50 protein-coding genes, 1 other RNA gene and 1 pseudogene (1 of these 52 cut by a window edge) are annotated in these 56,471 nt (G+C 58.4%); 34 read left to right on the top strand and 18 right to left on the bottom strand.

All coding sequences use genetic code 11. The features are described from left to right. From pheS to btuC, 4 genes are all read left to right on the top strand, one after another. Positions 1–177, top strand: the 3' end of a protein-coding gene (pheS, locus tag ACI2JR_RS03920) for a phenylalanine--tRNA ligase subunit alpha (protein ID WP_032687130.1). Its footprint begins 807 nt before the window's first position; only the last 177 of its 984 coding nucleotides appear in the window; the start codon falls outside the window, past its left edge; it ends in the stop codon at positions 175–177. A 15-nt stretch (positions 178–192) separates the two neighbouring features. Further along, entirely contained in the window at positions 193–2,580 is a 2,388-nt protein-coding gene (gene pheT, locus ACI2JR_RS03915; protein WP_132730633.1) for a phenylalanine--tRNA ligase subunit beta, read from the top strand. Between the two features lie 4 nt (positions 2,581–2,584). Then, positions 2,585–2,884, top strand: a complete 300-nt coding sequence (gene ihfA / locus ACI2JR_RS03910; protein WP_004102960.1) for an integration host factor subunit alpha — start codon at positions 2,585–2,587, stop codon at positions 2,882–2,884. Positions 2,885–3,174: 290 nt separating this feature from the next. Then, positions 3,175–4,161 carry a vitamin B12 ABC transporter permease BtuC gene (gene btuC, locus ACI2JR_RS03905; protein ID WP_132730634.1) on the top strand — a complete coding sequence of 329 codons (987 nt, stop codon included), beginning with the start codon at positions 3,175–3,177 and terminating at the stop codon, positions 4,159–4,161. A 45-nt stretch (positions 4,162–4,206) separates the two neighbouring features. On the opposite strand, the gene ACI2JR_RS03900 is transcribed toward btuC, so the two are convergent. Continuing rightward, positions 4,207–5,007, bottom strand: coding sequence for a MetQ/NlpA family ABC transporter substrate-binding protein (locus ACI2JR_RS03900; RefSeq protein ID WP_462477925.1), 801 nt, complete (start codon positions 5,005–5,007; stop codon positions 4,207–4,209). Between the two features lie 225 nt (positions 5,008–5,232). On the opposite strand from ACI2JR_RS03900, the gene ACI2JR_RS03895 reads away from it, so the two are divergent. The 4 genes from ACI2JR_RS03895 to selO all read left to right on the top strand — a co-directional run bounded on the left by ACI2JR_RS03895 (position 5,233) and on the right by selO (position 8,636). Continuing rightward, positions 5,233–5,784 (top strand): glutathione peroxidase, encoded by a 552-nt coding sequence (locus ACI2JR_RS03895; protein ID WP_462477924.1) that lies wholly within the window; start codon positions 5,233–5,235, stop codon positions 5,782–5,784. Continuing rightward, positions 5,784–6,533 carry a vitamin B12 ABC transporter ATP-binding protein BtuD gene (btuD, locus tag ACI2JR_RS03890; protein WP_132730637.1) on the top strand — a complete coding sequence of 250 codons (750 nt, stop codon included), beginning with the start codon at positions 5,784–5,786 and terminating at the stop codon, positions 6,531–6,533. Before ACI2JR_RS03895 ends, btuD begins: the two co-directional genes overlap by 1 nt. Before the next feature lie 81 nt (positions 6,534–6,614). After that, positions 6,615–7,079: an NlpC/P60 family protein gene (locus tag ACI2JR_RS03885; RefSeq protein ID WP_462477923.1), complete on the top strand. Its 465-nt coding sequence runs from the start codon at positions 6,615–6,617 to the stop codon at positions 7,077–7,079. Positions 7,080–7,193: 114 nt separating this feature from the next. Continuing rightward, positions 7,194–8,636 (top strand): protein adenylyltransferase SelO, encoded by a 1,443-nt coding sequence (gene selO / locus ACI2JR_RS03880; RefSeq protein WP_462477922.1) that lies wholly within the window; start codon positions 7,194–7,196, stop codon positions 8,634–8,636. Between the two features lie 41 nt (positions 8,637–8,677). Here the strand turns inward: selO and hemP are convergent, their stop codons facing one another. The 3 genes from hemP to ACI2JR_RS03865 all read right to left on the bottom strand — a co-directional run bounded on the left by hemP (position 8,678) and on the right by ACI2JR_RS03865 (position 11,051). After that, the gene (gene hemP / locus ACI2JR_RS03875; RefSeq protein ID WP_165905750.1) at positions 8,678–8,857 is read right to left on the bottom strand and encodes a hemin uptake protein HemP; all 180 of its coding nucleotides are present in this window, start codon (positions 8,855–8,857) and stop codon (positions 8,678–8,680) included. 159 nt (positions 8,858–9,016) lie between these two features. Further along, positions 9,017–10,063 carry a 3-deoxy-7-phosphoheptulonate synthase AroH gene (aroH, locus tag ACI2JR_RS03870; protein ID WP_462477921.1) on the bottom strand — a complete coding sequence of 349 codons (1,047 nt, stop codon included), beginning with the start codon at positions 10,061–10,063 and terminating at the stop codon, positions 9,017–9,019. A gap of 154 nt (positions 10,064–10,217) precedes the next feature. Further along, positions 10,218–11,051, bottom strand: a complete 834-nt coding sequence (locus ACI2JR_RS03865; RefSeq protein ID WP_132730642.1) for a posphoenolpyruvate synthetase regulatory kinase/phosphorylase PpsR — start codon at positions 11,049–11,051, stop codon at positions 10,218–10,220. A 340-nt stretch (positions 11,052–11,391) separates the two neighbouring features. Here ACI2JR_RS03865 and ppsA point away from each other — a divergent pair, with 340 nt between their 5' ends. The 3 genes from ppsA (at position 11,392) to ACI2JR_RS03850 (ending at position 17,777) form a co-directional block, all read left to right on the top strand. Further along, positions 11,392–13,770 (top strand): phosphoenolpyruvate synthase, encoded by a 2,379-nt coding sequence (gene ppsA, locus ACI2JR_RS03860; protein WP_132730643.1) that lies wholly within the window; start codon positions 11,392–11,394, stop codon positions 13,768–13,770. A 235-nt stretch (positions 13,771–14,005) separates the two neighbouring features. Next, a complete protein-coding gene (locus ACI2JR_RS03855; protein WP_462477920.1) occupies positions 14,006–15,403 on the top strand; it encodes an MFS transporter in 1,398 nt (465 codons plus the stop codon). A gap of 4 nt (positions 15,404–15,407) precedes the next feature. Next, on the top strand, positions 15,408–17,777 hold the full coding sequence (locus ACI2JR_RS03850) for a glycoside hydrolase family 3 N-terminal domain-containing protein (protein WP_462477919.1): 2,370 nt from the start codon (positions 15,408–15,410) through the stop codon (positions 17,775–17,777). A gap of 126 nt (positions 17,778–17,903) precedes the next feature. Here ACI2JR_RS03850 and rprA read toward each other — a convergent pair. Together rprA and ydiK are read right to left on the bottom strand one after the other, a co-directional pair. Continuing rightward, positions 17,904–18,011: antisense sRNA RprA (gene rprA, locus ACI2JR_RS03845), an RNA gene on the bottom strand. Positions 18,012–18,183: 172 nt separating this feature from the next. Beyond that, positions 18,184–19,308 carry an AI-2E family transporter YdiK gene (ydiK, locus tag ACI2JR_RS03840; RefSeq protein WP_132730646.1) on the bottom strand — a complete coding sequence of 375 codons (1,125 nt, stop codon included), beginning with the start codon at positions 19,306–19,308 and terminating at the stop codon, positions 18,184–18,186. 381 nt (positions 19,309–19,689) lie between these two features. On the opposite strand from ydiK, the gene ACI2JR_RS03835 reads away from it, so the two are divergent. Further along, a complete protein-coding gene (locus tag ACI2JR_RS03835) occupies positions 19,690–22,746 on the top strand; it encodes a D-2-hydroxyglutarate dehydrogenase YdiJ (RefSeq protein WP_132730647.1) in 3,057 nt (1,018 codons plus the stop codon). Further along, on the top strand, positions 22,743–23,153 hold the full coding sequence (gene menI / locus ACI2JR_RS03830; RefSeq protein WP_132730648.1) for a 1,4-dihydroxy-2-naphthoyl-CoA hydrolase: 411 nt from the start codon (positions 22,743–22,745) through the stop codon (positions 23,151–23,153). The genes ACI2JR_RS03835 and menI overlap by 4 nt, the downstream gene beginning before the upstream one ends. A 78-nt stretch (positions 23,154–23,231) precedes the next feature. On the opposite strand, the gene ACI2JR_RS03825 is transcribed toward menI, so the two are convergent. Beyond that, positions 23,232–23,417 (bottom strand): YegP family protein, encoded by a 186-nt coding sequence (locus tag ACI2JR_RS03825; protein WP_132730649.1) that lies wholly within the window; start codon positions 23,415–23,417, stop codon positions 23,232–23,234. Between the two features lie 166 nt (positions 23,418–23,583). Between ACI2JR_RS03825 and ACI2JR_RS03820 the strand changes: the two genes are divergently transcribed. Continuing rightward, a complete protein-coding gene (locus ACI2JR_RS03820; RefSeq protein WP_132730650.1) occupies positions 23,584–23,832 on the top strand; it encodes a GlsB/YeaQ/YmgE family stress response membrane protein in 249 nt (82 codons plus the stop codon). A 150-nt stretch (positions 23,833–23,982) separates the two neighbouring features. Here the strand turns inward: ACI2JR_RS03820 and ACI2JR_RS03815 are convergent, their stop codons facing one another. After that, the gene (locus ACI2JR_RS03815) at positions 23,983–24,294 is read right to left on the bottom strand and encodes a hypothetical protein (RefSeq protein ID WP_132730651.1); all 312 of its coding nucleotides are present in this window, start codon (positions 24,292–24,294) and stop codon (positions 23,983–23,985) included. Between the two features lie 763 nt (positions 24,295–25,057). Between ACI2JR_RS03815 and sufA the strand changes: the two genes are divergently transcribed. The 7 genes from sufA to ACI2JR_RS03780 all read left to right on the top strand — a co-directional run bounded on the left by sufA (position 25,058) and on the right by ACI2JR_RS03780 (position 31,685). Then, a complete protein-coding gene (gene sufA / locus ACI2JR_RS03810) occupies positions 25,058–25,435 on the top strand; it encodes a Fe-S cluster assembly scaffold SufA (RefSeq protein ID WP_132730652.1) in 378 nt (125 codons plus the stop codon). A gap of 2 nt (positions 25,436–25,437) precedes the next feature. After that, complete coding sequence (sufB, locus tag ACI2JR_RS03805; protein WP_132730653.1) at positions 25,438–26,925, top strand: Fe-S cluster assembly protein SufB; 1,488 nt, start codon at positions 25,438–25,440, stop codon at positions 26,923–26,925. A gap of 31 nt (positions 26,926–26,956) precedes the next feature. Beyond that, positions 26,957–27,703, top strand: a complete 747-nt coding sequence (gene sufC, locus ACI2JR_RS03800) for a Fe-S cluster assembly ATPase SufC (protein WP_132730654.1) — start codon at positions 26,957–26,959, stop codon at positions 27,701–27,703. After that, positions 27,678–28,952: a Fe-S cluster assembly protein SufD gene (gene sufD / locus ACI2JR_RS03795; protein WP_462477918.1), complete on the top strand. Its 1,275-nt coding sequence runs from the start codon at positions 27,678–27,680 to the stop codon at positions 28,950–28,952. The genes sufC and sufD overlap by 26 nt, the downstream gene beginning before the upstream one ends. Further along, the gene (gene sufS, locus ACI2JR_RS03790; protein ID WP_132730656.1) at positions 28,949–30,169 is read left to right on the top strand and encodes a cysteine desulfurase SufS; all 1,221 of its coding nucleotides are present in this window, start codon (positions 28,949–28,951) and stop codon (positions 30,167–30,169) included. Before sufD ends, sufS begins: the two co-directional genes overlap by 4 nt. A gap of 11 nt (positions 30,170–30,180) precedes the next feature. Continuing rightward, positions 30,181–30,597, top strand: a complete 417-nt coding sequence (gene sufE / locus ACI2JR_RS03785; RefSeq protein WP_132730657.1) for a cysteine desulfuration protein SufE — start codon at positions 30,181–30,183, stop codon at positions 30,595–30,597. A 98-nt stretch (positions 30,598–30,695) separates the two neighbouring features. Then, positions 30,696–31,685: a L,D-transpeptidase family protein gene (locus ACI2JR_RS03780; protein ID WP_462477917.1), complete on the top strand. Its 990-nt coding sequence runs from the start codon at positions 30,696–30,698 to the stop codon at positions 31,683–31,685. A 62-nt stretch (positions 31,686–31,747) separates the two neighbouring features. Here the strand turns inward: ACI2JR_RS03780 and lpp are convergent, their stop codons facing one another. Together lpp and pykF are read right to left on the bottom strand one after the other, a co-directional pair. After that, positions 31,748–31,984 carry a murein lipoprotein Lpp gene (gene lpp / locus ACI2JR_RS03775; protein ID WP_001082307.1) on the bottom strand — a complete coding sequence of 79 codons (237 nt, stop codon included), beginning with the start codon at positions 31,982–31,984 and terminating at the stop codon, positions 31,748–31,750. A gap of 309 nt (positions 31,985–32,293) precedes the next feature. After that, the gene (gene pykF, locus ACI2JR_RS03770) at positions 32,294–33,706 is read right to left on the bottom strand and encodes a pyruvate kinase PykF (RefSeq protein ID WP_462477916.1); all 1,413 of its coding nucleotides are present in this window, start codon (positions 33,704–33,706) and stop codon (positions 32,294–32,296) included. A gap of 505 nt (positions 33,707–34,211) precedes the next feature. Between pykF and fumD the strand changes: the two genes are divergently transcribed. Further along, a complete protein-coding gene (gene fumD, locus ACI2JR_RS03765; RefSeq protein ID WP_132730660.1) occupies positions 34,212–34,427 on the top strand; it encodes a fumarate hydratase FumD in 216 nt (71 codons plus the stop codon). A 27-nt stretch (positions 34,428–34,454) separates the two neighbouring features. Here fumD and ACI2JR_RS03760 read toward each other — a convergent pair whose 3' ends face one another. Further along, a complete protein-coding gene (locus ACI2JR_RS03760; protein ID WP_132730661.1) occupies positions 34,455–35,093 on the bottom strand; it encodes a TetR/AcrR family transcriptional regulator in 639 nt (212 codons plus the stop codon). Between the two features lie 125 nt (positions 35,094–35,218). Here ACI2JR_RS03760 and ACI2JR_RS03755 point away from each other — a divergent pair, with 125 nt between their 5' ends. From ACI2JR_RS03755 to ACI2JR_RS03740, 4 genes are all read left to right on the top strand, one after another. Beyond that, the gene (locus ACI2JR_RS03755; protein ID WP_462477915.1) at positions 35,219–37,072 is read left to right on the top strand and encodes a bifunctional sugar phosphate isomerase/epimerase/4-hydroxyphenylpyruvate dioxygenase family protein; all 1,854 of its coding nucleotides are present in this window, start codon (positions 35,219–35,221) and stop codon (positions 37,070–37,072) included. A gap of 79 nt (positions 37,073–37,151) precedes the next feature. Next, a complete protein-coding gene (locus ACI2JR_RS03750) occupies positions 37,152–38,477 on the top strand; it encodes an MFS transporter (RefSeq protein WP_132730663.1) in 1,326 nt (441 codons plus the stop codon). Between the two features lie 11 nt (positions 38,478–38,488). Further along, positions 38,489–39,325 carry a shikimate dehydrogenase family protein gene (locus ACI2JR_RS03745; RefSeq protein ID WP_462477914.1) on the top strand — a complete coding sequence of 279 codons (837 nt, stop codon included), beginning with the start codon at positions 38,489–38,491 and terminating at the stop codon, positions 39,323–39,325. 58 nt (positions 39,326–39,383) lie between these two features. Further along, the gene (locus ACI2JR_RS03740) at positions 39,384–40,124 is read left to right on the top strand and encodes a substrate-binding domain-containing protein (RefSeq protein WP_132730665.1); all 741 of its coding nucleotides are present in this window, start codon (positions 39,384–39,386) and stop codon (positions 40,122–40,124) included. On the opposite strand, the gene ACI2JR_RS03735 is transcribed toward ACI2JR_RS03740, so the two are convergent. Genes ACI2JR_RS03735 through ACI2JR_RS03725 form a run of 3 tightly spaced genes read right to left on the bottom strand, consistent with a single transcriptional unit; the run spans position 40,108 to position 42,912 of the window. Next, a complete protein-coding gene (locus tag ACI2JR_RS03735) occupies positions 40,108–40,857 on the bottom strand; it encodes an ABC transporter ATP-binding protein (protein ID WP_132730666.1) in 750 nt (249 codons plus the stop codon). The genes ACI2JR_RS03740 and ACI2JR_RS03735 overlap by 17 nt on opposite strands. Further along, entirely contained in the window at positions 40,857–41,861 is a 1,005-nt protein-coding gene (locus ACI2JR_RS03730) for a FecCD family ABC transporter permease (RefSeq protein WP_462477913.1), read from the bottom strand. Before ACI2JR_RS03730 ends, ACI2JR_RS03735 begins: the two co-directional genes overlap by 1 nt. After that, positions 41,851–42,912 carry an ABC transporter substrate-binding protein gene (locus ACI2JR_RS03725; protein ID WP_462477912.1) on the bottom strand — a complete coding sequence of 354 codons (1,062 nt, stop codon included), beginning with the start codon at positions 42,910–42,912 and terminating at the stop codon, positions 41,851–41,853. The genes ACI2JR_RS03730 and ACI2JR_RS03725 overlap by 11 nt, the downstream gene beginning before the upstream one ends. 202 nt (positions 42,913–43,114) lie before the next feature. Between ACI2JR_RS03725 and ACI2JR_RS03720 the strand changes: the two genes are divergently transcribed. After that, positions 43,115–43,849 carry a polyphenol oxidase family protein gene (locus tag ACI2JR_RS03720; RefSeq protein WP_462477911.1) on the top strand — a complete coding sequence of 245 codons (735 nt, stop codon included), beginning with the start codon at positions 43,115–43,117 and terminating at the stop codon, positions 43,847–43,849. Positions 43,850–43,921: 72 nt separating this feature from the next. Here ACI2JR_RS03720 and ACI2JR_RS03715 read toward each other — a convergent pair whose 3' ends face one another. From ACI2JR_RS03715 to ACI2JR_RS03705, 3 genes are all read right to left on the bottom strand, one after another. Further along, positions 43,922–44,344: a nuclear transport factor 2 family protein gene (locus ACI2JR_RS03715; protein WP_462477910.1), complete on the bottom strand. Its 423-nt coding sequence runs from the start codon at positions 44,342–44,344 to the stop codon at positions 43,922–43,924. A gap of 323 nt (positions 44,345–44,667) precedes the next feature. After that, on the bottom strand, positions 44,668–46,248 hold the full coding sequence (locus ACI2JR_RS03710) for a rhodanese homology domain-containing protein (RefSeq protein ID WP_462477909.1): 1,581 nt from the start codon (positions 46,246–46,248) through the stop codon (positions 44,668–44,670). Between the two features lies 1 nt (position 46,249). Beyond that, positions 46,250–46,846 (bottom strand): cysteine dioxygenase family protein, encoded by a 597-nt coding sequence (locus tag ACI2JR_RS03705; RefSeq protein WP_132730672.1) that lies wholly within the window; start codon positions 46,844–46,846, stop codon positions 46,250–46,252. Positions 46,847–46,953: 107 nt separating this feature from the next. Here ACI2JR_RS03705 and ACI2JR_RS03700 point away from each other — a divergent pair, with 107 nt between their 5' ends. The 7 genes and pseudogenes from ACI2JR_RS03700 to ACI2JR_RS03670 all read left to right on the top strand — a co-directional run bounded on the left by ACI2JR_RS03700 (position 46,954) and on the right by ACI2JR_RS03670 (position 54,023). Continuing rightward, a complete protein-coding gene (locus tag ACI2JR_RS03700; RefSeq protein WP_462477908.1) occupies positions 46,954–47,847 on the top strand; it encodes a LysR family transcriptional regulator in 894 nt (297 codons plus the stop codon). Between the two features lie 143 nt (positions 47,848–47,990). Continuing rightward, positions 47,991–49,113 (top strand): annotated as a pseudogene (locus ACI2JR_RS03695) (LLM class flavin-dependent oxidoreductase). 34 nt (positions 49,114–49,147) lie between these two features. After that, entirely contained in the window at positions 49,148–50,233 is a 1,086-nt protein-coding gene (locus tag ACI2JR_RS03690; protein ID WP_462477930.1) for an acyl-CoA dehydrogenase family protein, read from the top strand. Positions 50,234–50,253: 20 nt separating this feature from the next. Then, complete coding sequence (locus ACI2JR_RS03685; protein ID WP_132730675.1) at positions 50,254–51,228, top strand: ABC transporter substrate-binding protein; 975 nt, start codon at positions 50,254–50,256, stop codon at positions 51,226–51,228. Next, on the top strand, positions 51,225–52,265 hold the full coding sequence (locus tag ACI2JR_RS03680; RefSeq protein ID WP_462477907.1) for an ABC transporter substrate-binding protein: 1,041 nt from the start codon (positions 51,225–51,227) through the stop codon (positions 52,263–52,265). The genes ACI2JR_RS03685 and ACI2JR_RS03680 overlap by 4 nt, the downstream gene beginning before the upstream one ends. Beyond that, on the top strand, positions 52,246–53,241 hold the full coding sequence (locus tag ACI2JR_RS03675; RefSeq protein ID WP_462477906.1) for an ABC transporter permease: 996 nt from the start codon (positions 52,246–52,248) through the stop codon (positions 53,239–53,241). Before ACI2JR_RS03680 ends, ACI2JR_RS03675 begins: the two co-directional genes overlap by 20 nt. Next, a complete protein-coding gene (locus ACI2JR_RS03670; RefSeq protein ID WP_462477905.1) occupies positions 53,235–54,023 on the top strand; it encodes an ABC transporter ATP-binding protein in 789 nt (262 codons plus the stop codon). Before ACI2JR_RS03675 ends, ACI2JR_RS03670 begins: the two co-directional genes overlap by 7 nt. Before the next feature lie 67 nt (positions 54,024–54,090). Here the strand turns inward: ACI2JR_RS03670 and ACI2JR_RS03665 are convergent, their stop codons facing one another. Further along, positions 54,091–56,163, bottom strand: coding sequence for a TonB-dependent siderophore receptor (locus tag ACI2JR_RS03665; protein ID WP_462477929.1), 2,073 nt, complete (start codon positions 56,161–56,163; stop codon positions 54,091–54,093). Positions 56,164–56,471: the final 308 nt, after the last annotated feature.

Genomic DNA, 56,471 nt, shown 5'->3' with positions numbered 1-56,471 from the left:
CTGGGCTGCGGGATGGTGCATCCGAACGTGCTGCGTAATGTCGGCATCGATCCGGAAGTCTACTCCGGTTTTGCCTTCGGGATGGGGATGGAACGTCTGACCATGCTGCGCTACGGCGTGACCGATTTACGCGCGTTCTTCGAAAACGATCTGCGTTTCCTCAAACAGTTTAAATAAGGGCAGGACAGAATAATGAAATTCAGTGAACTGTGGTTACGCGAGTGGGTTAACCCGGCGATCGACAGCGAAGCGCTGGCTAACCAGATCACGATGGCGGGCCTCGAAGTGGACGGCGTTGAGCCGGTTGCCGGTAGCTTCAACGGCGTGGTTGTGGGTGAAGTGGTTGAGTGCGGCCAGCACCCGAATGCCGACAAGCTGCGCGTCACGAAAGTGAACGTCGGCGGCGAACGTCTGCTGGACATCGTCTGCGGCGCGCCGAACTGCCGTCAGGGCCTGAAAGTCGCCGTTGCGACCATCGGCGCCGTTCTGCCGGGCGATTTCAAAATTAAAGCGGCGAAACTGCGCGGTGAGCCTTCCGAAGGGATGCTGTGCTCGTTCTCCGAGCTGGGGGTTTCCGACGATCATAGCGGTATTATCGAGCTGCCGGCGGATGCGCCGATTGGCACCGATATTCGTCAATATCTGCAGCTGGACGATAACACCATCGAAATCAGCGTCACGCCGAACCGTGCTGACTGTTTAGGCATCATCGGCGTGGCCCGTGACGTCGCCGTGCTGAATAAAGAACCGCTGAACGCGCCGGATATCGCGCCCGTTGCGGCAACGATTACCGATACGCTGCCGATTGCCGTTGAAGCGCCGGACGCCTGTCCCCGCTATCTTGGCCGCGTGGTCAAAGGTATCAATGTTAAAGCGCCAACCCCGCTGTGGATGAAAGAGAAGCTGCGTCGCTGCGGTATCCGCTCCATTGATGCGGTGGTTGATGTCACCAACTACGTTCTGCTTGAGCTCGGCCAGCCGATGCACGCTTTCGACCGCGACCGCATTGAAGGCGGGATCGTGGTGCGGATGGCGCAAGAGGGCGAGACGCTGGTGCTGCTGGATGGCACCGAAGCCAAACTGGACACCGATACCCTGGTTATTGCCGACCATCACAAAGCGCTGGCGATGGGCGGCATCTTCGGCGGCGAGCACTCCGGTGTGAATGATGACACCCGGAACGTGCTGCTGGAATGTGCGTTCTTCAGCCCGCTGTCCATCACCGGCCGCGCCCGTCGTCATGGCCTGCACACCGATGCCTCTCATCGCTATGAGCGCGGCGTGGATTCAGCGCTGCAGTATAAAGCGCTGGAACGTGCCACCCGCCTGCTGATTGATATCTGCGGCGGCGAAGCTGGCCCGGTTATCGATGTGACCAACGAAGCGACGCTGCCGAAGGCGGCGACCATTACTCTGCGCCGCAGCAAACTGGATCGCCTGATTGGCCATCATATTGATGATGCTCAGGTCAGCGATATTCTGACGCGCCTGGGCTGCGAAGTGACCGCGGGCAACGATGAGTGGCAGGCGGTTGCCCCGAGCTGGCGTTTCGATATAGCGATCGAAGAAGATCTGGTCGAAGAAGTGGCCCGCGTGTATGGCTATAACAACATTCCCGATCGTCCGGTTCAGGCTGGGCTGATCATGGGTACCCATCGCGAAGCCAACCTGTCGCTGAAGCGTGTGAAAACGCTGCTTAACGATAAAGGCTATCAGGAAGTGATCACCTATAGCTTCGTTGACCCGAAAGTACAGCAGCTGATCCACCCGGGCGAAGAAGCGCTGATTCTGCCCAGCCCAATCTCCAGCGAAATGTCGGCGATGCGCCTGTCGCTGCTGACCGGTCTGCTGGGTACCGTGGTCTATAACCAGAACCGTCAGCAGAGCCGCGTGCGCATCTTTGAGAGCGGTTTACGCTTTGTTCCGGATACGCAGGCTCCGCTGGGTATTCGTCAGGACGTGATGCTGGCCGGAGTGATTTGCGGCAACCGCTACGAAGAGCACTGGAATCTGGCAAAAGAGACCGTCGATTTCTATGATTTAAAAGGCGATCTGGAGTCCGTTCTTGACCTGACCGGCAAACTGTCTGACATCGAATTCCGGGCAGAGGCGAACAGCGCGCTGCATCCGGGCCAGTCAGCGGCGATTTATCTGAAAGGTGAACGTATTGGTTTCATTGGGGTTGTTCATCCTGAACTGGAACGTAAACTGGATCTGAACGGTCGCACTTTGGCCTTCGAACTGGAGTGGAACAAGCTGGCAGACCGCGTGGTGCCTCAGGCGCGCGAGATTTCTCGTTTCCCGGCTAACCGCCGCGATATCGCCGTTGTCGTCGCGGAAAACGTGCCTGCAGCCGATGTTTTGACCGAGTGTAAGAAAGTTGGCGTAAATCAGGTAGTTGGCGTAAACTTATTTGACGTGTACCGTGGTAAAGGGGTTGCGGAAGGCAGCAAGAGCCTTGCGATCAGCCTTATCCTGCAGGATACCAGCCGTACACTCGAAGAAGAGGAGATTGCCGCTACCGTTGCCAAATGTGTAGAGGCATTAAAAGAGCGATTCCAGGCATCATTGAGGGATTGAACCTATGGCGCTTACAAAAGCTGAAATGTCAGAATATCTGTTTGATAAGCTTGGGCTTAGCAAGCGGGATGCCAAAGAGCTGGTAGAGTTGTTTTTCGAAGAGGTGCGTCGTGCTCTGGAAAACGGAGAACAGGTAAAACTCTCCGGGTTCGGCAACTTCGATTTGCGTGATAAAAACCAACGCCCGGGTCGTAACCCGAAAACGGGGGAAGATATTCCCATTACAGCCCGGCGCGTGGTGACCTTCAGACCCGGCCAGAAACTGAAAAGTCGTGTCGAAAACGCTTCGCCCAGAGACAAATAATCTGAACTAACTAAAAAGGCCGCTGATGCGGCCTTTTTCTTATGGTTGACCCGTTGCTGACTTAAATCCGGAGAACGTGATGGCGAGTGCGTATACCCACCAGCAGTTCGTTCATAGAGACATCCGGGGACAGCCTGTCCGTTCATCATCCCTTCGCGATGAACGTAAATTTAAAGTGACTGAGCCAGGACGGCCGGTGACCTGAATACGCATACGGGCGGATGTTTTGCTTTTCTCCCTCCCGTCGCCACCGTAAAATCAACGCATCTCATTCTTGCGTCACGGAAATTATGCTGACCTTTGCCCAAATTCAACAACGTCGCAGCCGGCGTTGGCTCATTGCGCTCCTGCTCTTGCTTCTGGCCATGACCGCCGTCAGTCTCTGCGCCGGGGATCAATGGATCGGCCCGCAGGAGTGGTTCGGCGCCAAAGGGCAGCTGTTTATCTGGCAAATTCGGCTGCCGCGCACCGTCGCCGTACTGCTGGTGGGGGCGGCTCTGGCGCTCTCCGGGGCCATTATGCAGGCACTGTTCGAAAACCCGCTGGCGGAGCCGGGGCTATTGGGGGTATCGAACGGCGCCGGCGTAGGGCTAATTGCCGCCGTCCTGTTGGGCAAAGGCTATCTGCCGGGATGGGCGCTGGGATTGTGCGCTATCGCCGGGGCGCTGGTGATTACCTTTATTCTGCTGCGGTTTGCCCGCCGGCATCTCTCAACCAGCCGTCTGCTGCTGGCCGGCGTGGCGCTCGGGATTATCTGTAGCGCGCTGATGACCTGGGCGGTCTATTTTTCCACCTCGTTCGATTTGCGCCAGCTTATGTACTGGATGATGGGCGGGTTTGGCGGCGTCGACTGGCAGCAGCTGTGGCTGATGCTGGCGTTAGTCCCGGTGCTGGCCTGGGTATGCCTGCAATCGCCGGCGCTGAATCTGCTGGCGCTGGGGGAGGTCTCCGCCCGCCAGCTGGGGCTACCGTTGTGGTTATGGCGCCGGCTGCTGGTGGTCGCGACGGGTTGGCTGGTGGGGGTGAGCGTGGCGTTGGCGGGGGCGATAGGCTTTATTGGTCTGGTGATCCCGCATATTCTGCGCTTATGCGGCTTGAGCGATCACCGCGTGCTGCTTCCGGCTTGCCTGCTGGCGGGGGCCAGCGCGCTGTTAGGGGCGGATATTATCGCGCGCCTGGCGCTGTCGGCGGCGGAGTTGCCGATCGGCGTGGTCACCGCCACGCTGGGGGCGCCGGTCTTTATCTGGTTGCTGCTGAAGTCCGTTCATTCGCAATAAGCGTTATCGCTGGCGCAGGAGATAGCGCTGCGCCAGCAGGAGCGATTACCAGCCTTTTATGGCATCACCCTTATAGACTTCCAGCGCTTTATCGGCGACTTCTTTGGTCTGGAAGGCCTCTTTCAGCTCCTGAATCTTTTTGCTGTCTTTATTCTCTGCGCGAGACACGATGGCATTCACATAGGGAGAGTCCGGGCCTTCCATAAATAAGCCATCGCGGGCGGCGGATAAACCGGCCTGCGCGGAGAAGTTGGTATTAATAATCGACAGCGCGACGTTCGGGTCATCGAGCGTGCGGGTCAGCTGCGGGGTATCGACTTCGACAATTTTCAAATGTTTCGGGTTATCGATAATATCCAGCGATGTCGGCAGATAACCGACCCCTTCCTTCAGCTTAATTAAACCCTGCGCCTGTAGCAGAAGCAGGCTACGGCCCAGCGTCGTGGTCTCGTTGGAGATTGAAACCGTCGCGCCGTCCGGCAGCTCGCTGATATTTTTTATTTTGCGTGAATAGGCGGCGATCGGGAACACAAAGGTCTTGCCGACGACGGCAAACTTGTAGCCGCGCTCTGTTGACTGGGCCTCAAGATAGGGCAGCGTCTGGAAGGCGTTGGCATCAACGTCTTTATTATTTAACGCTTCATTTGGCAGCACGTAATCATTAAACGAGATAACCTGCACATCGAGGTTATATTTGTCCTTCGCCACCTGCTCAACCACCTTCCAGATAGCTTCATCCGGACCGGTATTGATCGCCACTTTAACCGTGTTGTTATCATCTGGAGAGCAGGCCGATAACCACACTACCGATGTTGCGACTAATACCGAACTTAACAACTTATTCATCTATAAAACTCTCTCAAATTAATCAATAACGAAATGCTATTACGACCGCTTAACACTGTACACTGAATTGCCCGCTGACCCTATTGAGAGGAATTCATGTTGTCAGCGGGACAGGGGACGGTGTTCCCGTCCGCGGATTCAAAGTACAATGGACGCCGGCGAATCCGCTACAGTAGATAGGGATCACCGCAACCAGAAACCGGTTTTATTCACTGAGGGAAGGCTATGCAACACGATATTCTGAATACTCCCGTCACCACGATTGAGGGTGATAAAACGACGCTGGCGACCTACGAGGGCAAAGTCCTGCTGATCGTGAACGTGGCTTCAAAGTGCGGCCTGACGCCGCAGTATGAGCAGCTGGAGACCTTGCAAAAAGATCTTGAGAATGACGGTTTCACCGTGCTTGGCTTCCCGTGCAACCAGTTCCTGGGGCAGGAGCCGGGTAGCGAAGAGGAGATTAAAACCTTCTGCAGCACCACCTACGGCGTCACTTTCCCGCTGTTCAGCAAAATTGATGTCAACGGCGAGCACCGTCATCCGCTCTATCAGCAGCTGGTCGATGCCGCGCCGCAGGCCGTGGCCCCGGAAGGCAGCGGGTTCTATGAGCGGATGGCGAGTAAAGGCCGCGCGCCGCTCAACAGCGGCGACATCCTGTGGAATTTCGAGAAATTCCTCGTGGGTAAAAATGGCCAGGTGATCCAGCGCTTCTCGCCGGATATGACGCCGGACGATCCGCAGCTGGTTGCCGCCATTAAAGGGGCGTTAGCGGAATAATGCCGTTGTTGATGCAGCTAGAGGATGTCGCAGAGGCGGGGCGGCTGGCGCCGTTTTCCGCCGGGGTCCGGCCAGGAGAGATGGTCCATCTTGTCGGGCCTAACGGCGCTGGGAAAAGCACGTTGTTGATGCGCATGGCCGGGTTGAGCAGCGGCGCCGGGCGCATTATCTTCAACGATCGCCCGCTGGATCGCTGGCCGGCGCAGGAGCTGGCCCGTCATCGCGCCTATCTTAGCCAGCATCAGATGCCGCCTTTCGCCATGCCGGTGTGGCATTATCTGTCGTTGCATCTGCAAAAGGGGGGCTCAGGCGAACTGCTCGGGAGCGTGGCGGATAAACTGGGCCTGAGCGATAAGCTTGGGCGCCAGGTTAACCATATCTCCGGCGGCGAATGGCAACGCGTGCGCCTGGCCGCGGTGATTTTGCAAATTCATCCGCAGGCCAATCCGACGGGGCGGCTACTGTTGCTTGATGAGCCGATGAACAGCCTCGACGTGGCGCAGCAGGCGGCGCTCGACCGCGTGCTGAGTGAACTGTGCGCGTCAGGCGTGGCGGTGGTGATGAGCAGCCACGATCTTAACCACACCCTGCGGCATGCCGATCGCTCCTGGCTTATCTGTCGGGGACAAACCATCGCCTGCGGCGAGACGTCCGAGGTCCTCACGGAAGAGAATTTAACCGCCGCGTATGCCATTTCATTTCAGCGAATCGCGGTTGCCGGTCATTTTATGCTCGTTGCGTCACAGTAGCACGATGCCACCTTGTCAGGGCCTTGATAAACCAGCTAAATTATCCTGACAAAAACCTGAGGAACAGAGGAATCGTCTGAGATGCGTTTGTGGTTGATTTTATTGACGGCGCTATTTCTGGCTGGCTGCAGCAGTCACCGGGCCCCCCCGCCTAATCCGCGGCTTGCCGATTCCATTACCGTTATCGCCAATCTCAATGACCAGCTACGCAACTGGCGCGGGGCGCCGTATCGCTACGGCGGCATGTCGCCGCGGGGCGTGGACTGCTCCGGGTTTGTGCTGATGACCTTCCGCGATAAGTTTTCCCTGCAATTACCGCGTGAAACCAGCCAGCAGGCGGAAATCGGCACCAAAATTGATAAAAGCGAACTGCTGCCGGGCGATCTGGTCTTTTTCAAAACCGGGTCAGGTGAGAGCGGCTTGCATGTCGGCATTTACGATACCGATAACCAGTTTATCCATGCTTCAACCAGCCTGGGGGTGACGCGCTCATCGCTCAATAATGTCTACTGGAATAAGAAGTTCTGGCAGGCGCGAAGGATATAGCCGCATACCCGCTGGAGAAGGGAAGCGTGGGCTTCCCTTTTTTATGTCGATAACCCTGCGCTTCACCCGTGTTAATACCTTGTTGAAGGCACTACACTGGAGACAGGAGGAACCATGACCCTGTCTTTTACTACCCACTGGCGTGATGAACTGCCGGATTTCTATACCGCATTAATGCCCACGCCGTTGCAAAACGCGCGGCTGATCTGGCATAACGCGCCGCTGGCGCAAACCTTAGGCCTTCCCGAGGCGCTGTTTCACCCTGAACAAGGGGCTGGCGTATGGGGAGGCGAAGCGCTGCTGCCGGGCATGGCGCCGCTGGCGCAGGTCTATAGCGGCCATCAGTTTGGCGCCTGGGCCGGCCAGTTAGGCGATGGCCGGGGGATTCTGCTCGGCGAACAGCAGTTGCCCGACGGTCGTCGTCTGGACTGGCACCTGAAAGGCGCCGGGCTGACGCCTTATTCACGTATGGGCGACGGGCGTGCGGTCCTGCGCTCCACGATTCGTGAGAGCCTGGCGTCGGAAGCCATGCATGCGCTGGGGATCCCGACGACGCGTGCCTTAGCCATGGTGACCAGCGATACGCCGGTGCAGCGCGAGACCCGCGAAAGCGGGGCGATGCTGATGCGCCTTGCGGAGAGCCACGTGCGTTTCGGCCATTTTGAGCACTTCTACTACCGCCGCGAAGCGGAGAAGGTGCAGCAGCTGGCCGATTATGTTATCCGGCATCACTGGCCGGAGCTGACGGATGAAGCCGACAAATACATTCTCTGGTTTCGTGACGTTGTCACGCGCACGGCGACGCTGATCGCCAGCTGGCAGACGGTAGGCTTCGCCCATGGGGTGATGAATACCGATAATATGTCTATCCTCGGACTGACGATGGACTACGGCCCGTATGGATTCCTGGATGACTTCCGGCCCGATTTTATCTGTAACCACTCCGATTACCAGGGGCGCTACAGCTTTGAGAATCAGCCGGCGGTTGGCCTGTGGAATTTGCAGCGCCTGGCCCAGTCGCTGTCGCCGTTTATTACGGCGGATGCGCTAAATGCCGCGCTGGATGGCTATCAGCACGCCTTGCTGACGGCCTACGGCCGGCGGATGCGCGATAAGCTTGGTCTGTTTAGCCAGCAGAAAGGCGATAACGACCTGCTGGATGGTCTGTTTGCGCTGATGATCCGGGAAGGCAGCGATTATACCCGTACCTTCCGTATGCTGAGCGTGAGCGAGCAGCACAGCGCCGCGTCGCCGCTGCGTGATGAGTTTATTGACCGCGCGGCTTTTGATAGCTGGTTCGAAAACTATCGCGCGCGGCTGCGCGATGAACAGATTGATGATGCGCAGCGTCAACAGCGTATGCAGAGCGTCAACCCGGCGCTGGTGCTGCGTAACTGGCTGGCACAGCGCGCCATCGAGCTGGCTGAGCAGGGGGATATGAGCGAGCTGGCGCGTCTGCACGAGGTGTTAACTCAGCCGTTTGTCGACCGCAGCGATGACTATGTCAGCCGTCCGCCCGACTGGGGCAAACATCTGGCAGTCAGCTGTTCAAGCTAACCTGCGCCATCAGCCCTCGCCGCGCTTGCCGGCGCAGAGGGCTATTTTGTCAGGATCAGCTTTCCCGCCTGGGTCTGGCGAAGCAAATAGCGCTGGCCGTCGTGTTCGATCACCACCCGACCTTCGACGCCTAACAAGGTGCGGCTGTTTATCTTCCGGTCCGTGGCGATGGGATAAGGGGCATTGTCTTTTGTTTTTTCTGCTGTGGCAGTGTCATCCATTCGCGTCATAGCACCAAAATAAAAATCAAAGCAACAATGATAATAATTATCAGTAGTGTTAATTTTTACGGCAAGCGTTATTTGTGAAAAGACAATATTTGGTGGGCGGCGACGCGCCGGGAGAGAACAGCCCCCGCCACGGCGCGGCGGGGGGAGGGATTACAGACGGGTGGCGGTTGCGGCGGCCAGTTCGGCCAGCAGACGCTCGCTATCTTCCCAGCTCAGGCAAGGATCGGTAATGGATTGGCCGCGCGTCAGCGGCTGCCCGGCAACGACTTTCTGCGTCCCTTCCACCAGGAAGCTTTCCGCCATGATGCCGGCAATTGCCGTCGAGCCGGCGCGGATCTGCTGGCAGATATCGGCGCACACTTCCAGCTGACGCCGGTGCTGCTTCTGGCAGTTACCGTGGCTGAAATCAACCACCAGCTGTTCCGGCAGGTCAAATTCACGCAGCGCGTCGCAGGCGGCGGCGATATCCACGGCGTGATAATTCGGTCGCTTGCCGCCGCGCATGATGATATGGCCATACGGGTTGCCGCTGGTCTGATAGATCGTCATCTGTCCCTGCTTGTCCGGCGACAGGAACATGTGGCTGGCGCGCGAGGCGCGAATGGCATCAACGGCGATGCGGGTGTTGCCGTCGGTACCGTTCTTGAAGCCCACCGGACAGGAGAGCGCGGAGGCCATTTCCCGGTGGATCTGACTTTCGGTGGTGCGCGCGCCGATAGCGCCCCAGCTAATCAGGTCAGCAATAAACTGCCCGGTCACCATATCGAGAAATTCGGTGGCGGTGGGCACGCCCAGCTCGTTGACCTGCAGCAGCAGCCGACGCGCCAGTTCGATACCGTGATTCACCCGATAGCTGCCGTTAAGGTCAGGGTCAGAGATCAACCCCTTCCAGCCGACAACGGTGCGCGGCTTCTCAAAGTAGGTACGCATCACGATTTCCAGCTGCGGCTGGTAACGTTCACGCATCTCTTGCAGGCGGCGCGCGTAATCCATTGCCGCCTCGGTATCATGGATCGAGCACGGGCCGATGATCACCAGCAAACGGCGATCTTCGCCGTTGAGGATTTTTTCAATCCGGCGACGGGAGGCGGAGACATGTGCCGCTACCTCGGCAGACACGGGGTGCCGCTGCGCCAGTTCCGCAGGCGTAACCAGGCTTTCAATGCGCGCGGTACGCAATTCGTCTGTTTTATTCATTGGGGTCTCAAAAATCTGTTTCTTCCGCGGCGAAAATGCCGGGAAGTGATGCGCATCACGATAAACCAATCTCTGCTTATTGCAAGAGCAGGTCATGATCCTGTATAGGCCACGAGCGATAGCATAAACAAATTTTTAGCAATGCACTAGTTCATTAGTACATTCTTCGGTTCAGCCCCATGATATCCATGATTTTGGTGGCGATCTCCTCGACGGAATAGTTGGTGCTGTTCAGGCAGGGAATTTTATTCTTGCGGTACAGGGCTTCCACCTCGGTGACTTCCATCCGGCATTGACGCATCGACGCATAGCGACTGTTTTCACGCCGTTCTTCGCGAATGGCGGCTAGCCGTTCCGGGTTAATGGTCAGGCCAAACAGCTTGTGCTGCAGCGGCTTGAGCGAGGCGGGCAGAATTAAATTGTCCATATCGTCGGCGATAAACGGATAGTTTGCCGCGCGGATGCCGTACTGCATCGCCAGATAGAGACTGGTGGGGGTTTTTCCGCAGCGCGAGACGCCCAGCAGGATCACCTGCGCCTGATCGAGATTGCGCAACGAAATGCCGTCATCGTGGGCGAGGGTATAATCAATGGCGGCGATTCGCGCATCGTATTTGTTCAGGTTACCCGGCGTCAGACCGTGGGTACGGTGAGCGATCGGCGTGGGATCCAGACGCAGCTCCTGCTGCAGCGGGGCCACCAGCGCCTGAACGATATCCTGACAAAATCCCTCGCTTTGCAAAATTACGTCGCGAATTTCCGGAATGACGATGGAGTAGAAAACCAGCGGCCGGATACCGGTTTGCTGGTAGATAGCGTCAATTTGCTCCTTTACCGCCCGCGCACGGCTGGCATTTTCCACAAACGGCAGGGTCACGCTGCTGATGGCGACCGGAAATTGCGACATCACCGCATGCCCCAGCACCTCTGCCGTAATGGCAGTACCGTCGGAAATATAAAATACGTGGCGATCTACAGCACTTTCCATTTTGACCATCCGGTATAATTAGTTTAATTACCTGAAAGCAGATATTAAATTTAAGCATATCCCTTTAGGCTTTGTCTCACTTTAAAAATGAAACGGTATTTTTATTTTTAATGAAAAGGTGAGTTCAGTTTTGTGAATTGTTTGTTTTTTGTCTCGTATTGCAGCAGATTTTAGAAGAATCATTGAGTTAGCAATATTGAAGGAACTGTCCTAAAAAAGAAAAAATAATTTGCTTGAACGATTCACCGTTTTTTTCAGCCGCATAAATATGTCAGGATAAATCCTGCAGTTGATCGTGAGTTTTTTATCACTGGTATTAAATCACAAAAGGATTGTCTCGATGTCCAACAATGGCTCGTCACCGCTGGTGCTTTGGTATAACCAACTCGGCATGAATGATGTAGACAGAGTTGGGGGCAAAAATGCCTCCCTTGGTGAAATGATTACGAATCTGTCCGGTATGGGTGTTTCCGTGCCGAACGGGTTTGCCACCACCGCTGATGCCTTCAATCAGTTCCTGGACCAAAGCGGTGTTAACCAGCGTATTTATGCACTGCTGGATGAAACCGACATTGACGACGTTTCCGCATTAGCGAAAGCGGGCGCCCAGATCCGTCAGTGGATCATTGATACGCCGTTCCAGAGCGAACTGGAAGACGCCATTCGTGATGCCTATACACAGCTGTCCGCGGATAATGCCGAGGCCTCCTTTGCCGTGCGTTCCTCCGCCACGGCGGAAGATATGCCGGATGCCTCCTTCGCCGGGCAGCAAGAGACATTCCTCAACGTGCAGGGCTTTGATGCCGTGCTCGTCGCGGTGAAGCACGTGTTTGCTTCGCTGTTTAACGATCGCGCGATCTCCTATCGCGTGCATCAGGGTTATGACCACCGCGGCGTGGCGCTATCCGCCGGGGTACAAAGGATGGTGCGTTCCGACCTCGCCTCATCCGGCGTCATGTTCTCCATCGACACCGAGTCCGGCTTTGACCAGGTGGTATTTATTACCTCCGCCTGGGGCCTCGGCGAAATGGTGGTGCAGGGCGCGGTGAACCCGGATGAGTTCTACGTCCATAAGCCGACGCTGGCGGCAAATCGTCCGTCTATCGTGCGCCGTACCATGGGGTCGAAAAAGATTCGCATGATTTACGCGCCGACTCAGGAACATGGCAAGCAGGTGCGTATCGAAGATGTTCCGCAGGCGCAGCGTGACATTTTCTCGTTAACCAACGAGGAAGTGCAGGAGCTGGCGAAGCAGGCGGTGCAGATTGAGAAGCACTACGGCCGGCCGATGGATATCGAGTGGGCGAAAGATGGCCATACCGGCGAGCTGTTCATCGTCCAGGCGCGTCCGGAAACCGTACGTTCACGCGGCCAGGTGATGGAACGCTATACCCTGCATGCGCAAGGGCAGATTGTGGCTGAAGGCCGCGCGATCGGCCATCGCATCGGGGCCGGTCCGGTGAAAGTCATTCACGATATCAGTGAAATGAACCGCATCGAACCGGGCGACGTGCTGGTCACCGACATGACCGACCCGGACTGGGAACCGATCATGAAGAAAGCCTCGGCAATCGTCACCAACCGCGGCGGACGTACCTGCCACGCGGCGATTATTGCCCGTGAACTGGGGATCCCGGCGGTGGTTGGCTGCGGCGACGCGACCGATCGTATCGAGGAAAACCAGAACGTCACCGTTTCCTGCGCCGAAGGCGATACCGGCTACGTCTATGCCGAACTGCTGGACTTCAGCATCAAGAGTTCAAGCGTCGGTGAGATGCCCGAGCTGCCGCTGAAGATCATGATGAACGTCGGCAACCCGGACCGGGCATTCGACTTCGCCTGCCTGCCGAACGAGGGCGTTGGCCTGGCGCGTCTGGAATTCATCATCAACCGCATGATTGGCGTCCATCCGCGCGCGCTGCTGGAGTTTGATGACCAGGAGCCCGCGCTGCAGAACGAAATCCGCGAGCTGATGAAAGGCTACGACTCGCCGAGAGAGTTTTACGTCGGCCGTTTGACCGAAGGTATTGCGACCCTGGGCGCGGCGTTCTATCCGAAGCGGGTGATTGTTCGTCTCTCCGACTTTAAGTCGAACGAATACGCCAACCTGGTGGGCGGCGAGCGTTATGAGCCGGAAGAAGAGAACCCGATGCTTGGCTTCCGCGGCGCCGGTCGTTACGTCTCTGACAGCTTCCGCGACTGCTTCGCGCTGGAGTGTGAAGCGGTTAAGCGCGTACGCAACGATATGGGCCTGGACAACGTAGAGATCATGGTTCCTTTCGTCCGTACCGTCGCCCAGGCGAAAGCGGTGGTGGAGGAGCTGGAGCGTCAGGGTCTCAAACGCGGCGAGAACGGGCTGAAAATCATTATGATGTGCGAAATCCCGTCCAACGCGCTGCTGGCCGAACAGTTCCTCGAGTACTTTGACGGCTTCTCTATCGGTTCAAACGATATGACTCAGCTGGCGCTGGGCCTCGATCGCGACTCAGGCGTGGTCTCTGAGCTGTTTGATGAACGCAACGATGCGGTAAAAGCGCTGCTGTCGATGGCGATTCGCGCGGCGAAGAAACAGGGCAAATACGTTGGTATTTGTGGCCAGGGCCCGTCTGACCATGAGGATTTTGCCGCCTGGCTGATGGAGGAGGGGATCGACAGCCTGTCCCTGAACCCGGATACCGTGGTGCAAACCTGGCTTGGCCTGGCTGAACTGAGCAAATAATCTTCGGCCGGACAAAATAGTCTAATCCCCGTCAGCGATGGCGGGGATTTTTTTATTCTCAGCGCGGACCCCCCTTAATTTGCAGTCAATCACATAAACAGAAAAAAACAAAATATCGTAATCCCTCAGTGAATTTCTACAATTGTTGCCGGGGTCGCCATTTCTAATACTTACACCGCGTCATCTGATTCTCATGCTACCTGGTGATAAACGCTCTCTCTGTGTAAGGATAATAATGACTCTCTCCTCTGTTCTGACCACAAAAAATAAAATTGGCTACGGACTTGGCGATATGGCCAGCGCGCTGGTGTGGCAAACCGCCACGCTATTTCTGGCCTATTTTTATACCGATGTGTTTGGTCTACCGGCCGCGATTATGGGAACGATGTTTTTGGTCGTGCGGGTGGTGGATGCGGTCGTCGATCCGTGTATTGGCGCGCTGGTGGATCGCACGCAAACCCGTCACGGGCGCTTTCGCCCCTGGCTGCTGTGGTTCGCCATCCCGTTCGGCGTCAGTTGCATTATCACCTTCTACGTGCCCGACGTCGGAGAAACCGGAAAAATTATTTATGCCTGTCTGACCTATACCCTGCTGAGCTTTATCTACTCGGCGATTAACGTGCCGTATTGCGCGATGCCCGGCGCTCTGACGATGGACCCGCATGAGCGTCACTCCCTGCAGTCGTGGCGCTTTGCGCTGTCGTTTATCGGCGGCCTGATAGTCACCGTCATTGCGCTGCCGCTGGTGGCTCATCTTGGCGCGGGGAATGCGCAAAAAGGCTATTTTTATGCCATGAGCCTGATGGGGATCCTCGGGATCGTACTGTTCTTCAGCTGCTTCTTCCTTACCCGCGAGCGCTATACGCCGCAGAGCGATACCTCGGGATCGTTATTAAAAGACCTGAAGCTGCTGGCCGGAAATAGCCAATGGCGAATCGTATTTATCTTCAATATTTTATTATTAACGGCGGTGGTCGCCCGCGGCTCGGCAACGATGTATTACGTCAAATATGTGATGCAGCGCCCGGAGATGGTATTCACTTTTATTGTGTCCGGAATGATTGCGGCACTGCTCGGCGCATTATTATCCGAACGGCTGCTAGGTAAATTCGATCGCGTACGGGCGTATCAGTGGACGATTATTACTTTTGTGATCTTTGCCGTGGCCATTTTCTTTATTCCGGCGAATCAGGTGTGGCTGATATTAGCCCTCAACGTGGTCTTTAGCTTTATCCAGAACCTGACCACTCCGCTGCAGTGGACCATGTTCTCGGACGTGGTGGACTACGAAGAGCATCGCAGCGGCCGTCGCCTGGACGGGCTGGTGTTCTCCACGGCGCTGTTCGCCATTAAGTTTGGCCTGGCGCTGGGGGGCGCGGTCGTGGGGTGGATCCTCGGTTTCGTCGACTATATCCCCAATGCGGCGACCCAGTCGCCAGCCGTGCTGGGCACCATTAATACCTTGTTCACGCTGATCCCCGCCGCACTGTTCATCGTGATGGCGCTGCTGCTGATGTTCTACAAGCTCAATAGCGCCACGGCGGACAATATTGCCCGTGAACTTATCCGTCGCCGTGAAACGAACGTCACCGCAACCGCGCAGCCAGCGCTGAATTCAGCACTACAGGAGTAAGAAAATGACCGTAATTTATAAGGATGCCCGTCGCCCGATTGATGAACGCGTTGCGGATTTAGTTTCGCGGATGACGGTAGAAGAGAAATTTGCTCAGATGCACGCCTTTTGGCTGGTGCTCGCCGAGGACGGCGAACACCAGGAGCGCAGCGACATGAGCGATGAATTTGCCGGCGTCAGCGCTCAGGTCTCGCTGACGGAACGCTTAAAGTCCGGCATCGGACAGATTACCCGCCCGTTGGGGACCCATATTGTTACGGCGGAGAGCGGCGTGCGCGCCGCCAACCGCCTGCAGAAGATGCTGGTGGAAGAGACCCGGCTGGGGATCCCGGCGCTGTTCCACGAAGAGTGCCTGGTCGGGCTGCTGTGCAAAGAGGCGACGCTGTTTCCCTCTTCGCTCAATTATGGCTCAACCTGGGATCCAGAGCTGGTCGCGCGGGCGGCGCGGGAAATTGGCGTGGAAGCGCGTACCACCGGGTGTAAACAGGGGCTGGCGCCGGTGCTGGATGTCTCACGCGATGTCCGCTGGGGACGCACCGAAGAGACCTTTGGCGAAGATCCCTGGCTGGTGGGGGTGATGGCCTGCGCGTATGTGGAGGGGTTGCAGGGCGAAAAGCGCGACGTGCTGGCGACGCTGAAACATTATGTCGGCCACTCCTTCAGCGAAGGCGCGCGTAACCATGCCCCGGTGCACCTGGGTTTTTGTGAGCTGAATGATACCTTCCTGCTGCCGTTTGAGATGGCGGTGAAGCTGGCGAATGCCGGATCGGTGATGCCCGCGTATCACGATATCGATAACCAGCCAGGGCACAGCGATAGCTTCCTGTTGACCACGGTCCTGCGCGAGCAGTGGGGCTTTGATGGCATTATCGTCGCTGACTACGGCGGCGTCAGTCTGCTGCATCAGCATCATGGGATCGCCCACGATGCGGCGGAATCCGCCGCGCTGGCGTTTAATGCCGGTCTCGATGTGGAACTGCCGAAAGATGATTGCGCCCGCCATCTGCAGCAGGCGCTGGATCGCGGTTTAATCACCATGGCGAAGATTGATGAAATCGTCACGCGTACCCTGACAGAGAAGTTCCGTCTGGGCCTGTTCGAACAGCCCTATACCGATGTGGCGGGCATTACGTTGCAGTCTCCGGCGGCGCGCCAGGCCGCACGCGATGTGGCGACCCGCTCGCTGACGCTGCTGGAGAACCGCGGCGTTCTGCCGCTGCAGGGGCAGCCGAAGGTGGCGGTTGTCGGGCCAACGGCCGACGACCCGCTGGCGCTGCTCAGCGGCTACAGTTTCCCGGTACACCTGATCATCAGCGATATGGTGGACGAGGTCTCGCAGGTCACCACGCCGCTGGCGGCGCTGCGCCACTACCTGGGGGCGCAGCGGGTGAGCTATGCCAAAGGTTGCCATATTATTGAGCAGAGGATGGCCGGCGCGCCGGTCTTCCCCGGCGACAGCGGCGGCAAACCGATGCAGCAATCGCCGGTTTCACTTGATGACAGTTTAATCCCTGAGGCGGTAAAGGTCGCGCAGGACAACGACGTGATCGTGGCCTGCGTGGGCGATCTTGCCGGTCTGTTCCAGAGCGGTACGGTGGGGGAAGGGTCGGATACCGATACGCTGAATCTGCCTGGCGTCCAGCAGCAGCTGCTGGACGCGTTAGTCGCGACCGGTAAACCGGTGGTGGTGGTGATGACCGGCGGACGTCCTTATAACCTGCAGGGGCTGGAAGATCGCGTGGCGGCCCTGCTGATGGCCTGGGCGCCGGGCCAGGAAGGCGGTTGGGCGGTGGCCGATGTGTTAACCGGACGCGCAGAGCCGCAGGGGAGGCTGGTGGTCAGCGTGCCGAAAAGCGCGGGGGCGATGCCGTATTACTACAACCACAAACTGAAAAGCGGCGGCACGCCGTTTGCTTTCCACTTTGGCTCGCGCTACCCGTTTGGCTACGGGCAAAGCTGGACAACCTTCACGTATGGCCAACCCCGGCTGCTGGCCCGGGAGGTGGCTATCGACGGGGAAATCGCGCTGCAGGTCACGGTGCGTAACGGCGGGGAGCGTCGCGGCAGCGAGGTTGTCCAGCTTTATGTGCGCGATAAAGTCGCGTCTATGGTACGTCCGCTGCAGGAGCTGAAGGCCTTCCAGCGGGTAACCGTAGAGCCGGGCGAAAGCGCGACGCTGACTTTCTACCTGCCGGTCGATATGCTGAATTTCACCCGTCGCGATGGGCAACGTATTGTTGAACCCGGTGAGTTTGAACTGCAGATTGGCGCCTCTTCGGCGGATATTCGCGGGACGGCCACCGTAATGGTCAGCGGAGAGGTGCGTGAATTACCGCACAACTGGCGGATGATGAGCCGTTGCGAAGTGAGTTAGTTCATTGCCATGAGTGGGCTGGAGACGAAGGAACGACGAGCGGCGGCAATCAACGCATCCATTGAGAGATTGCCGCACCCATGCTGTCCCGAAGCCCGCGAGCCATGCCGGGTAGCCGATTGCAGGCTAAAAAAAAGCCCATCGTGGGAGATGGGCAAAGACTACACACAGCAATTCGTTGTTTCACTCAGGGGATTTCCATGCTTATAAATCAAGGTGTTGATTTATAACCGTGCCCTAATAGTAGACACAGCCCTTTTGGGCGTCGATCGGATTCATCCCAATAGTTAAATTGAGGTGAAGAATATGCGCGGTGAATGTGGCCAACAGTGTGAGCGGCAGGGAAAATCAGGTCTGTTTTATAAGTTTTTCTTAAGTTTAAGGCGGGTTTCCCCGCCTTATTTTTTTACTTCTGATTGTTGAGATTGCTGGCATTCAGCTCTTCAAGCTCCGCCAGCACCTGGTCGGGATCCTTCGGCGGCGGCGGCACCTCATGTACCCAGGCATCGTACAAACGCCAGGAGACAGCCAGCAGCACCGGCCCGATAAACAGGCCAATCATGCCGAAGGCGATCAGGCCGCCGATAACGCCGGAGAGAATCAGAATCATCGGCAGATCGGCCCCCATGCGAATCAGCACCGGACGGATGACGTTGTCCATGGTTCCCACCACGCAGCTCCATACCAGCAGTACCGTGCCCCAGGTGGTGTCGCCGCTCCAGTAGAGCCAGATGATCGAGGGAACCAGTACCAGCAATGGCCCCAGCTGGACGAGGCAGGTAAAGATCATTACCACCGTCAACAGTGCCGCATACGGGACGCCGGATACCGCGAGGCCGATGCCGCCGAGCACCGCCTGCGCCAACGCGGTAACGACCACCCCCAGCGCCACGGCGCGGATGGCCTGGCCGGCAAGGATCACCGCCGCATCGCCGCGTTTCGCCGCCAGGCGGGTGGCAAAATAGCGGAAGCCATAGGCGACTCTCTCACCTTGCCAGTATAACAGAGCGCTGAACAGCAGCATCAGGCCGCAATAGACCAGCAGTTTACCAATATGCGCCGCCTGACCGACAAACCAGGTGGTGGTGGTGCCGAGGTAGGGGCGGATTTTGGTCATAATGGCCGTTCCGCCCATCTCCAGTAAATTATGCCATCCGGCATACAGCTTATCGCCGAACAGCGGCACGCTGTTCAGCCAGGCGAGATCCGGCGGGGTAAAGTTGCCGCTGGTAATGACCTTAATCAACGGCGTGCTGTTATCGACCAGGCTATTGACCAGCAGCGCAATCGGAATCACAAACAGTAAAAAGAGCAGCAGGGTCATCACCAGTACGGCGAGGGCGCGTTTACCAAACAGTAAACGCTGCAGACGCAGCAGGACTGGCCAGGTGGCGATGACGACGGTGCCCGCCCAGGCGAATGACAGAATAAAGGGTTGTACGACCCACAGGCAGGAGATAATTATCAGGGACAAGAACAGCACCGACAGCAGAACTTGCGGTATATCCCGGGGCTGGCGATCGTTAATCATAGCGAAATGTTACCTTTCCAGTCGCGTCAAAAGGCTGACGCAGCGTAATTCCATATACTGATAATAATATCAATAATTTCCCGCGCCTGATTCTGCACATAAATCTGGTGGGCGCATATGAAAAAAATGTGATAAAAAGTTGACTGCACTACGCAATCGTTTAGTTAACCTTACACTAAATCATCCACGGCGCCTCAAGGCGGCGCGCGAGTACCCGGGCTTTTACGGTACGGGGACACAGTTGTCGCGAGTGATTAATGTGGTTTGCCATGTCCCGCAAGGGGAGCTTCAGGAAGAGCTCAGCAGCAAATGCAGCCAACAAGAGGCAGTCTGAAGGATGAAGTTTATACAACACAACATAGTCAGGCAGGGTCAAGCATTATGATCCCACAAATTTCTCAAGCACCAGGCGTCGTTCAGCTGGTATTGAATTTTTTGCAGGTACTGGAGCAACAAGGATTTACCGGTGATACCGCCACCAGTTACGCCGACAGGCTAACGATGGCGACAGACAACAGCGTCTATCAGCTGTTACCGGATGCGATTTTATTCCCCCGTTCGACGGCGGATGTCGCGCTGCTGGCAAGAATCGCCGCCGAAGAGCGATTCAAATCGCTGGTCTTTACCCCGCGCGGCGGCGGTACCGGCACCAACGGCCAGTCGCTCAACGCCGGGATCATCGTCGACATGTCCCGCTATATGAACCGCATTATCGAAATCAACCCGCAAGAGGGTTGGGTAAGGGTTGAAGCCGGGGTCATTAAAGATCAGCTGAACCAATATCTTAAACCCTACGGCTACTTTTTTGCGCCGGAGCTGTCTACCAGCAACCGCGCGACGCTGGGCGGGATGATCAACACCGACGCTTCCGGGCAGGGGTCGCTGGTGTACGGTAAAACCTCGGATCACGTGCTGGGCGTGCGCTCGGTGTTGATGGGCGGGGATATTCTCGATACCCAGGCCGTACCTGTCGCGCTGGCAGAAACGCTCAGCGGTGAACAGTCGGCGATTGGGCGGATTTATCGCACGGTATACCAGCGCTGCAAGGCGCAGCGTCAGCTGATTATCGATAAGTTCCCTAAACTTAACCGCTTCCTGACCGGATACGATCTGCGCCACGTCTTTAATGATGAGATGAGCGAGTTCGATCTGACCCGTATTTTAACCGGCTCGGAAGGGACGCTGGCCTTTATTACCGAAGCGCGTCTGGATATCACCCGGCTGCCGAAGGTGCGCCGGCTGGTCAATATCAAATACGACTCCTTTGACTCCGCGCTACGTAACGCCCCGTTTATGGTCGCGGCTAAAGCGCTGTCGGTGGAAACCGTCGATTCAAAAGTGCTTAACCTGGCGCGCGAGGATATCGTCTGGCATTCGGTCAGCGAACTGATCGCCGATGTGCCGGATAAAGAGATGCTGGGGCTGAATATCGTCGAATTTGCCGGCGATGACGCCGAACTTATCGAAGAGCAGGTGACCACGCTGTGCCAGCGTCTGGATGAGCTGATTGCGGCAAACGAAGCCGGAGTGATTGGCTGGCAGGTGTGCAACGAGCTGGACGGCGTCGAGCGAATCTACGCGATGCGCAAAAAAGCGGTCGGGCTGCTGGGGAACGCCAAAGGCGCGGCCAAGCCGATCCCCTTCGCCGAAGATACCTGCGTGCCGCCGGAACATCTCGCGGACTATATCGCTGAGTTTCGCGCGCTGCTGGACGGGCATGGCCTGAGCTACGGTATGTTTGGTCACGTTGATGCCGGCGTGCTGCACGTACGTCCGGCGCTGGATATGTGCGATCCGCAGCAGGAGGTGCTGATGAAACGCATCTCCGACGAGGTGGTGGCGCTGACGGCGAAATACGGCGGCCTGCTGTGGGGGGAGCACGGGAAGGGCTTCCGGGCGGAGTACAGTCCGGCCTTCTTTGGCGCAGAGCTCTATGCTGAGCTGCGCAAAGTCAAAGCGGCGTTCGATCCGGATAACCGTCTCAACCCGGGCAAAATCTGTCCGCCGGAAGGGGTCGACGCGCCGATGATGAAAGTCGACGCGGTGAAGCGCGGAACCTGGGATCGCCAGATCCCGATTGCGGTGCGCACTTCGTGGCGCGGCGCGATGGAGTGTAACGGCAACGGATTGTGCTTTAACTTTGATGTTAAAAGCCCGATGTGTCCATCGATGAAGGTCAGCAATCATCGTATTCACTCGCCGAAAGGGCGTGCCACGCTGGTGCGCGAGTGGCTGCGCCTGCTGGCCGATCGCGGCATCGATCCCAATCAGCTGGAACACGATCTGCCGGAGAAACGCGCCAGCCTGCGGACCCTGGTGGAACGCACCCGCAATAGCTGGCATGCGCGCAAGGGGGAGTACGATTTCTCGCACGAGGTCAAAGAGGCGATGTCCGGCTGTCTGGCCTGTAAAGCCTGCTCAACCCAATGCCCGATTAAAATTGACGTGCCGGAATTCCGTTCGCGCTTCCTGCAGCTCTACCACAGCCGCTACCTGCGGCCGGTGCGCGACCATCTGGTGGCGACGGTGGAGTCCTATGCGCCGCTGATGGCTCACGCGCCGAAAACCTTCAACTTCTTTATTAACCAGCCGTGGCTGCGCAAGCTGTCGGAGAAGCACATCGGCATGGTCGACCTGCCGCTGCTCTCGACGCCGTCGCTGAAGCAACAGATGGTCGGGCACCGTTCGGCGAATATGACCCTGGAGCAGCTGGAAGCTCTGAGCGCGGAGCAAAAGGCCAGGATGGTGCTGGTGGTGCAGGATCCGTTCACCAGCTACTACGATGCGCAGGTGGTAGCCGACTTTGTCCGCCTGGTCGAAAAAGTGGGCTATCAACCGGTGCTGTTACCGTTCTCGCCGAACGGCAAGGCGCAGCATATTAAGGGATTCCTGGCGCGCTTTGCGCGTACGGCACAGAAAACCGCCGATTTCCTCAACCGCGTGGCGCAGCTGGGGATGCCGATGGTCGGCGTCGACCCGGCGCTGGTGCTGTGCTATCGCGATGAGTACAACCAGGTACTAGGCGATAAGCGGGGCGATTTCCGCGTGATGCTGGTACATGAATGGCTGCCGCAGGCGCTGCCGGATGCCCGGGCGCAGGATAACGGCGGTGAAGCATGGTATCTGTTTGGTCACTGTACCGAAGTGACGGCGTTACCCGCCGCGCCGAAGCAGTGGGCGGAGATTTTTGCGCGCTTTGGCGCGAAGCTGGAAAACGTCAGCGTGGGCTGCTGTGGCATGGCCGGAACCTATGGCCATGAGGTAAAAAACCATGCCAACTCGCTGAACATCTACGCGCTTTCCTGGCAACAGGCGATCCAGCGTTTGCCGCGCAATCGCTGCCTGGTGACCGGATATTCCTGCCGTAGTCAGGTTAAGCGCATTGAAGGCAGCGGAGTTCGTCATCCGCTGCAGGCGCTGCTGGAGATTATGGGATGATTTGGAAACGTCAGACAACGCTGGAACAGCTCAACCGCATGGGTGAAGGCAATATGGTGGGGCTGCTGGATATTCGCTTTGATGCCTTTACTGATGACACTCTCGAAGCGACCATGCCTGTCGATAGCCGTACCCATCAGCCGTTTGGCCTGCTGCATGGCGGCGCGTCGGTGGTACTGGCGGAGACGCTGGGATCGGTGGCCGGCTATTTATGCAGTGAAGGCGAGCAAAAAGTGGTAGGTCTTGAGGTGAATGCCAACCATATTCGCTCGGTGCGCGGCGGGCGGGTTCGCGGCGTTTGTAGAGCGCTGCATGTCGGATCGCGCCACCAGGTATGGCAGATTGAAATCTCCGATGAACAGGGGCGCCTGTGCTGCTCATCGCGCCTCACGACGGCGGTGATCTGAAATAGAGCCAGCGGCTGAGTCTGTTCTTATACAAATATAAGGGGGAAATATTTTCCCCCTTATATCATGCCTTCATTATTAGGTTTCATCCTTAATCGTCTCACTCGGGCCATTCTTCTGCACCGAGGCAATTCCCTTTTTCGCCGCATCCTTCGAGGAGTACATTTCGCTGGTGGCGATGGTTTCGTGGTTATCGGCTTTTAGCAGGAAATACCAGGGCTGGGACACGCTTTTCTCGGACTTTTTAATAACGTAATACCCCATCTTTAACTCCTTTGCGCATTAACATCGACACCATGATATGTAGACCATAGCGGCTTATGCAGCAAGTCATGACCAGTAAAAATATAATTCATGAATCATTCACGCCATTTATGCTACTATTTCCATGACAAAATACTTGTGAGTAACGAAGAGGACGGAGTTAACTATGGGTATCATTTCCTGGATCATTTTTGGTCTTATTGCCGGTATTTTGGCTAAGTGGATTATGCCAGGCAAAGACGGCGGCGGTTTTATCGTCACTATCGTTCTGGGTGTTATTGGGGCAGTTGTTGGTGGCTGGATCAGTACTTTCTTTGGCTTCGGCAAGGTCGATGGGTTTAATTTCGGCAGCTTTGTCGTAGCGGTAATCGGTGCATTAGTGGTCCTGTTTATCTACAGAAAGATTAGGAGTTAATATACCACCATCATTCAGACGGTCTTTACACCGCTGACGATGAGGTATATCGGTCTGTCATACAAAGTTCGCCACAAAATAAAAGCTGCCACGCATACTGGCAGCTTTTTTGTCGGGCAAGATTACGCCGCAAAATGATCGCGGAGTGGATCAGGGCATATCCGGCACGGGAACCACTTCCACGTGAACGGCATAATGTTTGGCGGTGCCGGTCGGGATCAGCGCGGTGAGTTTATTGATGGTTTCAGCCGGATTATCGCTGGCAACGGTGGCAGAGAAAAGAACCGGTTTTCCCGGCGGGAAGGGGTGCATCGGCATCGGGCCACGCCCCTGAGCCATAGCCATCGGCGGATGTCCGCCAGGATTGTCGCCGGGAGCAGGGCTGTCGGTTTTATCGGCCGCAAATGCGCTGGCCGCGACAACCGAAACGGTGGCTAACAGAGCAATGATTGTTCCTTTCATCTTCTTCGTACCTCTTTGGAATGTGGCTAAAATCTTAGAGGTTACGCTTTTGACGAACAATCCTACGACGGCCGAATCCTCCAAATCTCCTCATTTCATCACCAATGTGGAGTTGCGGACTGCAGGGCTGCGGTGGGCTTAGTCGAGAAGTACGCTCATCACCAGCAGTACTACCATGCACATCGACATAATACTGATATCTATCATCCTGTACGGCAAAACTCCAGGTAAGCAGCGACTCCGACGTTGTGCCGAAAACTGTAGGAAATTTAGTCAACTATTGTACACCAGCTTGCCCGTAGAGAAAAAATCTTTATTCCTGATTTATGGCCGAATTTATAACGAAAACGAATACCCTTTCCCGGATAACGGTCAGCAATTTAGGATAATGCTTATAGAATATTCTGACTCGACGTGAGATAAGGCGCTAAGTCGGCGGCGCTGTTCAAATAACAAGCTATTGATTTTGCTATTAGTGCTAATCGACTGAATGTGTGAATTTCTATTTCAAAAATAGGTATTTCCGATACACCTTTCCCATTGCCGCTCCTGTCACTTTTTCTCTTCAGATAACTTATTATTTATCAATATATTAAATTACAAAATAGTACCCTGATAACCTGCGGGTGAGGGTCTATGCTTATAAAAAGCGCGGTAAAAGGGCCTGACGGAGGAATACCCCTTCTCCAGCTGGGTTGAAGTGATAATTGTTATCATTAACATGGCGGCATGCCCTTATGGCGCTAACCAATGAGGTAGAGCTATGGAATTAGATGCAGGAACCTTCAATCCCGATGATTTTAGCTGGCGTGGTCTGATGATGACCCCCGCCGCAGCCGCCCATATCCGTGACCTGGTGAGTAAACAACCCGGGATGCAGGGGCTGCGCCTGGGCGTGAAAACCAGCGGTTGTGCCGGTTTTGGTTACGTTCTCGAAATGATTGCCGAACCGGCGCCAGACGATCTGTTGTTTGAACTTGACGGTGCGAAGCTTTGGGCGCCGCTGCAGGCAATGCCGTTTATTGATGGCACGGAGCTGGATTATGTTCGGGAAGGATTAAATGAAATCTTTAAGTTTCATAACCCGAAAGCGCAACACGAATGTGGTTGCGGTGAAAGCTTTGGGGTTCAGGCGGAGTAACTATGTCTCGTAATACTGAAGCAACTGATGATGTCAAAACCTGGTCTGACGGGCCGCTCAACTATAAAGAAGGCTTTTTCACCCAATTAAAGACCGATGAGCTGGCAAAAGGCATTAACGAAGAGGTGGTGCGGGCAATTTCCGCCCGTCGCAACGAACCCGAGTGGATGCTTGAGTTCCGGCTCAACGCGTTCAAAGCCTGGCTGGAGATGGAAGAGCCGCACTGGTTAAAGGCCCATTATGACAAGCTGAACTATCAGGATTACAGCTATTACTCGGCGCCGTCCTGCGGCAACTGCGATGACACCTGCGCGTCTGAGCCGGGCGCGGTGCAGCAAACCGGTCCGGGCGCCTATCTGACTCAGGAAGTCGAAGAGGCGTTTAATCAGCTCGGCGTGCCGGTGCGCGAAGGCCGGGAAGTGGCGGTTGACGCGATCTTCGACTCCGTTTCGGTGGCCACCACCTATCGCGAAAAGCTGGCGGAGCAGGGGATTATCTTCTGTTCGTTTGGCGAAGCCATTCATGACCACCCGGAGCTGGTGAAAAAATATCTGGGTACCGTGGTGCCTGGCAACGACAACTTCTTCGCCGCGCTGAATGCCGCGGTGGCCTCCGACGGCACCTTTATCTACGTGCCGAAAGGCGTGCGCTGCCCGATGGAACTCTCGACCTATTTCCGGATTAACGCGGAGAAAACCGGCCAGTTCGAACGCACAATCCTCGTGGCGGATGAGGGCAGCTATGTCAGCTATATCGAAGGGTGTTCTGCTCCGGTGCGCGACAGCTATCAGCTGCACGCCGCGGTGGTCGAGGTGATTATTCACAAAGACGCCGAGGTGAAATACTCCACCGTGCAGAACTGGTTCCCGGGCGATAACAACACCGGCGGGATCCTCAACTTCGTCACCAAGCGCGCGCTGTGCGAGGGTGAGAACAGCAAGATGTCGTGGACTCAGTCGGAAACCGGCTCCGCCATCACCTGGAAGTATCCGAGCTGCATCCTGCGCGGCGATAACTCCATCGGCGAGTTTTTCTCGGTGGCGCTGACCAGCGGCCATCAGCAGGCGGACACCGGTACCAAGATGATTCATATCGGGAAAAACACCCGTTCGACGATTATTTCGAAGGGGATTTCCGCCGGCAAAAGCCAGAACAGCTACCGTGGCTTAGTCAAAATTATGCCGACGGCGACCAACGCGCGTAACTTCACGCAATGCGACTCGATGCTGATTGGGCCGGACTGCGGGGCGCATACCTTCCCGTATGTGGAATGCCGTAATAACAGCGCTCAGCTGGAGCATGAAGCGACCACCTCGCGGATCGGCGAAGATCAGCTGTTCTACTGCCTGCAGCGTGGCATCAGCGAAGATGATGCCATTTCGATGATCGTCAATGGCTTCTGTAAAGACGTCTTCTCGGAGCTGCCGCTGGAGTTTGCCGTCGAAGCGCAAAAACTGCTGGCCATCAGCCTCGAACACAGCGTCGGCTAAGCGCCAGGCTTTACGAATTAAGGGAAATCAGATGTTAAGTATTAAAAATTTGCAGGTCGCCGTTGAAGACAAAGAGATCCTGCGCGGGTTGAATCTGGAAATCCGTCCTGGCGAAGTGCACGCCATCATGGGGCCGAACGGTTCCGGGAAAAGCACCCTCTCCGCGACGCTGGCCGGGCGCGAGGACTATGAAGTCATCGGCGGTAGCGTGGAGTTCAAAGGCAAAGATTTGCTGACCCTGGCGCCGGAGGACCGCGCGGGCGAAGGCATCTTTATGGCCTTCCAGTACCCGGTAGAGATCCCCGGCGTCAGCAATCAGTTCTTCCTGCAAACCGCGCTGAATGCGGTACGCGACTATCGCGGCCAGGAAGAGCTGGATCGCTTTGACTTCCAGGATCTGATGGAAGAGAAAATTAAGCTGCTGAAGATGCCGGAAGATTTGCTGACCCGTTCGGTCAACGTCGGTTTTTCCGGCGGCGAGAAGAAGCGCAACGATATCCTGCAGATGGCGGTTCTGGAGCCTGAACTGTGCATTCTTGATGAGTCGGATTCCGGACTGGACATTGACGCCCTGAAGATTGTTTCTGAAGGCGTTAACGCGCTGCGCGACGGCAAGCGCGCCTTTATTATCGTGACCCACTACCAGCGTATTCTCGACTATATCAAGCCAGATTACGTCCACGTGCTGTATCAGGGGCGGATTGTAAAATCCGGCGACTTTACTCTGGTCAAACAACTGGAGGAGCAGGGCTATGGCTGGCTTACCGAACAGCAGTAACGCGCTGCAGCAGTGGCATCATCTGTTTGAGGCGCAGGGCGAGCAGCGAGCGCCTGAGGCGCGGCAACATCTTCAACAGATGCTGCGCCTGGGGCTGCCGACGCGCAAACATGAGAACTGGAAATATACCCCGCTGGACGCGTTGCTCAACGGCACCTTTGTAGCCCTCGCTCCCGGCACCTTGACCGCGGCGCAGCGCGACGAACGGGCGCTGGCGGTGGACGGCTGGCGTCTGGTGTTTATCGACGGGCAGTTCAGCGCGGCGTTAAGCGACGATCTGGCCGATAGCGGCTATGAGGTTAGCGTCGATAATCAACGTCAGTCGTTGCCGGATGCGGTGCAGCCGGAGGTGTTCCTGCACCTGACGGAGAGCCTGGCGCAGACGGTGACCCGCATCCGCGTGAAACGCCATCAACGTCCCGCGAAGCCGCTGCTGCTGATGCACGTGACGCGCGGCCTGGCGGGTGAAGAGTTCAACACCGCCCACTATCGCCACCATCTTGAGCTGGAGAGCGGTGCCGAGGCCACCATCATTGAGCACTATCTGAGCCTGGATGAGCATCGCCACTTCACCGGCGCGCGCCTGACCATGTCGGTAGCGGATAACGCCCACCTGCAGCATATCAAGCTGGCGTTTGAAAACGCGCAAAGCTACCACTTTGCCCATAATGACCTCTCCCTTGGGCGCGACGCCTCGGCCTTCAGCAGCAGTTTCCTGCTCGGTGGGGCGGTGTTGCGTCACCACACCAGCACCCAGCTGCAGGGCGAGAACAGCAACCTGCGGATCAACTCTCTGGCGATGCCGGTGAATAACGAGGTTTGCGACAGCCGCACCTGGCTGGACCATAACGTCGGCTACTGCAACAGCCGCCAGCTGCACAAAATGATCGTCAGCGACAAAGGACGGGCGGTGTTTAATGGCCTGATTAATGTTGCGAAGCACGCGATGAAAACCGATGGGCAGATGACCAACAACAATTTGCTGCTGGGGCGTCTGGCGGAGGTGGATACCAAGCCGCAGCTGGAAATTTACGCCGATGACGTCAAGTGCAGCCACGGCGCCACCATCGGGCGGATTGATGACGAACAGCTGTTCTATCTCCGTTCGCGGGGCATTACCCAGCAGGCGGCGCAGCATATGATCCTGTACGCTTTCGCCGCCGAACTGACGGAAGCGATCGGCGATGAGGCGCTGAGGAAACAGATCCTGATGCGCATCGGCCAGCGGTTACCGGGGGAAAAAGCATGACATTTTCTGTTGAACGGATACGCGCGGATTTTCCGGTGCTCAGCCGGGAGGTTAACGGTCAACCGCTGGTCTATCTCGACAGCGCCGCCAGCGCGCAAAAACCAGAAGCGGTGATTCGCGCCGAGGCGGAGTTCTATCGTCACGGCTATGCCGCGGTCCACCGCGGTATTCATACCCTGAGTGCGGAAGCGACGGCGCGCATGGAGCAGGTGCGCCAGCAGGCGGCAACCTTCCTCAACGCCCGTTCAGCGGAGGAGCTGGTCTTTGTCCGCGGTACCACCGAAGGGATCAACCTGGTCGCCAACAGCTGGGGTAACGCCAACGTCGGCGCCGGGGATAACATCATCATCAGCGCGATGGAACATCACGCCAATATCGTCCCATGGCAGATGCTCTGCGCCCGGGTGGGGGCGGAGCTGCGGGTGATTCCGCTGAACCCGGACGGTACCTTACAGCTGGACGCGATACCGGCGCTGTTTGATGAGCGAACCCGTCTGCTGGCGATCGCGCAGGTTTCCAACGTGCTGGGGACGGAAAACCCGCTGGCGGCTTTAATCCCGCTGGCCCATCAGCACGGGGCTAAAGTGCTGGTGGACGGCGCGCAGGCGGTGATGCACCACCCGGTGGACGTTCAGGCGCTGGATTGCGATTTTTATGTCTTCTCCGGGCATAAGCTGTACGGCCCGACCGGGATTGGCATTCTGTATGTCAAAGAGGCACTGCTGCAGGAGATGCCGCCGTGGGAAGGGGGCGGGTCGATGATTGCGACCGTCAGCCTGACGGAAGGCACCACCTGGGCGAAAGCGCCGTGGCGCTTCGAAGCGGGGACGCCGAATACCGGCGGGATTATCGGCCTTGGCGCGGCGCTGGACTATGTCAGCGCGCTCGATCTGCGGCATATCGCGGAATATGAGCAGACCCTGATGCGCTATGCGCAGCAGGAACTGGCGAAGGTTCCCGATTTAACGGTGTATGGCCCGGAGCATCGGCTGGGGGTAATTGCCTTTAATCTCGGGGCGCATCATGCCTACGATGTGGGGAGCTTCCTCGATAACTATGGTATTGCCATCAGAACCGGTCATCACTGCGCGATGCCGTTGATGGCGTTCTATCGTGTTCCGGCCATGTGTCGGGCGTCGCTGGCGATGTACAATACCACGGAAGAGGTGGATCGACTGGTTGCAGGACTTCAGCGAATTCACAAGTTATTAGGCTAAGGGAAGCAATCATGGCGGCGTTACCGGATAAAGACAAACTGCTGCGCAACTTTAGTCGTTGCGCCAACTGGGAAGAGAAGTACCTTTATATTATTGAGCTCGGCCAGCGGCTGGCGCCGCTGAGTGAGGAAGAGCATAGCGCGCAAAATATCATCCAGGGCTGCCAAAGCCAGGTGTGGATTGTGGTCGAACGGCGCGACGGCGGCACGCTTGCGCTGCGCGGCGATAGCGATGCGGCTATCGTGAAAGGGCTGATTGCCGTGGTGTTTATTCTCTACGACCAGATGACGGCGCAGGATATCACCGACTTTGACGTCCGGCCGTGGTTCGAGAAAATGGCGCTGACGCAACATCTGACGCCTTCGCGGTCGCAGGGGCTGGAAGCCATGATTCGCGCAATTCGCGCGAAAGCCGCAAATCTTAGCTAGAATAAACAGGTAGATTTCATTCTGTTACGTCAGGCCGCTGCGCATGCCGGCCTGACCGCAGATCCTGGCGTTTTATCAGCGAAAGAAGGAATCTCAGTATGAAACGCGCATCTCTCATCACCGTAGCCCTTCTGACAGCCCTGAGCGTGCAGCATAGCGCATGGGCGGTAGATTACCCTCTTCCTCCAGCGAACAGCCGGCTCATCGGGCAGAATCAATTCTGGACGGTGCAGGAAGGTGAACGCAATCTGCAGGCGATCGCCCGGCATTTTGACACGGCGGCGATGCTGATCCTTGAAGCGAACGATACCCTTGCTCCGGTAGATCCTCAGCCGGGTACGCAGGTGCTCATCCCTTCGCAGATGCTGCTGCCGGATGTTCCTCGCGAGGGGATTGTCGTGAATCTGGCGGAACTGCGTTTGTACTATTTCCCGCCGGGGCAAAATCAGGTGCAGGTTTATCCCCTTGGCATCGGCCAGTTAGGGCTGGAGACGCCGGAGATGACCACCCGCGTGGGGCAGAAGATCCCCAATCCGACCTGGACGCCGACGGCGGGCATCCGCGCGCGCTCGCTGGAGAAAGGCATCAAACTGCCGCCGGTGATCCCGGCGGGGCCGAATAACCCGTTAGGGCGCTATGCGCTGCGCCTGGCGTATGGTAACGGCGAATATCTTATTCATGGCACCAATGCCCCGGACAGCGTTGGCCTGCGGGTCAGTTCAGGCTGCATGCGGATGAACGCCGCCGATATTCAGGCGCTGTTTAACCAGGTGAAAACCGGAACCCCGGTACGCGTCATCAACCAGCCGGTGAAGTATGCGGTTGAGCCCGACGGCAAACGCTACGTCGAGGTCCATCGACCGCTATCGCAGGATGAGACCGGCAACACCCGTACGCTTGCCTACACGCTGCCTGCCGCGTTTCATCAGTTTGCCGGGGATAAAGCGGTAGACGAGGTGCAGCTTAACAAGGCATTGTCCAGACGGGCAGGTTACCCGGTCGTCGTCTCCGGCAGCGCGGATACATCCTCAGAAGGGGCGATGTCGGCGCAGAACGCACCGCGGGATGACGCGCAAAGAGTGCAGTAATCAGGACGCAGAGGGCAAAAAAATGGCGCACAATGTGCGCCATTTTTATTACACAGGTACTATTACTTACGGTATTTAGTAGCCTGGTTGTCCAGACGCTGGTTAGCGCGTGCTGCGTCGTCTTTAGCAGCCTGGACGTCAGAACGCATTGCGTTCACGTCGTTGCTCAGCTGGTCAACTTTAGCGTTCAGAGTCTGAACGTCAGAAGACAGCTGATCGATTTTAGCATTGCTGGAGCAACCAGCCAGCAGAGTAGAACCCAGGATTACCGCGCCCAGTACCAGTTTAGTACGATTCATTATTAATACCCTCTAGATTGAGTTAATCTCCATGTAGCGTTACAAGTATTACACAAACTTTTTTGGGATGAGAATATTTTTTTACGGTAATACGCTTATTTTTGATCGTTCGCTCAAAGAAACATCGAATTTGCTGCGTTGGTTTAAAAATCTGTGTGAAAACAGCACGCTTCCATCGGATTCATCTTAGATAATCTCTTATTAGATAGTAAATTCCGATTTGCATTTTTATTAACAGTAGCCAGGGGTTGAATAAAAAAAAGCGCCTGCGAAGAGGCGCCTTTAAAAAGCGAATTAACCTGTAAATTATTACAGCACGTGCACGGATGCCGTATTGGTGGTTCCGCTCGGGACCAGCGCACCAGAGACCATGACCACCACGTCGCCTTTGCGCGCCAGGCCGCTCTGCAGCGCCAGTTCTTTACCCAGGATGTAGAAATCGTCGGTAGAGGCCAGCTGCTCAACCAGCAGCGGCACAACGCCTTTGGTCAGCACCAACTGACGAGCGGTCGTTTCGTTGGTGGTCAGCGCCAGGATGGTGGCATCCGGGAAATATTTACGTACGGCACGCGCAGATTTACCGCCTTTGGTCGCGACAACGATCAGCGGCGCTTCCAGTTTTTCAGCGGTTTCCACCGCACCACGGCACACGGCTTCGGTGATGCGCAGTTTGCGGTTGTCGTTGTTGAATTCCAGACGGCTGGTCATCACGCGGTCAGTACGCTCGCAGATGGTTGCCATGATGGTGACCGCTTCCAGCGGGTATTTGCCTTTCGCGGATTCGCCAGACAACATGACGGCGTCGGTACCGTCGAGGATGGCGTTCGCCACGTCGCCGGCTTCCGCACGGGTCGGACGCGGGTTTTTGATCATCGAATCCAGCATCTGTGTTGCGGTGATAACCACTTTACGCGCGCGGATACATTTTTCGATGATCATTTTCTGCGCGAAGATCACTTCTTCAACCGGGATTTCAACGCCCATGTCGCCACGCGCAACCATGATGCCGTCAGAGGCTTCGAGGATTTCGTCGAACTTGTTCAGGCCTTCCTGGTTTTCAATTTTGGAGATGATCTGAATGTTGTCGCCGCCGTGGGCTTTCAGGTGCTCGCGAATTTCCACCACGTCGGAACGCTTGCGGATGAATGAGGCCGCCACGAAGTCAACGCCTTGCTCACAGCCGAAGATCAGGTCCTGTTTGTCTTTTTCTGCCAGCGCTGGCAGGGCGATGGAAACGCCCGGCAGGTTAACGCCCTTGTTTTCGCCCAGGTCGCCGTTGTTCAGCACTTTACAGATGACGTTTTTACCTTCGATAGCGGTCACTTCCATCCCGATCAGGCCATCGTCGACCAGGACGGTGTTGCCGACGGACAGGTCAGTGGTAAAACCTTCATAGGTCACGGCAACGATTTCGTTGTTGCCAACCACGGATTTGTCGGTGGTGAAGGTGAAAGTCTGACCGGCTTTCAGGGAGACGTCGTTACCGCCTTCCAGTTTGATGGTACGAATTTCCGGACCTTTGGTGTCCAGCAGGATAGCCGCAGTCTTACCGGTTTTGCTCAACACGTTGCGCAGGTTCTGGATGCGCTGACCGTGTTCTGCATAGTCACCGTGAGAGAAGTTCAGACGCATGACGTTCATGCCCGCGTCCAGCATTTTGGACAGCATCTCTTCGGATTCGGTTTTCGGACCGATGGTGCAAACAATTTTGGTCTTTTTCATGAAAGTTTTAGTCTTTAAGTTGTGAAGGATATGGAAATCTCGCTCCGTGGGCGCACAGCCGGGGAGTCAAACCTGTATTGCGAAAGTTGCTATGCCACGCTCTAAGAATAGGTGACAACAAAAGAGCGTGCAGAAGAAAGTGTGCTGGCGGTTCAGCCCATGAAAAGAGGCAGTATTTTATGCGTTTAGTCGTGCAGTCCAATGCGCTGAAACCATTCAAGAAAGAATCGGTGGGCATTATACGACGAGGAAACAGAAAAGGAAAATGAAAACGACGTTTCATTTTATGCCATAAAAATGTAACAAAACTCACACTCATTCCAATCTTATGTGCAACACAATTTTTCGCCAGCCGCTAAGCTAACTGCCCGAAACAGCGCGGTTTTCCGGCGGGTTCGGCCATGGAAATACCCCGTTGAAAGCGAAACGCCGTACTGGTTTGCTTTATGGCGAAAACATATCAATAATGATTTGATTGATAATGATAATTTGTGAGTCGGTTACCATGGGAAATAAAGCAAAAGACGACGAGTTGTATCAGGAAATGTGCCGGGTGGTGGGGAAAGTGGTGCTTGAAATGCGCGATCTTGGCCAGGAGCCAAAACATATCGTCATTGCCGGGGTCGTCCGCACCTCGCTGGCCAACCCGAAAATCGCCCGCTCCGAATTGACCCGCGCCGCGATGGAAAAAGTGGTGCACGCCTTATCCGGGCACGAATAACATTCCCGGTCCGCAGGCCGGGATGATTCAGGAGATCACAAACCGAACCACCGCTTTTACCGCAATCTCACAGTGGTGGGCGACCATCTCTTCGTCGTCGATGGCCGGCAGCGGGTCATCAAGATACAGGCTGCTGAAGGTGTAGAAATTCGAAACCTGATAAAAGCTAAAGCTGCTGATCAGGCGATGGACGTCACGCGCCTGGAGCCCCTCCTGAAAAATTCCCTGCTGCTGCCCGCGCTGGAGAATATCCTGCAGAATTGACAGGGCGGTTCGATTCAGCGGCTTCAGCTCTCCCGATGCGGGCAACCACTTGCCACGCTGCATATTTTCCATGCAGATAACCCGCATATAGTCCGCGTGGGTGGCATGATAGCGCACGCTCCACTTCACCAGCTGCACCAGCGCTTCCACCGGCGGCAGATGTTCCAGCCCGAGCTGCTGCTCGGTCTCGCGGATCCGCGAGTAGACGTGTTGCAGCACCGCCTGATACAACTGCTCCTTGGTTTTGAAGTAGTAAACCACCATGCGCTTGGTGGTCTGCGCTTCGGTCGCAATCTGCTCCATGCGCGCCCCTGACAGACCATGCTCGGCGAAGACGACGATCGCGGCGGCGAAAATCCGCTCCTTCAGGGATTGTGCTTCATCATGAGCAACGACAGACATAACCACTCCTTTTTTCTGAGAGACAAAAAATACACATAATGATCACAAATTAGCAACCTTGTGTGGCGTGAATGAACCAAATGATACATATTCAGTGCTCACGTCTGTTGATGACACGAGGACCTATGCTGCGATCCATTGCCACCGTCTCGATTTCCGGCACTCTGCCTGAAAAGCTCCATGCTATTGCGGCTGCGGGTTATCAAGGCGTCGAAATCTTCGAAAACGATCTACTCTATTATACCGGCACGCCGGCGGATATTCGCAATCTGGCGGCTGATTTAGGGCTAAAAATCACGCTTTTTCAACCCTTTCGCGATTTTGAAGGGGGCAGTCGTACGCAATTTGCGGCCAATATGGCGCGGGCGAAGCGCAAATTCGCCCTGATGCATGAGCTGGGCTGCGACACGATGCTGCTATGCAGTAACGTGCAGCCGGACTGCTCCGCCGATTTTTCGCTGCAGGTGGCGGATCTCGCCGCGCTGGCCGCGCTGGCTGAAGAGGAAAATATCACTATTGGCTATGAGGCGCTGGCCTGGGGCACCCACGTTAACCTCTGGTATCAGGCCTGGGAGCGGGTGAAGAGCGTCAACAGTCCGGCGCTCGGTATCGTCCTCGATAGCTTTCATATCCTCGCCCGCGGCGACACGCTGCAGCGTCTGGATGAAGTCCCGGTGGAAAAAATCACCTTTCTGCAGTTGGCCGATGCGCCGCTGATGAAGATGGATGTTCTTGAATGGAGCCGCCATTTCCGTTGCTTCCCGGGGCAGGGGCAGCTGCCGCTGGTGGAGTTTGCCGGTAAGCTGACCCGCTGCGGCTATCGGGGGCCCTGGTCGCTGGAGATCTTCAACGACGGCTTCCGCGCCTCGCCGAATGGCGCCACGGCGAAAGATGGCTATCGCGCGTTGCAGTGGCTGGAAGAGCAGACCCGGGCGCAACTGCCGGACAGCGACGCCGCGCTGTTCGCCCCACCGCCGTTAACAGACTATCTCGGCCTGGAGTTTATCGAATTTGCCGCCAGCGCCGCCGACGCGCAAGCCCTTGGCCAGCGTCTGGCCCAGCTGGGCTTTTGCCAGCAGGGGAGCCATCGTTCAAAACAGGTGGCGCTGTGGCGCAACGGCGGCGCGCGCGCCATCGTCAACTCTCAGCCCCACAGCTGGGCCGACCATTTTCATCAACGCCACGGCGTGTCGCTGTGCGCCATGGCGTTGCGCGTCAGCTGCAGCGCGACCATCGTTGAACGCGCCCGCGCCTACGGCTATGCCACCTGGCAGGGAGATGCCGGGCCCAATGAAAGCCCCATCCCGGCGATTTGCGCGCCTGACGGCAGTCTTATCTATCTGGTCGAGGCCGGTGACGATATCTACGCCCGCGATTTCCATCTGCGCGACGCGCCGACCCTGCGCGATGACTACAGCGGGATCGATCATCTGGCACTGGGGATGGAGGCGGATAGCCGCGATAACTGGATTATCTTTTTCCGCACCGTCTTCGGTTTTAGCCTTGAACATGAGCAGACCCTGCCGGATCCCTATGGCCTGGTGCGGAGCCTTGCGGTACACAGCCCGCAGGGCAATATCCGTCTGGCGTTGAATATTTCCCAGAGCCGCGCCACGCAGATTGCCCGTTCTGTCGCCTGCTATCAGGGGGCGGGATTGCAGCACGCCGCCTTTGCCTGTCGGGACCTGCCGGCGACGCTGGATGGCCTGCCGCAGGTCTCCCTCAATGCGCTGCCGATCCCGGCGAACTACTACGAGGATTTGCAGGCGCGCTTTGGCGAAGAGACGCAGGTGGCGACGCTGAAGCGCCTGCAAATTCTTTATGACCGCGATGCTCGCGGCGGCGAATTTCTGCATTTATACACCCGACCGTTCTCTGCGGGGCGCTTTTTCTTTGAATTGACCGAAAGACGTGATGGCTACGCGCAGTATGGCGCGGTGAATGCGGCCGTTCGTCTGTCGGCGATGCAGTACGCTTAGTTTGTATCAAATGGTTCATTAACCACCACATCGTCAACATAATAACAATATTCATCTGCACCCTATGACAGGAAAGACAATGAACGCATATAGCCAAAACCATACCGCGACGCCGGCGGAGAACGCCGCCACCGCGCCTCGCTCCCGGCGGCGAATTGGGATCCTCGCGCTGCTGGCCGTCGGGACGATGATTAACTACCTCGATCGCACGGTCCTCGGGATCGCCGCGCCCGGGCTAACCGGCGAACTGGGGATTGATGCGGCGGTGATGGGGATGGTGTTTTCAGCCTTCGCCTGGACCTACGCGCTGGCGCAAATCCCCGGCGGCCTGTTCCTTGACCGCTTCGGCAACAAGGTGACCTATTTCCTGTCATTAACCCTGTGGTCGCTGTTCACGCTGTTTCACGGGATGGCGACAGGATTGAAAACGCTGCTGCTGTGCCGTTTTGGCTTAGGAGTCAGCGAGGCGCCGTGCTTCCCGGTCAACAGCCGGGTGGTCAGCGCATGGTTTCCGCAGCAGGAAAGGGCCAAGGCCACGGCGGTCTATACCGTGGGGGAATACCTTGGTCTGGCCTGCTTCTCGCCGCTGCTGTTCTGGATTATGGGGAGTTTTGGCTGGCGGGCGCTGTTTATCAGCGTTGGCGTTGTTGGCGTCCTGTTTGCGCTGGTGTGGTGGCGTTGCTATCGCGAGCCGCATGAAGATAAACATCTCAGCCAGCAGGAGCGGGAACATATCGTCAGCGGCGGCGGCCTGACGACGGCGGACGCCCGGCAGGTCTCCTTCAACTGGCCGCTGGTGCGTCAGCTGCTGGGCAAAAGGCAGATTATCGGCGCCAGCCTGGGCCAGTTTGCCGGTAATACCGTGCTGGTGTTCTTCCTGACCTGGTTCCCGACCTATCTGGCCACGGAGCGTCATATGGCGTGGCTGAAGGTGGGTTTCTTCGCCATTCTGCCCTTTGTTGCCGCCGCCGCCGGGGTGATCTTCGGCGGCTGGATCTCCGACAAGCTGCTGAGAGCTACCGGCTCGGCTAACCTGGCGCGCAAGCTGCCGATCGTCGCTGGTCTGCTGATGGCCAGCACGATTATTTCCGCCAACTGGCTGACCAGCGATCTGCTGGTCATTCTGGTGATGTCGTTCGCCTTCTTTGGTCAGGGGATGGTGGGGCTGGGCTGGACCTTGATTTCCGATATTGCGCCAAAAGGGCTGGGGGGGCTAACCGCCGGTTTATTTAACTTCTGCGCCAACTTCGCCGGGATCCTCACCCCGCTGGTCATCGGCTTTATCGTGGCGGTTTCTGGCGACTTCTTCTATGCGCTGATCTATATCGGCGGCGCGGCGCTGATCGGCGTGGTGGGGTATCTGTTTGTGCTGGGTGATGTCAAACGTATTGAATTAACGCAGTAAAGGAGCAGGAGATGGTGATTAGTGGTCATACGCGGCTGATAGCGCATCTGGGCTATCCGACCGCCGGTTTTAAAGCGCCGATGATCTACAATCCGTGGTTTGACAACCGCCAGGTGGATGTCAAAGTGGTACCGACGGGCGTGAAGCCCGAGGCGTTCGCCGCATTTGTCCCGACGCTGTTTACGATGACCAATATTATCGGCGCGCTGGTCACTATGCCGCACAAGATTGCCACCTGCGGTCTGGTACAGCATCTCAGCCCAACGGCGGCGATTGCCGGCGCCTGCAACGCTATCCGTCGCGAAGCGGACGGCAGCCTGAGCGGCGATATGTTTGACGGCGACGGGTTTGTCCTCGGCATCCGGCGCAAAGGTTTTCAAACGGCGGGGGCGCGGGCGCTGGTGGTCGGCTGCGGCGGCGTCGGCTCGGCGATTGCCGCCTCGCTGGCGGCGGCGGGCGTACGCGCCCTGACGCTGTATGATAGCCGCCCGGAGGCGGCCCACGCGCTGGCCGGGCGCCTGCTGCAGCACTATCCGCTGTTAGATATCAGCCTGATGCGGCGCGATCCGCACGGGCACGATCTGGTGGTTAACGCCACGCCGCTGGGCATGAAGGCGGGCGATCCGCTGCCGCTGGATCCGCACCGGCTGACGCCCGGCACCTGGGTGGGGGAAGTGGTGATGACCCAGGAGTTCACCCCGTTGCTACAGGCGGCACAGGCGCGCGGCTGTCCCGTCCAGCGTGGCACCGATATGCTGTTTGAGATGATTCCCGCCTATCTGCGTTTCTTCAATCTGCCGGTCGCCACCCCGGAGCGGCTGCGCGAGCTGGCGGAAATTCGCTACTGAATCGCCAGCGGCCCGGTTAACATAGGATTCTGTTTCCGGGCGTTAAGCGAGCCATCTTATGAGTACAGCAGTCGTTCTGCTGGCGGCGGGGAGCCTGAAAGGGGCCTTCATCCCGCTGCTGGCGCGTTTTCATCAGCAGACCGGTATTGTGGTCGAAGCCCATTTTGCGCCGGCGGGCCTGCTGCGCGAGCGGATTGAAGCCGGAGAGCGTTGCTCGGTTTTCGCCTCTGCTAACCGCCAGCATCCTCAGGCGCTGCAGCTGGCGGGACTGGCGGGGGAGTGTCGTTCGTTTGCCGGCAACCAGCTGATACTGACCGCCCGCCGTTCCGCCGCCGGCGACGAGGCCGACTGGCTGGCGTTACTGCGCGATCCGCAGCTGCGCCTGGCTACCTCAACGCCGGGCTGCGACCCTTCCGGCGACTACGCCTGGCAACTGTTTGTGCGCATTGAAGCCCGTTTTCCCGGCGTCGGTAAGGCGCTGATGGTCCGCGCTCGGCAACTGGTGGGCGGGAGGCAATCGTTAAGCGTCCCGCCGGGTGAGACGGCGGGGGCCTGGCTGATCCGCGAAGGGCTCGCCGATCTGTTTATCGGCTATGCCCACTACGCCAGTCAGATGAGGGCGGGAGACGATCTGCGAACGGTGGCGATCCCGCCGCCGTGGAATATTCAGGCCGACTATCAGCTGACGGTGACGGCAGAGAGCGCCGGGGCGCAGCGGCTGTGTCGCTTCATCCTCGGCGCGGAAGGCCAGCGGTTCCTGCGGGCGGCCGGTTTTCTGCCGGCTAGCGCCGAATCGTGAACTGCGGCGCCAGCAGCGGCACCGGAGAACCGGGGTGGTCGATTTTGCGTACCGGTAAACCGTAGGCGCGCTGCAGATGCGCTTCGCTGAGCACCTCGGCGGAGCGCCCTGCCAGCCATTCGCCGCCCGGCAACAGCAGCAGCGTATGGCTGGCGACCTGCAGCGCGTGGGTGGGATCGTGGGTGGTAAACAGTACCGTGCGCGTCTGGCGGCGCGCCAGATCGCTAATCAGCTGCAGCACCACCTGCTGATTGGCGAGGTCCAGCGCTGAACAGGGCTCATCCAGCAGGATGTTCTGGCTGGCCCCGACCAGCGCGCGGGCGATCAGCACCAGCTGCTGCTGGCCGCCGGAGAGCGCGCGGAAGGCGCTGGTTGCAAGAGGCGCAATCCCGAGCTGGCACAACGCCGCCTGCACCTGCCGCTCATCTTCCGCGCTGGGTTGGGCAAACAGATCGACATGGCGAGCGCGCCCCATCAGGACCACATCCCGCACCTGCCAGTTAAACGCCGGGCGGAAGGACTGCGGCACAATCGCCACGCCGCCTTCACTGTGGAAACGCCCGCCAAGGGGCGGCAGCACCCCGGTAAGGGTGTCGAGCAGGGTGCTTTTTCCGCGCCCGTTAGCGCCGAGCACCGCCCAGATTTCACCGGGCCGGCACTGCAGGCTAAGGGGAGTAAACAGCGGCTGACGATGCCCGTAGAGCAACGCCGTCAGGCTAAGTGAAACCTTCATCAGACGACTCCCCGACGACGTGAGTGGATCAGCAGCCAGGTGAACAGCGGCGCGCCGAGCAGGGCGGTGATAATCCCGACCGGAATTTCCGCCTGGGTCAACGAGCGGGCAAGGTCATCCACCACGATCATAAACCCGCCGCCGAGCCAGAAGGCGGTGGGCAGCAGACGACGGTGGTCGGCGCCGACCAGCAGCCGCGCCAGATGCGGGATAACCAGCCCGACCCACGCGATACTGCCGCTCACCGCCACCTGAGCGACGACCAGCACGGCGCAGCAAACCAGTACTCCACGACGCAGGGCGGTGACCGACACTCCAAGGCCGCGCGCGTCTTTGTCCTCCAGCGCCAGCAGGTTAATTCGCCAACGGAGTTTAAGCAGGATTGCGGCGGTGACGATAATCGGCAGGGTCATGATCGCCACTTTGTGCCAGTTGGCGGTGGCGAAGCTGCCCAGCAGCCAGAAGACGATATTCGGCAGCGTCTCTTCGGTATCGGCCAGATACTGCATCAGGCTGACGAGGGCGGCGAAAAAACCGCTGAGGATAATCCCGGAGAGGATCAGCACCAGCGTATTTTCCCGTCCCTGCAGCGCCGCGATCAGATAAACCAGCATCAGCGCCAGCAAACCAAAACCGAAGGTTGAGGTCATCATCAGCACGGTGTCCAGCCCCAGCAGGATCGCCAGCGTTCCGCCAAATGCGGATCCGGAGGTGACGCCAATGATATGGGGGTCCACCAGCGGGTTCTGGAACACCCCCTGCAGCGTGGCGCCGCACAGACCCAGCGCGCCGCCGGCCAGTAGCGCCATCACCACGCGCGGCAGGCGCACCGACCAGACGATCTGCCCGGCCACGCCGTCGGTAGGCGCCAGATGGCTTAGCTGGGCGAAAACTTCGCTCAGCGTGAGGTGATACTGGCCTGCACAGAGCGAGGCGAGGGCAATCAGTAACGTCGCCAGCGCCAGCCCGCCCTGTAACAGCGCCGGATGGCGATTACTGAGCATCCGGCGTCCACTTCACGCGATAAAATCGCTGGTAGTAATCCCGGGCGTGGGCATCGATGTCTACGCCGTTATACCGGGAGGGGTAGAGCTTTTTCGCCATCCACAGCTCGCCGAGCGCCAGCGCTTCCGGCATCGGGTAGCCCCAGGCTTTGGCATATTCCGGCATTAGCCAGACGCGGTGATTTTTTACCGCATCGATCCCTTGCCACTGCGGATCGTTTTCGATCTGTTTGACGACCTGCGGATAGCGGTCCTGGACAAAGATCACCTGCGGGTTCCACTGTAGAACCTGCTCCATTGAGACCTGACGCGCGCCTTTGACCGAGGCGGCCGCCACGTTCAGCGCGCCGGCGTGCTTCATCATCAGGCCGGTGTATTTCCCGGAGCCGTAGGTGTTGAGATCCGGGTTGGCCATATAGACGCGCACGCGCCGATCGTCGGGAATATCCGCGACCGGCGCGTTGGCTTTGCTGCGTGCGTCAAAGGTATAGCGAATCAGCTCTTCTGCCTGGGTCTTGCGCTCGACCACTTCGCCAATCAGGCGAATGCCCTGCTTCAGGCCCTCGTTATAGGCCTGTTCTTCATCGGCCATCGACGGGTTCATTTTGTCTTTCTCGCCGGCGGCGTCCTGACGTAACGAGACGGCGACCACCGGGATGCCGGCATGCTGAATCTGCTCAATCATCGCCTGTGGCGCGTAGTTGGCGACAAATACCACCTGTGGATGCAGCGCCAGCAGGCTCTCGATATTGACCTGGGTTAAATCACCGGGCGTCGGCAACTGCTCAATCCCGGGCATAAAGCGGGCGAAAGCGGGGCCGAGCTGTTTTTTCCAGCTGCTCATCACGCCGACAATCTCATCGGCGGCGTTAAGCTGCACCAGCAGGTTTAGGGTCTGGTGCTGCAGCACCACGGCGCGGGTAATATGGTCCGGGAGGGTCACTTCGCGGCCAAGCTGGTCGGTGACGGTACGTTCGGCCAGGGCATTGCCGGTGAACAGGCTGGCGCTAACCAGGGTCAGTCCCAGCAAAAAACGGGATAGTTTCGACATGAATGGGCTCGGTTGGGTGAGAAGAATCGCTGTGTATTAAAATATATAGCGCAGCCGGACGCAATGTTAACCGGCCGGTATACCCCTTCAGGACAGGTTTATATGTAAAATACGCACGGTTGCCGTCACGCGGGTGGGAACCTTGCGCATCTGCCGACTTTGGCATACGGTAAATTATCCTCCATTGATTGCCTCTGCCGCTATGTCCTTTCAATCCCGCTTACTTTGCGATATTCCCGGCATTCGCTATGCCTTCCTCGATGTCCACGAAACGGCCGCCTTTCCCTATGGTGAAATGGCTCCGGTGAAGCTGGTGCACGGCAACGTCGTCCATCATTATCAGGCTCCGCTGGCGGAGCGGCCCCATGCCGACGCGGTCTTCACCGAAGTTCGCGGGCAGAAGGTTGGGGTGGTGACCGCCGACTGCCTGCCGATGCTGATGGCCTCCCGTGACGGGCGCTTTGTCTGCAGCGTTCATGCGGGCTGGCGCGGCGCGGCGAGCGGGATTATCGAGAATAGCCTCTCCCTCTTCCGCCAGCACGGCGTGCCGGCGGAAGAGGTGGTGGTTGTGACCGGGCCGCATATCCATGCCTGCTGCTATGAGGTCTCCGCCGGGTTTTACCGGACGCTGCTGGCGATGCCTGCGGGCGAGCTGGCGGAACGGCATCGTGACCAGCTGTTGCGCCATCGTCATCAGCCGCCGTCGGATGCGCAAAAAGCGCGGGCGACGGGGGAAGATAATCTGTGGTTCGATCTGCGGGCGTTTGCTCAGCTCCTGCTACGCCGGGCGGGCGTCGCGGACAACCATGTCGAATGGCTGGGCGGCTGCACCTACTGTACGCCGCAGTCGCTGGGGTCGTTCCGACGACGTACCCATTTCCCGGCTGAGAAAACGTTTCAGTACTCGTGGATTATGCGTGAAAACCACCCGGAATAATGGGGGAAGGTTCAATCACGCCAGGCCTTATCCCGTCGGCGGAAAAGGCGACGGCGGCGGGATGAGGGTCTCTTACGGCAGTTTATACGCCTGCCGCGCCAGCAGTTTCCAACCCTCGGTCTGGCCTTTTTTCCACACCTGCAGCACGCCGATATGAATGTCTCCCTGCTTTGTCTGGGCGTCAAACTGGTGCCGGACTATCGCCACGTCGCCCTCCACGCTGACCGTCTGGTCCCTGAGCGTGATGGTCTGGAAACTCGATTTACCGCTGGCGATGGCGGCAACAAACTGCGCATTGTTTTCCAGACGACCGTTGGAGTGGCCGTAGCTGAGACCGGGGGCGCCGATTTTTTCCAGCCCGGCCTTATCGGCGCTCAGCATTGCCAGGCGCATCTGTTCCACCGCCTGATTAACCGCCGCAACCTCCGCGCTGCTGGCTAATGCGCTTCCGCTGAACGCCAGCGCTAACACCACCGTGCTTAGTAACTTTTTCATCTTATTTATCCTGTCCCGTTAAATTAGCCGTGTCAGTTAGCGCCCGGCTACCGCCTCGTTCATCCGCCGGGCATAAAAAGTATAAAATGCCGACGCAGGCCGCTCACCGTGTAACCCCACAGCATTTTCGCCGGTGGTAACGAGGCTTTGTGGCTTACGCCCAATGTCGTGGGCGATGGCTCACGCAAATGAAAGCGGCCTGCTGCGGCCAGGGGGAATAGGAGAAAGCGGACGTTGCCGTGTCGACATGATAACGGCTGGCTGCGGAGTGGCTGGATAAGCGCGGATGCGCAGGGCGGCCCGGCGTTCGCCGGGCCGCCATACTACAGTACCGTAAAGCCGTGGGTACCATCGCGCTCCAGCTGAGCGACGAGTCCGAACTCCCAGTCCAGATAGGCCTGCATCGCTTCGCGGGAGTTATCGGTCCCTTCATACGGCCGGCGATAGCGATCGCTGCGCGCGGTGGCCAGATGGGTCGCGCCATGCTCCAGCGGCAGCCCGGCGGCGATCCATGCCGCGGTCCCGCCGCGGAGCAACTGTACCGGTTTACCGGTCAGCGCCGCCACTTCGGTGACAGCGTAACGCGCCAGCAGGCTGCTGCCACAGGTCAGGACGTAACGGCTGGCGGGAGGAATGACCTCCAGCGCCTGTTTTAATCGCGAACGCACCAGCCACCAGGCGCCGGGAATATGCCGGGCGACGTAGTTGGCGCTGGTGGTGAAATCGAGCACCACCGTACCCGGTTCGCGCAGCCGTTCGGCCAGTTGCTGGGGAGCGATCTCTTCGACCTCGGGGGCGGCGGGGACGCTGGCGGCGGGGTGCCCGCGCTCGCTAAAGTGCGCCGCCGTCAAACCCTGGAGAACCGCCGTCTCCCAGCCCATCTGCGCCAGCCAGGAGGCGGCGATCGCCGCGCGAACGCCGTCGTCGTCAATCAGCACAATCCGCGCGCCGCGCACGCTGGCGTGGTGATCGGTCTCCTGCACCAGCTGGCCGCCCGGTGTGCTGTGGCTGCCGGGCAGATGGCCCGCAGCATACTCTTCCGGGCTGCGGACATCGAAAAGATAGCTGGTGCGATCGTCCTGCTGTTGCCAGCGGCTGAGCGTGGCGAGATCGATAAAGTCTACGCCGGCGCGCCCGGCCAACTGCCTGACCTGCTGGCGCCGCGCCGTCGAAGCCAGGGATTCGTTCGCATAGCGCCGCTGTTGCCCATGTTCCAGCGTCAGACCCGCCAGCGTCCAGCCGATGGTGCCATTACGCAGGGCGTAGACCGGGTTGCCGATCCCGGCGTTAATTAATGACTGGGCGCCGATAATACTGCGGGTGCGGCCTGCGCAGTTGACCACGATCGGCGTCTGCGGCGAGGCGGCCAGGCTTTCGATGCGCAGCGCCAGCTCGCCACCGGGCACGCTGATGCTGCCGGGAATATTCATGGTCTGATACTCATCGAAACGCCGGGCATCAACGATGAGCACCGGCTGCGGACCGTCGATCAGCGCCTGTACCTCCTCTGGGCTGAGCGAGGGCGTATGACGCACGCTCTCAACCAGCTCGCCAAAGGCTTTGCTTGGGGAGTTTACATCCTGGAACAGTTCGCCGCCGCTGCGCAGCCAGCCTTTCAGCCCGCCCTCCAGCAAGGCGACATCCTGATAGCCCCAGTCGCGCAGTCGGTCAACGGCCAGTGCCGCCAGCCCTTCGCCATCATCATACACCGTCACCGGTGTGGTCAGCCTTGGCACCCGGCGGGCGATTTCCAGCTCAAGCTTGCTCAGCGGCAGGTTCACTGCGAACAGCGGGTGCGCGGTGGCAAACTCCGCTTCTTCGCGGACATCAATCAACGCCAGCTCAGCGTGGTCAAGCAGCGCCTGGCGCAGCTGTGCGGCCTGGCGATAGCGGTGGAGAGGCATATTAATGTTCCTTAGATAAATCCCAGATATTGGGTAAATGGCGGTTGGAGTAGCCGGAGATAAACGGTTTGCTAAGCCCTTCCGGGGTATAAACGGCTCGCTTGACGGCGCCGATATTGCCGCCGTAGACGTGGATACTGATCGAAACCTTATCCGGCAACGCGTTGCTGACCCGATGGATATCCCCGTCGCGGGAGGAGACTTTTTCCACCTCGCCGGGAGAGAGCCGTTCGGCGATGCCATCGGCCACCGGGATCCCCGAAGCATCCAGGCGGTAGCGTTGGTTCTCTTCCGCGCCGCGCAACATACCGATGGCGCCCCAGACCCGGTGATCGTGAATCGGCGTCGCTTGTCCCGGTCCCCAGACAAAGCTGACGATGGAAAAGCGTTGCCCGGAGTCGGCGTGCAGCAGGTATTGCTGGTAATGATGGGGATGCGGCAAGGTGTACTCTTCCGGCAGCCAGTCATCCTGTTTCACCAGCTGCGCCAGCCGTTGTGCCACCGCATCCAGCAGCGTTGATGGATGGCTGAACTGACGGTGCAGGGCATCAACCTCTTGAATAAAATCACGTAATTTTTCCAGTCGTGGTGCGGTCATGAGCGGTTCCTGTCAGAGGGACTGGTCATTACGCTAACAAAGGCGTTAATATTATTTAAATGCAATTTACGCATATATTAATATGCAAAAATCACATTAAGGATTGTATGCGCATCGACGACATTGACGCCCTGCTGGCGACGGTACAGTTTTCATCCCTCAATCAGGCGGCGGAATATCTGGGGATCACCCAGTCGGCCATCACCCGGCGTTTACAGCGTCTGGAACAAACGCTCAACGTGACCTTGCTGGAACGTCAGACCCGGCCTCTCACCCTCACCGCCGCTGGGCACCGGGTGTATGAGCAGTGCCTGAGCATCAAGCGGGAAACCAAAAAACTGTATGGGTTGCTGGATCCGCAGGCGGAGCCGCAGGGCGTTTTGCGCCTGGGCGTCCCGCAGAGCGTGGCGGAAATCGCGCTCCCGCCGGCGCTATCGGCCTTACGTCAGCAGTTCCCGCAGCTGCAACCGCAGGTGACCTGCGGCTGGAGCGGGCTGCTGCAAAAACGGCTGGAAAACGTTGAACTGGATGGCATGCTGGCGATGGGCCCGGCGCAGCAGACCTTTGCCGATGGCTACAGCGGGCGGCTGCTGTGCCCGCTGGATATCGTGGTCATTGCCGCTAAAAGCTTGCGGTTGCCCGCCGCGACGCTGCGGGATTGTGCCGCGCAGGGGTGGGTTCTGAACCCTGACGGCTGCGGGCTCCGCGCGGGGCTCATCCGCGAGCTGCAGGCGCAGGGGCTACGCTTACAGCTGAATGTCGAGACCGCGGGCGCCCGTCTGCAAATTGCCCTCGTTGCGCAGGGTCAGGGGCTGGGTCTGGTGCCGCGCGCGGCGCTGGCGGCCAGCCCGTGGCGCGATGAGGTGGCCGTCCTGGGATTAGCGGACTTCCAGCCGGCGGTCTCTCTGTGGCAGGTCAACGCGCAGAATCTGGCTAACCTGGAGCTGCCATTAACTTTTTTCGCCAGCAAAGTGGTACAGCAGCTAACGTTATCTGACTGAAAGATATATGCAATTTTATTAAATGCTTATTTGGCATATTAAGATATGATAAAAATGCATTTTGCTCATTAACTCCGCGTGTATAGGGTTACGACAGGCGCCGCCGCTGCGGCCAACCGTTCCCCTGACGCAAGGAGTTGTTTATGAGCATTCAGTTTCTCGGCATGATTGGCCACCGCCTCTCATCCGAAACGATCGCCCCGGCAGGGCCGATTTTTGACCGCGATTATATCGTGCGCTTTGCGCAAGCTCATGAGGCCGCCGGCTTCGATCGCCTGCTGGTCGGCCATTGGTCCGATCAACCGGATGGTTTCCTGGTCACCGCGCTGGCGGGACTTTCGACGCAGAAAATCAACTTCCTGTTGGCCCACCGCCCGGGTTTTGTCTCCCCGACGCTCGCCGCGCGTAAATTCGCCACGCTTGAACATCTGCTCGGCGGTCGCCTGGCGGTACACATCATCAGCGGCGGCAACGACGCCGAACAGCGCCGGGACGGCGACTTTCTTAATCACGATCAGCGCTATGCGCGCACGGACGCGTTCCTTGACACGGTACGAAAAATCTGGACTGCGGAGCAGCCGGTTGATATCGCCAACGATTATTACCAGGCCGAGCAGGCGTGGTCGGCGATTCGTCCGCTGCAAAAACCGCATATTCCGATCTATTTCGGCGGCTCATCCGAGGCCGCCATTGCGGTGGCCGGCAAACATGCCAACGTATTCGCGCTATGGGGCGAATCCCTCGCGCAAACGGCAGAGACCATCGGCCGGGTGCGTGCCGAAGCGGCCAGACATCAGCGCGAGATTGATTTCAGCGTCTCATTCCGGCCGATTATCGCCGACAGCGAAGCGCAAGCCTGGGAGAAGGCCGAGCATATTCTGCACGTCGCCTCGCAGCGCGCGGCCCAGGACGGCGGCGGTTTTAAAGCCAAACCCGAAAGCGTCGGGGCCCAGCGCTTACGCGCGACGGCGGAGCAGGGCAATGTGGTGGATAAACGTCTGTGGACCGGCATTGCGAAGCTGGTCGGCGGCGGTCACAACTCTACCGCGCTGGTCGGAACCGCGGAACAGGTGGCCGATGCGCTGCTGGATTACTATGACCTCGGGGTACGTAATTTCCTGATTCGCGGTTTCGACCCGTTAAATGATGCCCAGGAGTATGGCAAAGCGCTGCTGCCGATCGCCCGTGACAAGGCCGCGCAACGGGCGCTTCAGGAGCGCGCATCGTGACCACGCATCGCGAACGGTCCGCGCTTGCGCTGGCTGACTGGTCGCAACGGCTGACGGAGATCCGCCAGCAGATGGCTGAACAGGCGGCCGGGCTTGACCGCAGCGGCGACTTTCCCCACCACAATCTCGCCCGGCTGCACCAATACGGCTTTCTGAGCCTGGCCACGCCGGCGCAGTATGGCGGCGCGGGAGCGGACCTGGCGCATCTCCAGCAGGCGATTGCCGCCATTGCGTGGGGAGAACCGGCGACGGCGCTGATCGTCTGCATGCAGTATCTGCACCATCTGCGGCTGGCCGAAAATGACGGCTGGGCGGAACCCCTGCGCGAGCGTGTCTATCGCGATGCGGTACGGCAAGGGGGGCTGATCAACAGCCTGCGGGTGGAACCTGAGCTCGGATCTCCGGCGCGTGGCGGCCTGCCGCAGACGGTCGCCGCCCGTACCGCCGACGGCTGGCGGCTTAACGGCCATAAGCTCTATACCACCGGTGTTGAAGGGCTGAGCTGGCTGGCGGTCTGGGCGCGGAGCGACGATGACGACCCGCAGGTCGGGACCTGGCTGGTGCCGCGCGCGAGTGACGGTGTCACTATTATCAAAAGCTGGGATCATGCCGGGATGCGCGCCACCGGCAGCCATGAGGTGATCCTCAAAAACGTGCGGGTCCCACGGGAAAATGCGGTAGATATCTGGTCCGCCGCCGCGCCGCCCGCTGCGGACTCCGAACGATTCCGCCTCTTTGCCAACCGGCAGACGGCCCTGTTACCCGCCATCTATGACAGCGTGGCCCGCGCCGCTCGCGACTGGCTGCTCGGCTGGCTGCGTTCACGTCGGCCGGGCAACCTCGGGCAGCCGCTCGCCAGCCTGCCGCGCGTGCAGGAAAAGGTGGGGCAAATTGAAGGCTGGCTGCTGACCAACCGCAGCCTGCTGCAAGGTGCGGCCGCGCTCAGTTTTACCACCACGGAAGCCAATCTGGCGAAGGTCACCATCGCCGATAACGCTATCCAGGCGGTGGCCCTGGCGCTGGAACTTACCGGTAATCACGGCCTCAGTCGCCAGAACCCTCTCGAACGTCACTATCGCAACGTGCTGTGCGGCCGGGTTCACACCCCGCAGAGCGACAGCGCGTGGCTGGCGGCGGGTCAACACGCTTTGCAATGATAATGATAAGGATAATGTTTATGCGCGAACGAAAGAGCACCCGATTGGCCGGGGCGTTGATGCTGCTGGCCCTGAGCGGCTATGCGGCGGCGCAGGAGCGCGTCACGCTGCGGATTGCCGATCAGAAAGGCGGTATGCGCTCGCAGCTCGAGGCGGCGAATGCGCTGCAAAACCTCGACTATGACATTAAGTGGGCTGAATTTCCCGCCGCCGCGCCGCTGGCGGAGGCGTTAAACGCCGGCGCGGTGGACGCCGGGATCATTGGCGATGCGCCGCTGTTGTTCGCCCTCGCCAACGGCGCACCGGTGAAAGCCATTGCCGTTGATAAGAGCAACCCGGCGGGCACCGCGGTACTGGTTTCCCCGGGGAGTCCGCTGAAGAACGCGGCGGATTTAAAAGGTAAGCGAATTGCCACCGGCAAGGGATCGATTGGCCATTTCGTGGCGCTAAAGGCGTTGCAGCAGGCGGGGATCTCCCCTGATGAAGTGCAGTGGGTGTTCCTCGGTCCGGTGGATGCCAAGGTGGCCCTGCTCAACGGTTCGGTCGATGCATGGGCTACCTGGGAGCCCTACACCACACAGTTGGTGAAGACCGCCGAAGGGCAGATTCTGGTCAGCGGTCAAGGGCTGCTGCCGGGAAATACCTTCCTGGCGGCGACGGACGAAAGCTTAAACAATCCGGCTAAACGGGCGGCGTTACAGGATTACCTGACCCGCCTGGCGGGGGCCGAACGCTGGGCGTACGCCAACCTGGACAGCTATGGCAAAACCCTCGGTGAAATCATTCGGTTCCCGCCGGAGATCGCCCGGGCGCAGTTCGCTAACCGCCAGTCGCAGTGGCAGCGTCTGGACTCGCGGACCGTGCAGCAGCAGCAGGCCACCGCCGATTTTTATCAGGCCAACGGCCTGATCCGCGCGAAGCTGGATGTCACCCCGACCTTCGATGCCGGTTTTACGCTGCCCGCGGTGCCGGCCGAACAGGAGAGCAAACCATGAATCAGCGCCACCTTACCCGCCGTCGTTTTCTCCAGCTGAGCGGAGGCACCGCGCTGGCAGCGGCGGCATGGCCGCTGTGGGCGCACGATATGGCGGCGATGTCCGGCGGCAGCGACGAAAACCTGGCGCTGCGGCTGGCGGAGCCCTACAAGCTCAAGCTGGCGATCAATAAGAGCGCCGTGTGCCTCGCGCCGGTGGCGGTGGCCGAGCAGCAGAAGTTCTTCAGTAAATACAATCTTGACGTCGAATTCGTCAACTTTGGCAACTCGACGGACGTGCTGCTGGAGGCGATCGCCACCGGCAAGGCCGACGCCGGCGTCGGGATGGCGCTGCGTTGGCTGAAGGCGCTGGAGCAAGGCTTCGACGTGAAGCTGACCGCCGGCACCCACGGCGGCTGTCTGAATCTGCTGACGGCGAAAAATTCGCCGTTTAGCGGCCTGCAAAGCCTGAAAGGGCAGACCATCGGCGTGACCGATATGGCCGGGCCGGATAAAAACTTCTTTGCTATTTTGCTCAAGCGCCACGGTATTGATCCGATCGGCGACGTGCAGTGGAAGGTCTATCCGGCGGATCTGCTCAGCGTGGCCCTGGATAAACGGGAGATCGCGGCGATCAGCGGCAGCGAGCCGTTCAGTTTCCGCCTGCTGCAAAGCGGGAAATATCAGCTGATCGCCAGCAACATGACCGGCGATTATGCCAATCTGAGCTGCTGCGTGCTCGGGGTGAGCGGCAAGCTGGCGCGCGATCGCAAACCGGTGGCCGCCGCGCTGACCCAGGCGATTCTGGAAGCCCACAGCTATGCCTCGGCGCATCCTGAAAGCGTGGCGCAGTCCTTTATGGCGCACGCGCTTAATACCGATGAGGCCGAGGTCTCGGGGATTCTCCACGACCAGGGGCATGGTCACCACGCCGTCGGGGAGGCGTTTGTCAACGAGCTGACCCAGTACGCGACCGACCTGCAGCGGGTGCAGGTGATTAAACCGGGGACCGATCCTCACCAGTTTGCGGAGAGTATTTATGTCAACGTATTCGCCTGATCGGGAACTGCCGCGGACGGTGAGGCGCTTTCCGCTGTGGTCCGGGGGGCTGGTTGCCGCCGCGCTGTGGCTGGCCGGCGGTCTGTTTACCCTGGCGTGGCCGGATGCCGGGCGACGCTGGCCCTACAGCCAGGGTTGGGCCATGGTCCAGTTCACCCTCGGCGGCGGACTGTTGCTGCTGGCGCTGGGCTATCGCTACTGGTATCAGCGAGGCGCGCGTCTGCGCGATGCCGGCAGGTGGCTGGCGCTGCTGCCGCTGCTGTTTGCCCTCTGGGAATGGCTGACGGCGAAAGCGGCCATCCTGCCGGTGCCGTTTTTTGCCCCGCCGCAGGCGCTGATCGAAGTCCTGTTTGAGGACTGGCCGCGCCTGCTGGATAGCCTGCTGCACTCGCTGGGCCTGCTGGGGCTTGGCGTACTGCTCGGCACCTGCTGCGGATTTATCAGCGGCCTGGCGATTGGCTGGTCGCAGCGCATCGGCTACTGGCTGCATCCGGTACTGCGCCTGCTCGGCCCGGTACCGTCGACCGCGCTGCTGCCGCTGTGTCTGTTTATTTTTCCCTCCAGCTTCGGCGCCAGCGTTTTTCTTATTGCCCTCAGCACCTGGTTCCCGGTCACCGTGCTGACCTGGTCCGGCGTGGCGAGTATCGATAGGGCGTGGTACGACGTCGCCCGGACGCTGGGCGCCAGCCCGCGTTTTCTGATCCTGAAGGTGGCGATTCCTGCCGCGCTGCCGAATGTTTTCGTGGGGATGTTTATGGGACTGGGAGCGTCGTTTTCCGTCCTGATCGTCGCCGAAATGGTGGGCGTGAAGTCGGGGATCGGCTTTTATCTGCAGTGGGCGCAGGGCTGGGCGGCCTACCCCAATATGTATGCCGCGCTGCTGGTGATGGCCTTGTTGTGTTCCGGCCTGATCAGCGGGCTGTTTATCGTCCGTGACCGGCTGCTCAGGTGGCAGCGGGGAGGAATGAAATGGTAACGGCGGCGGCACGACAGAGCGCCGCGGCGGTCGGCGCAGCCATCGGGATCGCTAACCTGCATCATGCTTTTACGTTGGGTCGTCAGACGGTACCGGTGCTGGAGAATATCAGCCTGCAGCTGCGGCCGGGAGAGAGCGTGGCGCTGCTCGGCCCATCGGGCTGCGGCAAATCGACCCTGCTGCGGCTGCTGGCGGGACTGGAGCCGCTGCAGAGCGGGCAGATCCGCATCGATGACACTCCGATGGGCGACCCTGGGCCCGATCGTATTCTGGTGTTCCAGGATCCAACCCTCTATCCGTGGCTGACGGTGCGGCAGAATGTGCTGCTGGGGCCGCAGGCGCAGGGGAGAAAGGGGCGCGAGCCGCAGGCCGATGCCTTGATTGCGCGTATGGGGCTGCAGGGCTTCAGCCAGGCGTGGCCCCGGCAGTTGTCCGGTGGTATGGCCCAGCGCGCGGCGCTGGCCCGGGCGCTGCTCAATGAACCGCGTCTACTGCTACTGGATGAGCCGCTGGGCAAGCTGGATTCGTTGACCCGCATCGGCATGCAGCGGGAACTGATCGCCCTCTGGCAACAGCAGGGTTATACCAGCCTGCTGGTGACGCACGATATTGAAGAAGCGCTGCTGCTGTGTGAACGGGTGCTGGTGATGTCGCCGCGACCGGGGCGTATCATTGGCGAATTTACGCTACCGCTGGCCTTTCCCCGGCATCGGGATAACCCACAGCTGTTGCAGCACCGACAGGAAATTTTACGTATGCTGGGGCAGGCGGAAGACTGGTAGTTTTACGGGGGCGCAACGGATGTACCCGGACAGGCCGCGGCGGCGCTGTCCGGGCGTGGTGATGCAATCAGAAGTCCATTTTCACCGTAAACTGCACTTCACGCGGGTCGCCAATCTGGTTACCCAGGTTGTTGGTCCCGATAGATGAGGTGTAGTAGGTCTTATCAAACAGGTTTTTGACGTTAACCTGCAGGGTGACCGGATATTGCAGCTTCATCTTATAGGCCGCGAAGACATCCGCCACCGCGTAACCCTGCAGATAATAGTCCGCGCCATTGGTGCCTGAACGCTTGCTCATCGCGCGACCGCCGCCGCCGACGGTCAGGGTATTGCTGTCGTAGACGTTATGGATGTCGTAGCTCAGGAATAACGAACCGGTATGTTTCGGTACGTTTGGCAGCGGCTTGCCGGCATAGTCGGGATCGTCGAGCACTTTGGCGTCGGTGTAGCCGTAGCTGGCGATAACGCTCAGGTTGTCGGTTAACGAACCGGCGACATCCATCTCCACGCCGCGTGAACGCACTTTGCCGGCGGTCTTCGCCACGGTCTCATCGCCGACAATCTCGCTGTACATCACGTTACGCTTATGGATATCGAACAGCGCAATATTGGCGGTCACCCCGCTAAACAGCTCAAACTTGGCGCCCAGTTCGTAGGCGGTGGACTCTTCCGGCGGCAGGTCGCCGATATAGCTGGCGATCGATGACTGCGGCATAAACGACTGGGCCACGTTACCGAACAGCGATACGGTCGGGGTCAGCTTATACACCAGGCCCACTTTCGGCGTCCACTTCTGGTCGCTGCTGTCGGTGTTGACGTTAAACGGTCGGCCCTTGCCGGCGTACTGGGTGTAATACTGATAGCGCACCCCGGCGACGGCAATCCAGTTATAGGTCAGGTAGAGTGCGTCCTGAACGTAGGCGGCATAGCTCTCCTGCTGAATGCGCTGATCGCTATCGGCCGCCGACACGCTGGTGCATTTGTCGAGCGTCCCGTAGACCGGGTTATATATATTAAACCCTTTCACGTTCTTACAGCGGATCATGCCGGTACGCAGCAGGTCGTAATTCTCGTAGGCAAGGCCGGTGAGAATTTCGTTATAAAAGCCGCCGACCACCACGTTGCCCTGCAGGTCGGCGCGGGTGTCGTGCATCTTCTGCGTTGAACCGTGGGTCGCATCCACGCGCCGGGTCAGATCGCCGGTGGCTGAATCATAGGCCATCACCCGCGCCTGATTGTCGTTGTAGTGATCCTGGCTGTAGCTGTAGTCAAACCGGGCGGTCCAGGCATCATTGAGCCGGTATTCGGCGTTGAGCTGCGCCAGATCGGAATAGCCATCGGTGATGTTAAACGGCTCGTCAAAACGCGTTTTTCGATCGACGTTAACCGCATGTCCGGTATCGAGATCGAAGATGGTGCCGCGATCGAAGGGGGTGCTGTAGTCGCGATGGGAATACGAGACGTTCACCGTGGCGTTGTCGCCAAACCAGGTCAGGGAAGGGGCGATAAAGCTGCTCTTCTCTTTGCCAAAGCTGCGCCAGTAGTCTTCATGTTGATATTCGCCGATGAGCCGGTAGGCCAGACGCGTCCCTTCGATGGGGCCGGTGACGTCAAACTGACCGGTGCCGCCGCCAAAGCTGCTGGAGGTGGCTGAGATTGAGCCGCCGAAGGTTCTCTCCGGGCGTTTGGTCACCACGTTAATCAAACCGCCGGGATCGAGAATACCGTACAGCGTTGATGCGGGGCCTTTCAGCACCTCCACGCGTTCGGTGGCGGCGGTAAAGCTGCGCGGTAACACGGTGCGCAGGCCGTTGGTCATGATCGACCCATCGCGGTTGGCGCCGAAACCGCGGCGGGTAAAGGCGTCCTGAGTACCGCCAAGGGTGTTGGTCTGTACAACGTTGGCAACGTTGTACAGCGCCTCGTCAAGGTTGGTCGCATGCTGATCTTCCAGTACCTTGTCGCTGACGGTATTCACCACCTGCGGGATATCCAGCATCGGCATCGAGGTTAGCGTCGCGGTTGCGCTGCTGACCGGCTGGTAGCCGCTGGTGGCGTTCGGTGTCGAACCATCGGCGACAACGGTGATGGTTTCGTCGCCGCTCTTTTTATCTTTACCGGCGCTGTCCTGCGCGGCCATTAATCCCGGTGAGGTAAAGGAACCCAAAAAAATCAGTGAAAAAAGCGCTCGCCCTTTCAGCGTGGTAAAAGGGACCGTTGATGGAGTCATTTATCTGTTTCTCGTGAACGAATCCGTCCTTTGCGGACAGAAAAAGCCAATAAAATCATTGCCCTTAAAAATATTATCTATCCGTTGTCCGCGATAATTTGCGTTCAGATATGTAATTGAGAATCATTCAATCACGGTGGGATGTAGTAGTAAATGTTCTGTAAGATAAAAAATCAGCAACAGCTAAAACGCGGTTTTCCCGGGCTTGTTAGCGGGGA

It is taken from the genome of Klebsiella sp. NPDC088457 (assembly GCF_044900465.1).
Classification (GTDB): domain Bacteria; phylum Pseudomonadota; class Gammaproteobacteria; order Enterobacterales; family Enterobacteriaceae; genus Klebsiella.
This window is presented reverse-complemented; position numbering and strand designations above follow the sequence as displayed.

Bases quoted from the DNA above. Each gene is read 5' to 3' on its own strand.
- pheT (WP_132730633.1), top strand. From the start codon at position 193: ATGAAATTCAGTGAACTGTGGTTACGCGAGTGGGTTAACCCGGCGATC.
- ihfA (WP_004102960.1), top strand. From the start codon at position 2,585: ATGGCGCTTACAAAAGCTGAAATGTCAGAATATCTGTTTGATAAGCTT.
- btuC (WP_132730634.1), top strand. From the start codon at position 3,175: ATGCTGACCTTTGCCCAAATTCAACAACGTCGCAGCCGGCGTTGGCTC.
- ACI2JR_RS03900 (WP_462477925.1), bottom strand. From the start codon at position 5,007: ATGAATAAGTTGTTAAGTTCGGTATTAGTCGCAACATCGGTAGTGTGG.
- ACI2JR_RS03895 (WP_462477924.1), top strand. From the start codon at position 5,233: ATGCAACACGATATTCTGAATACTCCCGTCACCACGATTGAGGGTGAT.
- btuD (WP_132730637.1), top strand. From the start codon at position 5,784: ATGCCGTTGTTGATGCAGCTAGAGGATGTCGCAGAGGCGGGGCGGCTG.
- ACI2JR_RS03885 (WP_462477923.1), top strand. From the start codon at position 6,615: ATGCGTTTGTGGTTGATTTTATTGACGGCGCTATTTCTGGCTGGCTGC.
- selO (WP_462477922.1), top strand. From the start codon at position 7,194: ATGACCCTGTCTTTTACTACCCACTGGCGTGATGAACTGCCGGATTTC.
- hemP (WP_165905750.1), bottom strand. From the start codon at position 8,857: ATGGATGACACTGCCACAGCAGAAAAAACAAAAGACAATGCCCCTTAT.
- aroH (WP_462477921.1), bottom strand. From the start codon at position 10,063: ATGAATAAAACAGACGAATTGCGTACCGCGCGCATTGAAAGCCTGGTT.
- ACI2JR_RS03865 (WP_132730642.1), bottom strand. From the start codon at position 11,051: ATGGAAAGTGCTGTAGATCGCCACGTATTTTATATTTCCGACGGTACT.
- ppsA (WP_132730643.1), top strand. From the start codon at position 11,392: ATGTCCAACAATGGCTCGTCACCGCTGGTGCTTTGGTATAACCAACTC.
- ACI2JR_RS03855 (WP_462477920.1), top strand. From the start codon at position 14,006: ATGACTCTCTCCTCTGTTCTGACCACAAAAAATAAAATTGGCTACGGA.
- ACI2JR_RS03850 (WP_462477919.1), top strand. From the start codon at position 15,408: ATGACCGTAATTTATAAGGATGCCCGTCGCCCGATTGATGAACGCGTT.
- ydiK (WP_132730646.1), bottom strand. From the start codon at position 19,308: ATGATTAACGATCGCCAGCCCCGGGATATACCGCAAGTTCTGCTGTCG.
- ACI2JR_RS03835 (WP_132730647.1), top strand. From the start codon at position 19,690: ATGATCCCACAAATTTCTCAAGCACCAGGCGTCGTTCAGCTGGTATTG.
- menI (WP_132730648.1), top strand. From the start codon at position 22,743: ATGATTTGGAAACGTCAGACAACGCTGGAACAGCTCAACCGCATGGGT.
- ACI2JR_RS03825 (WP_132730649.1), bottom strand. From the start codon at position 23,417: ATGGGGTATTACGTTATTAAAAAGTCCGAGAAAAGCGTGTCCCAGCCC.
- ACI2JR_RS03820 (WP_132730650.1), top strand. From the start codon at position 23,584: ATGGGTATCATTTCCTGGATCATTTTTGGTCTTATTGCCGGTATTTTG.
- ACI2JR_RS03815 (WP_132730651.1), bottom strand. From the start codon at position 24,294: ATGAAAGGAACAATCATTGCTCTGTTAGCCACCGTTTCGGTTGTCGCG.
- sufA (WP_132730652.1), top strand. From the start codon at position 25,058: ATGGAATTAGATGCAGGAACCTTCAATCCCGATGATTTTAGCTGGCGT.
- sufB (WP_132730653.1), top strand. From the start codon at position 25,438: ATGTCTCGTAATACTGAAGCAACTGATGATGTCAAAACCTGGTCTGAC.
- sufC (WP_132730654.1), top strand. From the start codon at position 26,957: ATGTTAAGTATTAAAAATTTGCAGGTCGCCGTTGAAGACAAAGAGATC.
- sufD (WP_462477918.1), top strand. From the start codon at position 27,678: ATGGCTGGCTTACCGAACAGCAGTAACGCGCTGCAGCAGTGGCATCAT.
- sufS (WP_132730656.1), top strand. From the start codon at position 28,949: ATGACATTTTCTGTTGAACGGATACGCGCGGATTTTCCGGTGCTCAGC.
- sufE (WP_132730657.1), top strand. From the start codon at position 30,181: ATGGCGGCGTTACCGGATAAAGACAAACTGCTGCGCAACTTTAGTCGT.
- ACI2JR_RS03780 (WP_462477917.1), top strand. From the start codon at position 30,696: ATGAAACGCGCATCTCTCATCACCGTAGCCCTTCTGACAGCCCTGAGC.
- lpp (WP_001082307.1), bottom strand. From the start codon at position 31,984: ATGAATCGTACTAAACTGGTACTGGGCGCGGTAATCCTGGGTTCTACT.
- pykF (WP_462477916.1), bottom strand. From the start codon at position 33,706: ATGAAAAAGACCAAAATTGTTTGCACCATCGGTCCGAAAACCGAATCC.
- fumD (WP_132730660.1), top strand. From the start codon at position 34,212: ATGGGAAATAAAGCAAAAGACGACGAGTTGTATCAGGAAATGTGCCGG.
- ACI2JR_RS03760 (WP_132730661.1), bottom strand. From the start codon at position 35,093: ATGTCTGTCGTTGCTCATGATGAAGCACAATCCCTGAAGGAGCGGATT.
- ACI2JR_RS03755 (WP_462477915.1), top strand. From the start codon at position 35,219: ATGCTGCGATCCATTGCCACCGTCTCGATTTCCGGCACTCTGCCTGAA.
- ACI2JR_RS03750 (WP_132730663.1), top strand. From the start codon at position 37,152: ATGAACGCATATAGCCAAAACCATACCGCGACGCCGGCGGAGAACGCC.
- ACI2JR_RS03745 (WP_462477914.1), top strand. From the start codon at position 38,489: ATGGTGATTAGTGGTCATACGCGGCTGATAGCGCATCTGGGCTATCCG.
- ACI2JR_RS03740 (WP_132730665.1), top strand. From the start codon at position 39,384: ATGAGTACAGCAGTCGTTCTGCTGGCGGCGGGGAGCCTGAAAGGGGCC.
- ACI2JR_RS03735 (WP_132730666.1), bottom strand. From the start codon at position 40,857: ATGAAGGTTTCACTTAGCCTGACGGCGTTGCTCTACGGGCATCGTCAG.
- ACI2JR_RS03730 (WP_462477913.1), bottom strand. From the start codon at position 41,861: ATGCTCAGTAATCGCCATCCGGCGCTGTTACAGGGCGGGCTGGCGCTG.
- ACI2JR_RS03725 (WP_462477912.1), bottom strand. From the start codon at position 42,912: ATGTCGAAACTATCCCGTTTTTTGCTGGGACTGACCCTGGTTAGCGCC.
- ACI2JR_RS03720 (WP_462477911.1), top strand. From the start codon at position 43,115: ATGTCCTTTCAATCCCGCTTACTTTGCGATATTCCCGGCATTCGCTAT.
- ACI2JR_RS03715 (WP_462477910.1), bottom strand. From the start codon at position 44,344: ATGAAAAAGTTACTAAGCACGGTGGTGTTAGCGCTGGCGTTCAGCGGA.
- ACI2JR_RS03710 (WP_462477909.1), bottom strand. From the start codon at position 46,248: ATGCCTCTCCACCGCTATCGCCAGGCCGCACAGCTGCGCCAGGCGCTG.
- ACI2JR_RS03705 (WP_132730672.1), bottom strand. From the start codon at position 46,846: ATGACCGCACCACGACTGGAAAAATTACGTGATTTTATTCAAGAGGTT.
- ACI2JR_RS03700 (WP_462477908.1), top strand. From the start codon at position 46,954: ATGCGCATCGACGACATTGACGCCCTGCTGGCGACGGTACAGTTTTCA.
- ACI2JR_RS03690 (WP_462477930.1), top strand. From the start codon at position 49,148: ATGGCTGAACAGGCGGCCGGGCTTGACCGCAGCGGCGACTTTCCCCAC.
- ACI2JR_RS03685 (WP_132730675.1), top strand. From the start codon at position 50,254: ATGCGCGAACGAAAGAGCACCCGATTGGCCGGGGCGTTGATGCTGCTG.
- ACI2JR_RS03680 (WP_462477907.1), top strand. From the start codon at position 51,225: ATGAATCAGCGCCACCTTACCCGCCGTCGTTTTCTCCAGCTGAGCGGA.
- ACI2JR_RS03675 (WP_462477906.1), top strand. From the start codon at position 52,246: ATGTCAACGTATTCGCCTGATCGGGAACTGCCGCGGACGGTGAGGCGC.
- ACI2JR_RS03670 (WP_462477905.1), top strand. From the start codon at position 53,235: ATGGTAACGGCGGCGGCACGACAGAGCGCCGCGGCGGTCGGCGCAGCC.
- ACI2JR_RS03665 (WP_462477929.1), bottom strand. From the start codon at position 56,163: ATGGCCGCGCAGGACAGCGCCGGTAAAGATAAAAAGAGCGGCGACGAA.